We start from the raw sequence: 55,214 nt of genomic DNA on the forward strand, positions 1-55,214 counted from the left end.
GTTCCTAGTGCTCTTCTACCTGGCCGTAAGCGTCAAGGTGGTGCGCCAAGGCTATCAATATACCATAGAACGCTTCGGCCGCTTTACCGAGGTGGCGCGCCCCGGCCTCAATTTCTACCCCGCCTTTTTCTACGCGGTTGGCCGCAAGATCAACATGATGGAACAGGTCGTCGATATTCCGGGCCAGGAGATCATCACCAAAGACAATGCCATGGTGTCTGTCGATGGCGTGGTGTTCTTCCAAGTGCTGGACGCGGCCAAGGCGGCCTATGAAGTGTCGGAGCTCTATGTCGCCATCATGCAGCTTGCCACCACCAACCTCCGCACGGTCATGGGCTCCATGGACCTGGACGAAACCCTGTCCAAACGCGACGAGATCAACGCCCGCCTGCTATCGGTGGTCGATCACGCGACCAACGCCTGGGGCATCAAGATCACGCGCGTCGAGTTGAAGGACATCCGCCCGCCTGCCGACATCGTCAACGCCATGGGCCGCCAGATGAAGGCAGAGCGCGAAAAGCGCGCGCTGATCCTCGAATCCGAAGGACTTCGCGCCTCCGAAATCCTGAAGGCGGAAGGTCAGAAGCAAAGCCAGATCCTGGAAGCCGAAGGCCGCCGCGAAGCCGCCTTCCGCGACGCCGAAGCCCGCGAACGCGAAGCCGAGGCCGAAGCCAAGGCGACGCAAATGGTCTCCGACGCCATCGCCAACGGCAATGCGCAAGCCATCAACTATTTCGTCGCCCAGAAATATGTCGAAGCGGTGAGCCAGTTCGCCAACTCGCCCAATGCCAAGACCATCCTCTTCCCCGTAGAAGCGACGCAGCTCATCGGCACGCTGGGCGGCATCGGCGCACTAGCCAAGGAAGCATTGGGCGACGGCAATACTCCGCCCGCACCCCCCGCCCCGCCCCGCCGCAGCCCCTTCGCCCAAGGTCAAGGCTGATGGACTGGCTCGGCATGCTGGACGATCATTGGGGCTGGCTGGTCTTCGCCGCGTTGCTCGGCGTGGCAGAGGTCCTGATGCCCGGCGTGTTCCTGATATGGGTCGCACTGGCTGCGGCGGTGACCGGCCTCATAGCGCTGCTCCTGCCGGTGTCAGTCCCTGTCCAGCTGCTGATCTTCGCCCTGCTCTGCCTCCTTTCGGTCTGGGGCGGCCGACGCTGGTACGCCGCCAATCCGGTCGCGTCGCAGGACCCAATGCTCAACGACCGCACCGCCCGGCTCGTGGGAGAGATCGTCACCGTCGTCGAACCCATCGACAACGGCCGCGGCCGAGTAAAGGTGGGCGACAGCGTCTGGTCCTGCCGCGGCCCAGATGCCCCCGCTGGCACCCGCGTGCGCGTAGTGGGGGCCGATGCGTCGGTACTGAAGGTTGAGTTGGCCTGACACTATTTTCGGGTCACGTAACGCACAGCCTCCCCTCCCGCTATGCCAGCGAAGGCTGGTATCTCCCGAGCGCTCATTCCTATTGATCCCCGCGTCCACTGGGACGACGGGGAATGGGTGGGCAGGAGATTGACGGCTTTTGCGCCGCGTTCCGCCTAATCCAGACATAAGGGAGGCTCAACCTTTCGGCGAGCGCCCATACGCGGCAAAGGTATCCACCTCCGGTTGGTATTCGCCGGACATGATCAGTATTTGGTAGATCGCGGCACGCGGCACATATTCATCGTCGAGCTTCAGCGCCTCTTTTAGAACGGCTAGCGTAGTGTCACTCTTTGCGCCGATATGAGTAAGTGCATTCACCACTTGAAGCTTTACCCGGAGGGAGGCGGTTCCTTCCAGGAGGCGGAGCAAGATGCTTTCTGCTCTTGAGATCGACCCTACATAGCCCATCGCCTCGGCGAGAGCGACGCGGACCTGAGCAGATGGCTCAACCTCAAGTCGGGCTTGCAACGCTCCCGTTGCTGGCGAAGCACTCGCGCCCAGCATCGCTAGGGCGTTTGCATTCCAGTAGCGCACCACCTCGTTCCGGTCGTTAAGGCCCGCTACGAAAGCGGAAAGATTGCCAGCGTCGCGACTGGCCGCCTTCGCGCCCAAAGCCATCAGGGAGCGCAGCGGGTACGCACCGGCCCTCCGGCTCGATGAATAGCCCTCCAGCGGTGAACCTTCCGGTATGAAGCCATTGTCGTTGATGGCCAGCATATGTTGGTCAAGAGCAGTCCTCAGTTCCTTAAGTTTTTCACGGCCGCTGGGATGAGCTGCCAAATTGCTCAGCTCGTGTGGATCACTGGAGAGGTCGTAGAGTTCCTCGAACGGGCGCGGCTTGAAGAAGCGCGCCTGTTCCTCGGTCAGCCGGCCCGCCAGATATTCACGCTCCAGAGACTGATAACTTTTCGCTTGCCACTCATAGGCTCCGTGCTGACCCGAGGGAAGGTGAGGAAGATAATTGCGGGTATAGCGCCATCGGCCGTCGGTCACTGAGCGGACAAAATCGTAGCGCTCGTCCATGCGGTTGCGCATGCCAAAGGCATAGCGGGGGAGGGAGGCGCCCTTCACCAGCGGGCGACCTTCCATCTGTGAAGGCACCAAATGCCCCGCAATACGCAGGATCGTCGGCGGCAGGTCCATCAGGGTCACCGGCGCGGTAAGGGCCTGACCGGGACCAGCGGGCGCCCAATGTTGCCATTTGGGCGGATAATAGGCGACCAAAGCCACTCGCAGTCCGGCGTCGGAGCAATATCGTTTCGATTTGGGAAGGCAGCCACCATTGTCTGAATAATAAAAGACGATCGTGTCCTCGCTGAGGCCCGCTGCTTCGAGAGCGGCAAGATGCTTGGCGACTTGGCCGTCCATCTTCTCGATCAGATTATAATAGCTCGCGATATCGAGGCGCGCTTCAGGCGTGTCTGGCAGGTGCGGAGGCACCGTAACATCTTGCGGTGTCAGTCGACCTGCCGTAGCCCGGAACATCTGAGATTCATGCGTCGTCATGAAGTTGAAGATGCTGAAGAAGGGCTTTCCCTCCGGCCGGTTCGACCAGTGGGCTTTGCTGCCGTTATCGTCCCAGATAGCCTTCTCGTCTATCTCGCAGTTGTAATCCGTCTTGAAATTGTTCGTGGTGTAGTAGCCCGCCTCTCGCATGAATTCGGGCGTCGTGCGCCACCCCTCGGGCAGCTTCGCTTGAGCGCGCATATGGTTCGCCGGGGCATTTCCTTCGGGCGAAGCCCCGGTGATAAGCGCGTAGCGAGACGGAGCACATACCGGCGCGGTAGAATAGACGTTGCGAAAGAGGACACCTTTGGCTGCAAGTGCATCGATCGCCGGTGTGTGGGCCAGCCAGTCACCATAGGCTCCAATAAAGGGATTATTATCCTCGCTGACCAGCCACAAGATGTTCGGACGAGGCGTGGGCTTGGGGCGAGTGCCGATAGCGGGCGCTGCAATGCCGAACGCTGCGGTTGCGGCCATCAGCCCCCTACGCGAAATATCGACCATGTTCACTCCTGCGTCTAGTAGCAGGTCCAGCGTTGCGATGCTTACGCGGATGCAGTCTGGATATGTAGCAGACCGCCTGCTCAACTAGCGATCAATAGGAAGGGCACCAAGGCAATGCAAATTAAAGGACGGAATCGTTCTTTAATATCAGCGTGATTGTCTTCTTTCGGCGATGCACACGGGCCGATAAAGGTCCGTATGTGGTCGCTAATAGACGCCTCCAAACAAAAAGGGCCAGCGTCGCCGCCAGCCCTTTCGTTCTTCCCATTATCAGCAGCGATCAGCCGACAAACGCCCGCTCGATCACGAAAGCGCCCGGCGCGGCGTTAGAGCCTTCCACAAAGCCTTCGCCCTCGAAATAGGCGGCGAACTGCTTGATCATCTCCATGCTGCCGCACATCATGATGCGGTCAGTCTCGGGATTGAACTTCTTGTCGCCCGAAATGCCTTCGAACAGCGCACCGTTTTCGACCAGCTTGTCGATCCGCACATTGTTGCGGAACGCTTCGCGGGTGACAGTCGGTACGTAATGGAACTGGTTGGCCGCCTGTTCGGACACCAGCGGGTCTTCCGCCAGCTTGCCTTCCAGTTCGTCATGAAATGCAAGATCGCTGACCCGGCGAACCGAATGGACGACCACTACTTCCTCATAAAAGTCATAGACGTCCGGATCACGCGCCAGGCTGAGGAAGGGCGCAAGGCCCGTGCCCGTGGACAGCATGAACAGCCGCTTGCCCGGCAGCAGTGCGTCGGTGACGAGCGTGCCGGTCGGCTTGCGGCCGAGATAGATTTGGTCGCCGGGCTGGATCAGCTGCAGCTTGGAGGTCAGCGGACCGTCCTGCACCTTGATCGACAGGAACTCCAGTTCCTCGTCCCAGGCGGGGCTGGCCACCGAATAGGCGCGCAACAGCGGCTTGCCATTGTCGCCCTGCAAGCCGATCATGACGAACTCGCCCGAACGGAAGCGGAAGCTCGCCGGGCGGCTGATGCGGAAGCTGAACAGATGTTCGTTCCAGTGCCGCACCGACAGCACGGTTTCCACGCTCAGGGCGCCGGTCGGTTCCAGCACCGGCTTTTCGATCGTCACGTCGCTCAAAACCTTCGTCTCCTGCCAAATCCAATCCGCCAACGTCCCGGCTGAGACGCTAGTTGCGTGGCTTTCGCAATAAGTGATGGAGCGCGAAATGCCTTTTCACCCCGCCAAAGGCAAGGTGAAAAAACTTGTCCCCTCGATAGCTGACGATCATGGCCTGCCCGCACAGGGCAGAAGTTCAGCCGAACAGGCCCTTGGCGAGGCGGCTGAGTTCACCGAAGGGATTGCCGTCGCCATCGCGGTCAAACAGCCCGCCGATCTTGCTCATCACCGCTTCCGGCCCGCCAAACTGCGCGAACAATTCCTGCAGCTTGTCCGCCGACACGCCATGTTCTGCAGCCGTGGTCGCCAGAGCCGCCACATCCGTCTCGCCGGACGCGATCTTGCCACCGATCTCCGACAGGAGCGCCTGCATCTGCTCGGCCGACACGCCAAGCTTGGCGGCAACCGCCTCCAGCCCGCCCACAGAATTCAGAAGTTGGTCTAACATGGCCGTGATCCTATCGTACTTTGCGCCAGAATAGCATCGCGCGGCCGCCGCCGAAAGCAAAAGAGCCGACGGGTGCGCCCCGCCGACTCCTGCATTATTTTGAAGCCGCTTGGCGCGTCAGGCTGCGGTCAGGGCCGCCTGGCGCACCGACGCATCGACATGCTCTTCAAACTGGGCGAAATTATCGACAAACTGCTTCACCAGCTTGGCTGCGGTTTCGTCGTAAGCCGCCTTGTCGGCCCAGGTCGCACGCGGGTCGAGGATCGTGGTATCAACGCCCGGAACCGCCACCGGAACCTGGAAGCCGAAGTTCGGATCGGTCCGGAATTCGGCATTGTTCAGGCTGCCGTCCAAAGCCGCATTGAGCAGCGCGCGTGTGACCTTGATCGGCATGCGCTTGCCAACGCCATATTTGCCGCCAGTCCAGCCGGTATTGACCAGCCAGCAGGTGACGCCGCCCTTATTGATGCGTTCCTTCAGCAAATTGCCATAAACCGACGGATGACGCGGCATGAACGGCGCGCCAAAGCAGGTGGAGAAGGTCGCGGTCGGCTCGGTCACGCCGATCTCGGTGCCCGCGACGCGCGCGGTATAGCCGGACAGGAAGTGATACATCGCCTGATCCGGCGTCAGCCGCGAAATCGGGGGCAACACGCCATAAGCGTCCGCGGTCAGGAAGATGATGTTCTTCGGCACCGGACCCAGATTCTTTTCCGACGCGTTCGGGATGAAGTCGATCGGATAAGAGCCACGGCTGTTTTCAGCGAGGCTGTTGTCGTCCAGGTCGATCTCGCGCGTGTCCTCGTCGATGACGACGTTTTCCAGAACCGTGCCGAACCGCTTGGTCGTCGCGAAGATCTCGGGCTCCGCTTCAGCCGACAGGTTGATCATCTTGGCATAGCAACCGCCTTCGAAGTTGAAGACGGCGGTATCCGACCAGCCATGCTCATCGTCACCGATCAGCGTGCGGCTGGCATCGGCCGACAGCGTGGTCTTGCCCGTGCCCGACAGACCGAAGAAGACGGCGGTGTCGCCATCAGGGCCGATATTGGCCGAGCAGTGCATCGGCATCACGCCCTTGGTCGGCAGCAGATAGTTCAGAATGCCGAAAACGGACTTCTTCATCTCGCCGGCATATTTGGTGCCGCCGATCAGGATCAGCTTTTCGCTGAAATTGACGGCGATCACGGTCTCGCTGCGCGTGCCGTGACGGGCCGGATCAGCTTGGAAGGTCGGCAGGTCGATGATCGTATATTCGGGCGCAAAACCGCTCAGTTCGTCCTGGCGAGGACGCACAAGCAGCGTTCGGATGAAGAGATTGTGCCACGCCAGTTCGTTGATGACGCGCACCTTGACGCGATGTTCGGGCTGCGAGCCGCCGAACAGGTCAGCGACATAGAGCTTGTCCTTCTGGCCCAGCGCCTTCAGGAAATCTGCCTTGAGCGCAGCGAAATGCTCTGGCGTCATCGGGACGTTCGTCTTGCCCCACCAAACGGTGGATTCGGTTTCGGCGTCCTTGACGATGAACTTGTCGCTGGCCGAACGGCCCGTGTGCTTGCCCGTCTTGACCACCAGCGGGCCATCTTTCGACAGGATACCTTCGCCATTGGCGATTGCAGCTTCAACGAGCGGCGCGGTGCCAAGATTCCAATATTGTTCAGCGTTCGTCGAAATGCCCTGCTGATCCAGGGTGATAGAGGATTTGGCCTGCACGCCTTAGCTCCTGATGTGATAATCCCGGTTCGCCAGCAACAACCGCTCGCAACCGATCCGCCCCTCAGCGCCGCGATCCCTTTGCGCGGCGTCATTCTTGCAGATTGGAGGGGCAATAAGCTTTTGCACCCCCAGCGTCAAACCCCGGCGACGAGCCGATTATCCCAAATTAAGAGGCGAAAACCGCATTTACCGCTTCCTACCCCTTTCTTGCGGGCGGCGCGGGCATCGTCTAACGCTTGAAAGGACGGCCTTGATATAGGGGCCACGACCTTTGGAAAGACGCATGACGCCAACCATCGCCCTTGTGGATGATGACAAGAATATCCTGACCTCCGTATCCATCGCGCTGCAGGCCGAAGGCTTCCTGACGCGCCTCTATTCCGACCCGGAGGCGGCACTGAAGGCGCTTATCGACAATCCTGCCGATCTTGCGGTCTTCGATATCAAGATGCCGGGCATGGATGGGCTGGAACTACTGCGCCGCCTTCGGGAAAAGAACCATATGCCGGTGATCTTCCTGACGTCCAAGACGGACGAACTGGATGAAGCGCTTGGTCTTGCCATGGGCGCGGATGACTATATCGCCAAGCCCTTTTCCCAGCGCCTGCTGATCGCCCGAATCCGTGCCATTCTCCGCCGTTCGGAAGCGAACCGCATGCCCGAATCCGCTGACGAGCCTGCCGCCGACCCGATCGTGCGCGGGCGCCTGGAAATGGATCCGGCTCGTCATCGGGTGAAATGGACGGGGCAGGACGTCACGCTCACCGTCACGGAATTTTTGATCCTCGAAACCCTTGCGATGCGTCCCGGCGTGGTCAAAAACCGCAACCAGCTGATGGACGCCGCTTATCAGGATGACGTCTATGTCGACGACCGCACCATCGACAGCCACATCAAGCGTCTCCGCCGCAAATTCCGCGAGGTTGACCCTGAATTCAACGCAATCGACACCCTCTATGGCGCCGGATATCGCTTCTCGGAAGAATGATTCGCGCGACACGGGGTTGCGCTGGTCTGGCCGCATCAGCCTGACCCCGCGCATCCTTGCGGTCAACGTGTTCGCGCTGGCCCTGCTGGCGGGCGGCTTCTTCTATCTGGACAGCTATCGCACGCGCATCGTCGATGCACGCCTGGAGCAATCCGCGCGAGAGCTGAAGCTGCTCGCGATTGGGCTGGAAACCGCTCCGCCCGATCGGCAGGACCGCCTGATCGCCGCCTATGCCCGGCAGACTGGCGACCGGGTCCGCCGCTATGGACGCGACGGCCAATTGATCGCCGACAGCTTCACCATGGACGCTCCGCGCTATCGCCTGCGCCTGCCATCGGAAGAAGGGTGGCAGCGCCATGTCGCCCGCTTCCTGGACAAGGCTGTCGATCGCATTGTGTTCGCCGACCGGCCCGCCAATTTCGAAGAGCCTGCAAAGGATCAGGCGTACGCTTGGCCCGAATTGGTGCTGGCGCGCAAGACGGGTCGCCCCCAGGCGATGAACCGCTACGCCCCTGATCGCACCTTCATGATTTCGGCTACTGCTGAGGTGAAGGACGGTAGCAGCCTTCTCGCCACCGAAAATGCACGCGACATCACCCGGATCGTCAGGGCCGAGCGATTGCGGCTGGGTATCGTCATCGCCGCTGCGGTGCTGGCGTCGGTACTCCTCTCGCTCTTCCTTGCCCGCACCATAGTGCAGCCGCTTCAACGCCTTGCTCGCGCCGCCGTCCGCGTTCGTCTCGGCCGCGCGCGCGAGGTAACGGTGCCGCGCCTGCCCGAGCGGCGTGACGAGATCGGCATGCTGGCGCGCGCGCTCTCCGACATGAGCCATGCGCTGCGCCAGCGCATCGACGCCACCGACGCGTTCGCCGCCGATGTAAGCCATGAACTGAAGAACCCGATCGCCTCGCTGCGCTCCGCTCTCGATGCGCTCGACCGGGTTGATAAGCCGGAGCTCCGGGCTCAGCTCATGGCCATCGCCCATGATGACGTGCGTCGATTGGACCGCCTGGTCACCGACATCGCCGAAGCCTCCCGCATCGACGCTCAGTTGTCCCGCACCCGCTTCGAACCGATCGATCTCGGACTGTTGATTGAACGGATGGTGGTCGCCCGCGAAGCGCGGGGCGTTCCCCGGGGCATCCGCCTCGCCTTCGCCCGTCCGCGCAAGGATGTCGCCGTCGTGCTGGGCGAGGAGCAGCGGCTGATGCGCGTGCTCGACAATCTGATCGACAACGCCATCTCCTTCTCGCCCGACGGCGGCCTCGTCCAGATCGTTGCCACGGTCGCCGACCATGAAGTGCTGGTCAGCGTCGAGGATGAAGGACCCGGCGTTCCCGAACCGCAGCGGGAACATGTCTTCCGCCGCTTCCACAGCGTCCGTCCGGAGACGGAAAGTTTCGGCAAGCATTCGGGCTTGGGCCTCGCCATAGCGCGCTCCATTGTCGAAGGACATCAGGGCAAAATCAGCATCGCCGACCGCGAAGACAATCAGAGCGGCGCCTGCTTCATGCTGCGCTTGCCCATGGGCGTGGAGCGCGATCCTGGCATTGTCTCGGAATAGGACGTCTGCACCGCCAAATTTTTTGACGCGATGGCCCCAGCGTCCCTTCAATTCGTTTCCCACCAGCCCGGACAAGGTCTAAGAAGAGAGTGGGTATGGTGCGGGAAGAAACAAGCGAAACATTGCACGCGACGAGCGTCGCCATCGGCGGGCGCGCGGTGCTGCTGTGCGGGCCGAGCGGCATGGGTAAGTCGGACCTCGCCCTGCGCCTCATCGACCGCGGCGCCATCCTGGTCAGCGATGATTATACCCTGCTGAAATGGGTCGATGGGCGGCTGGAAGCCACCGCGCCGCAGACCATCACCGGCAAGATGGAAGTACGCGGACTTGGCGTGGTGGACATGCCTTGCATAGATTATGCCCGCGTGGCCCTGATCGTCGATCTGTCCGATGACATCGACCGCATGCCGGCCGATCCGGAAAAACGTGTGATCGCTGGCGCAAAGATACCGGTGGTGCGCCTCGCCGCGCTTGAACCCTCCGCCCCAATCAAGGTCGAACTGGCGCTCAAGACGGTGGGCCTCGCGTGAACGCGCCAACTCCCAAGACCATCCTCCTCGTTTCCGGCCTCTCCGGCGCAGGCAAGACGACTGCGCTCAAGACGCTCGAGGACATGGGCTGGGAAGTTGTGGACAACCTCCCTCTCCTCCTCCTCGAACGGCTGCTCGACACGCCAGTGCCCGCAGGCCACGAGGAGCTCGACGATCGCCCGCTGGCGCTGGGCATCGACGCGCGCACCCGGGGCTTCGACGCTCAGGCGATTGTGCAACGGATAAAAGCGCTACGCACCCGCCGCGGGCATGATGTCGAAACGCTCTTCCTCGATTGTTCCGACATGGAGCTGGAACGCCGCTTCGCCGAAACCAGACGCCGCCATCCGCTGGCATCGGATCGCCCCGCGGCGCACGGCCTTGCGCGCGAACGCGAACTCACCGATCCGCTGCGGCGCTGGGCTACCCATGTCATCGATACGACCAGCCTGACCAGCAACGGCCTGCAGCAGGAGATCCGCAACCGCTTTTCTCGCGATGGCCTGTCCGCGCCGGTCCTGACGATCATGTCCTTCGGCTTTTCGCGCGGCGTTCCGCTCAACGCCGATCTCGTCTTCGACATGCGCTTTTTGCGCAATCCCCATTGGGAACCCGACTTGCGGCCAAAGACCGGCCTCGATGCGGATGTGTCAGCCTATATCGTGGACGACCCCGCTTATGAGGAATCGCTCAGCCGTATAGAGGAATTGCTGGCCCTGCTGCTCCCGCGATATGCTGACAGCGGTAAAAGCTATGTCACGGTTGCTTTCGGCTGCACCGGCGGGCGTCACCGATCGGTCCATGTTGCCGAACGCGTAGCCAAATACTTGCAAGACGCGGGCTTTTCGCCCACGGTCTCGCACCGCAATATGGAATCAGCGCCGCAGGACAGCCTGGAGAAGCGCGAACCGGGAGGCCCGAAAGCACAATCATGAAACAAGTTGGGCCGGCAAATAAATGATTGGACTGGTACTCGTCACCCATGGGTCGCTTGCGACGGAATTTGTCGTGGCGATGGAGCATGTGGTCGGTCCGCAGCAGCAGATCGAAACCATCTGCATCGGTCCGGAAGATGATATGGAAGTGCGCCGCGCCGACATCGCCTCTGCGGTCGCGCGTGTGAATGACGGATCGGGCGTCATCCTGCTGACCGACCTGTTCGGCGGCACTCCCTCCAATCTCGCCATATCATTGTTGAAGGCGGGTGAGATTGAGGTCATTGCGGGCATCAACCTGCCCATGCTCATCCGCTTGGAAAGCGCGCGCAAGGTGATGGACGTGCGCCAGGCCGTCGCCGCGGCGCGGGAAGCGGGGCAGAAATATATCAGCGTTGCATCGGAACTATTGGGTAGCACTACATGAGCGAAATCAGCCAGGAAGTCCGGATCAGCAACAAGCGCGGCCTTCATGCCCGCGCCAGTGCGAAATTCGTGACCTTGGCAAGCGGCCTCCCCGCACAGATCACCGTGCGCAAGGATGGCAGCGAAGTGACCGGCACGTCCATCATGGGCCTGATGATGCTGGGCGCGGCGTTGGGCGATTCCATCGTCATCAGCGCCACGGGGCCGGAAGCGGCGGATTCTCTAGGCAAGCTGGTAACGCTGGTCGAAGATAAGTTCGGCGAAGAATAAACCTTTTACCACCCGCCCCGGCTCGATAGAGAGGCCGCTTCGTTCCCCAACAGGAAGCAAGGCGCAAGTGGCACGCGAAATCACCGGATTTTCCAACCCGCTGGTGAAGCGCGTCCGCAGCTTGCGTGAAAAGAAGTTCCGTAAGGCTGAAGGGCTCTTCCTGGCCGAAGGGCTACGCATACTGACCGAAGCGCGCGAGGAAGGCGTGCTGCCGGAGATGCTTTTCCATGCAGGTTCCAGCCACCCCCTCGCCGCCGAGCTGATCGCCGCCATGGAGGACGCCGGGTCGGACGTCATCGAAACAACGCCCGACATTCTCTCCAAGATTTCGGGCAAGGACAATCCGCAGGCAGTCGTCGGCGTCTATCGCGACCAGCTGACCCCCTTGGCCAAGCTCGACCGGACCAAAGCGGATATCTGGTTCGTCGCCCAATCGCTGCGCGATCCCGGCAATCTCGGCACCATCCTGCGCACCGGCGACGCGGTCGGCGCGGGCGGGCTCATCCTGATCGATGATTGCGTTGATCCTTTTTCGGTGGAGTCCGTGCGGGCGAGCATGGGCGCGCTCTTCACCCAGTCGATCACCCAGGCACGCTGGAGCGAGTTCATGCACTGGCTGCGCGAAGGCCCGGGTGAACTGATCGGCACCAGCCTCAAGGCCACGCATGATTATCAGGAGCCACGCTATCAGAGCCCAAGCTTCCTGCTCGTCGGCAATGAAGCCCAGGGCCTGCCGGAAGCCTATGAGGCCGAATGCGACCTGCTGGTGAAGATGCCGATGCTCGGCAAGGCCGACAGCTTGAACGCTGCCGTCGCCTGCGCCGTGATGGCTTATGAACTGCTCAACCAGAAACGAAAGACATGACAATGGCGCGAGGGGGCGTGCGGGCAATGGAAGCAGCTGTTGGGGAAACGGGCGGAATCGATGCGATGCTGCGCCACAGGCGGGTGCTGGCGGCCAGCCTGATCGGCACGGCGGTCGAATTCTACGACTTCTACATCTACGCGACCGCGGCCAGCCTGGTGTTCGGCCCCCTCTTCTTCCCCGCCACGTCGCCTTCCGCGCAGTTGATGGCGGCCTATGGCAGCCTCGCCCTCGCCTTCTTCGCGCGGCCCCTGGGCGCGGCGGTGTTCGGCCATTATGGCGACCGGATTGGGCGCAAGGCGACGCTCGTCACCTCGCTGATGCTGATGGGCGGGTCGACTTTGGCGATCGGATTCCTGCCGACCTATCAGATGATCGGCTGGTGGGCGCCGCTGATCCTCTGCATCCTGCGCTTCGGCCAGGGTTTTGGCCTCGGCGGCGAATGGGGCGGCGCGGCGCTGCTGGCGGTAGAAAATGCGCCGCCCGGATGGCGCGCGCGTTTCGGCATGTTCCCCCAGCTGGGCGCCCCCGTCGGCTTCCTCGCCGCCAACGGCCTGTTCCTAGTCCTCGGCATGTTCCTTACCGACAAGGATTTCTTCGCTTGGGGCTGGCGCCTGCCCTTCCTCGGCAGCGCGGTGCTGGTGTTCTTGGGCCTGTGGGTGCGGCTCAAGCTCACCGAGACGCCGGAATTTGCCGCCGCCCAAGCCGAAGCCCCGCCGCCCGCCGTACCGCTTGCCGCGCTTTTTTCCGGCCATCTTGGCGCGGCGGTCGCGGGCACCTTCGCGGTCGTCGCCTGCTTTGCGGTCTATTATATCGCGACCGCCTTCGCCCTCGGCTACGGCACCACCACGCTCAAGATCAACCGCGAGACCTTCCTCGCCATTCAGCTGGGCGCGATCCTGTTCATGGCGCTCAGCATCATCATCGCCGGCTGGTGGGCGGACAAGACCAGCCCGACCCGCGTGCTGGTCGTCGGCTGCATCGGCACGGTGGCGATGGGCGTGATCTTCGGCCCCGCCATGGGCACCGGGCAATTGCTGCCGATCTTCCTGATCCTCAGCCTCGCGCTGTTCCTGATGGGCTTCGTCTATGGCCCGCTCGGCGCCTATCTGCCGCACCTCTTCCCGGTGCAGCTGCGCTATACCGGCGCCTCCTTCAGCTTCAACCTGGGCGGCATCATCGGTGGCGCACTGGCGCCGATCGTAGCCACCTGGCTGATTCAGGTGCAGGGGGTCGAGCTGGTCGGCCTCTATATGTCGGCGGCGGCGGCGATCAGCCTCGGCGGACTGTGGTTTACGAGCCGGAAGCCAGCCTGACCCGCGCGCCAGCGGCCCAGCTGGCCTGGTGGTTGGCGGACGCTCCCCCTAGAACCCATTCCGTTCGAGTAGGCTTCGAGCTTGTCGAGAAGCCGTATCGAGAACATGTTGGGTAGCGCCATTTTCTCGACTTCGGTTCTCGACAGGTTCGGACCTCCGCTCGAACCGAAGGGGAATTTAATTACGCCAGCCGTTGGTCATAGCCCCCAAACAGAAAAAGGCGGCGTCCCACCGGACACCGCCTTTCCCTTTTCATGTCCCGTCAGCGACAGGAACCGAAGATCAACCCTCGGTGCGGACGTCGCGGCGCTCGGCGATGCGAGCGCGCTTGCCGGTGCGGCCGCGCAGATAATAAAGCTTCGCACGACGCACGACGCCACGACGGACGACGGTGATCGAATCGATGTTCGGCGAATAGAGCGGGAAGACGCGTTCCACACCCTCACCGAACGAAATCTTGCGCACGGTGAAGTTGCTGCCCATGCCCTTGTTCGAGCGGGCGATGCAGACGCCTTCATAATTCTGGACGCGGCTACGGTCACCTTCGATGACCTTCACGCCGACGCGCAGCGTATCACCCGGACGGAATTCCGGAATATCCTTGGCGAGAGCCGCGATATTCTCGGCCTCGATCTGCTGGATCAAGTTCATGATCTTAGTCCTGTTTTTCGCGTTGCGCACCAGAGGGCGGCTGGTCCCGAACGCCGATATGACGTTCCCAAAGGTCCGGCCGCCTTAGCCGTGTGTCATCCTCCGCCCTTTGTTTCCGCCAGGCGGCGATCTTCGCATGATCCCCCGATCGCAACACTTCAGGGATCGTGCGCCCTTCCCATTCAACAGGTCGGGTATAGTGCGGATATTCGAGAAGGCCGCTTTCGAAGCTCTCTTCATCCCCACTTGAAGCCGCGCCCATTACTCCGGGAAGCAAGCGAATGCAAGCATCCAGCAGCATCAACGCGCCCATCTCTCCGCCGGACAGAATGATGTCACCCATGCTGATCTGCTCGACCGGGCGAGCCTCGAAAATACGCTCGTCAAAGCCTTCGAACCGGCCGCATAGCAGGGTCGCACCGGGGCCGGCGGCCAACTCGCGCACGCGGGCCTGCGTGATCGGCGCGCCGCGCGGCGTCATGGCGATGACGGGCAGGTCGGGGCCTGTCTCCAACGCCTGATCAATGGCTAGGCCAAGGATGTCGGCGCGCAGCACCATGCCTGCGCCACCACCCGCAGGCGTATCATCAACGGTCCGATGCTTATCCGTGGCAAAGTCGCGGATGTGGATAGGATCGCAGCTCCACTTGCCCTCGGCCAGTGCACGCCCCGCGAGCGACACGCCAAGCGGGCCGGGAAACATCTCCGGGTAGAGGGTCAGTATCTGCGCGCGAAAGTTCAAGCCTTACGCGCCTTGAGCCATGCCCCCGCCATGCCGCCGAGCAGCGAGACCCCTCCTCCGACGATCAGGGCAATGCCGATCGCGCGCAGCAGGTCGGCGAAAGGTCGCTCGGGGTGCATCAGCGAGGGCAACAGGAAGAACATCGGAATGGGGATGATCAAAGCGATCGCTGCGGCGATCTTCAAACCGCGCGACCAAGCCATGGTAAAAAGCCGCCACCCGGCGGCAACCATCAGAAGCAGATAGAGAGCAGCAAGAATTTTCGGCATCAGTTCGACCTGCTGTCAGACGGCAAAAGCGGCATCGATGACGGCCTGCTCGTCCGTGATGGTCACGGCGTGCATCGGCACCATGAAGCGCTTGCCCTTTTTCCCATCCGCCGCTGGCCGCTCGACCTCGATGATGTCACCCGCGCCGAAATTCTCGACCGCGACGATATGGCCCAGCCCTTCGCCCTCGGTGGACGAACAGGGAAGGCCGATCAGGTCAGCATGATAATACTCGCCCTCCCCCAAGGGAGGAAGAGCAGACCGCGGCACCGTAAGCTCGGTCCCACGCAGGGCTTCGGCCAAGGAGCGGTCGCCAATCTCGGCAAATCGCGCGACGGCGCCGTTCGGGCCGGGGCGCACCGACTTCAAGGTCAGCGTGCGCCCCGCCGCATCGAAGCTCCCATAGGATTTAAGGGCCTCAGACCCCTCTCCAAAGAGCTTCAGACGGACGTCGCCCGCCACCCCATGAGCGCCGATGACGACGGCGAGAGTGACGGGCTTGTCAGTCAAGGGGTTCAGCCCTCGGCCTGCTCTTCGGCAGCAGCAGCTTCGGGAGCAGCTTCTTCAGCGACCGGAGCTTCTTCCACGGCCGGAGCGGCAGCGGCTTCAGCAGCGGCGGCCTTGGCAGCTTCAGCAGCTTCGGCGGCTTCCGCAGCCTTGGCAGCACGGTCTTCGGCGCGATCCTTGGCCTTCTGGCCCGGCTCAGCCTTGTTCGGGTTGTTGCGGGCAGGACGTTCCTTCACGCCAGCGGCGTCGAGGAAGCGTGCAACGCGGTCGGTCGGCTGGGCACCGGCGGCAACCCAATGCTTCGCGCGCTCGACGTCCAGAACGACGCGCTTTTCGTCGCCCTTGGGCAGGACGGGGTTGTAGCTGCCGATGCGCTCGATGAACTTGCCGTCACGCGGCGCGCGGCTGTCGGCCACGACGATGCGGTAATAGGGACGCTTCTTGGAACCACCGCGCGAAAGACGAATGGACGTTGCCATGGATACCTGACCTTACCTTTCTGACTTGATATAATTAATTGAAAACGCTTATTTCTTCATGAAATTTTGAAATCCGGGCGGAAGATTGGGCATGTTGCCGCCCAGCCCCGGCAGTCCCTGTGGAGGCGCGCCGCCACCGCCCAGCATGCCGTCAAGGCCACCCCCGGTGAACATCTTGGCCAGCCCCTTGAGACCGCCCATCTTGCGGATTTTCTTCATCGCCGTTTCCATCTCCTGATGCATTTTCAGGAGCTTGTTGACTTCCTGCACCGTGGTGCCGGAGCCCTTGGCGATACGTATCTTGCGCTTGGCGTTGATCAGCGCGGGCTTCTCGCGCTCCTTCAGCGTCATCGATCCGATCATTGCGTCGAGATGGATCAGCGTCTTGTCGTTCGCGCCGCTATTGGCCATCGCCTGTTGCGCCTTCTTGAGGCCGGGCAACATACCGGCGAGCGCACCCAGACCGCCCATGCGACGCATCTGGTTGAGCTGCGAACGCAGGTCGTTCATGTCGAACTGACCTTTGGCCATTTTCTTGGCGAGCTTGTCGGCTTCCTCGGCGTCGATGCTCTCGGCCGCTTTCTCGACCAGCGAGACGACGTCGCCCATGCCCAGGATGCGCTGCGCGACACGCGCCGGATGGAAGGGCTCGATCGCGTCGAGCTTTTCGCCAGTGCCCGCGAACTTGATCGGACGGCCGGTAACCGCGCGCATCGACAGCGCCGCACCACCGCGCGCATCGCCGTCCATGCGGGTCAACACCACGCCGGTCAGCGGCACCTGCGCGGTAAAGCTGGTCGCGACATTGACTGCGTCCTGGCCGGTCAACGAGTCGACCACCAGCAGGATTTCCGCCGGGTTGGAGACTTGGGCGACCGCCTTCATCTCGTCCATCAGCGCCTGATCGACGTGCAGACGGCCGGCGGTGTCGAGCATCACCACATCGAAGCCCTGGAGCTTCGCGGACTGGAGCGCCCGCTTGGCGATCTCGACCGGCTGCTGGCCCGGCACGATCGGCAGGGTCGCCACATCGGTCTGGGTGCCCAGCACCGCCAGCTGCTCCTGCGCAGCCGGGCGCTGGACGTCGAGCGACGCCATCAGCACCTTCTTGCGCTCTTTTTCCTTAAGGCGCTTGGCGATCTTCGCGGTGGAGGTGGTCTTACCGGAGCCCTGAAGGCCGACCATCATGATGACCGCAGGCGGGTTCACATCGATCAGCAGCTCGGACGTTTCAGCGCCCAGCGTTTCGGTGAGCGTGTCCGAGACGATCTTGACGACCATCTGCCCCGGAGTGACCGATCGCAGCACATCGCTGCCAACCGCTCGCTCGGTCGCCTGATCGACGAACTGACGGACGACGGGAAGCGCGACGTCGGCTTCGAGAAGCGCGATTCGCACCTCGCGCATCGCGGCGCGGACATCGTCCTCCGTCAGCGCACCGCGCCCACGCAGCTTGTCGAATACCCCACTGAGACGATCGCTTAGCGAATCGAACATCATCACCTCATTTGGGCCGAAAAGCCCGGAAAACTGCGCCTACCCCGCAAAACGACAAAATCGCCGGCGGGCGAAAACTCGCCGGCCAGCGTCCATCCGGTGCTCCCCTATGAGCGCCATGGATCTGTCAGGGTATCGGACGGCAAGCCGCCTGATTGCGAGGAGGCCTTTAGCGCATGGTGGGTCAGGACGCAACTATCCGTTCCCTTGTCACCCCGGGCTTGACCCGGGGTCCCGCTTTCTTGCTTCTCCACTGCAGCAGTCGAATGAAGCTGGACCCCGGATCAAGTCCTGGGTGACGGAAGTTGGCAAAAATCCGGTCAAGCGCTGCTCTGGCCTTTTCCCCCCGCACCCCCTACATGCGCGCGCATTATGGGACGCTTTTCAAAGATGCACGGCCTCGGCAACGATTTCGTCGTGATCGACGCGCGCGAGGCTACGCTCGACATGACCCAGGCGCGCGCGCAGGCGATTGCCGACCGTCACGCCGGGATCGGCTGCGACCAGCTGATCCTGATCGGCCAGTCGGACCGTGCCGATGTCTCTATGCGCATCTTCAACAGCGACGGCAGCGAAGTGGAAGCGTGCGGCAACGCCACCCGCTGCGTTCCCCTGTTCGTCGGGCGCGACGTGCTGATCGAAACGAAGGCCGGGCTGCTCGATGCAAAGGGAGTCGAAGGCGGCGCAAGCGTCGATATGGGCCAGCCCCGGCTGGAATGGGACGCCATCCCCCTCGCCTACGCCATGGATACGCTGGCTATGCCGGTCAGCTGGGAAGACCTGCCCGCGCCAGTTGCCGTCAATGTCGGCAACCCGCACGTCATCTTTTTCTGTGACGATATGAACGGTGTGAACTTCGAGCGTTTGGGACCGATGATCGAGACCGATCCGCTGTTCCCCGCGCGTGTAAATGTGAACTTCGCGCAGGTCGTAGGCGAGAACCACATCCGCCTGATCGTCTGGGAACGGGGGGCAGGATTGACCCGCGCGTGCGGCACGGGCGCCTGCGCAACAGCGGTAGCAGCGGTGCGGCGCAAGCTGGTGAGCGGACCGACTCGGATCACCTTGCCCGGCGGCGATCTGCTGATCGAATGGGCTCCGGGCGGCTCGATCCGCATGACAGGCCCTGCCACTCATGTCTTCGATGGCGAGGCTGACTGGGCGCGCTTTTGAAGATGAGCGGGCCGCAGATCATCACCCTGGGCTGCCGCCTCAACATCGCCGAGAGCGAGGCGATCCGCGAAATGGCGGGCGATGAGGACGACCTGGTGGTCATCAACAGCTGTGCCGTCACGGCGGAAGCAGTCCGGCAAACGCGCCAGGCGATAAGGCGGGCGCGGCGTGAACGGCCCCGTGCCCGCGTCATCGTGACAGGCTGCGCGGCGCAGACGGAACCCGAAACCTTCGCAAACATGGCCGAGGTGGATGCCGTCATCGGCAATCGGGAGAAGATGGCGGCCCATCACTATTCGTCATCCCAGCGAAAGCTGGGATGTCAGGCAGCAGTTCTTGACTCCCGACACGAGACCCCAGCTTTCACTGGGGTGACGAATGGGCTTGAGATGACGGACAAGGTCCAAGTCTCCGACATCATGGCCGTGCGCGAAACCGCCCCCCATATGGCGAGCGCCTTCGCCGAACATGCCCGCGCCTTTCTGGAGGTGCAGAATGGCTGCGACCACCGCTGCACCTTCTGCATCATCCCTTATGGGCGCGGGAACAGCCGCTCGGTCCCGGCAGGCGCAGTGATCGATAAAGCCCGCGAACTGGTGAACACGGGCTATAAGGAGATCGTGCTGACGGGCGTGGATGTCACCAGCTATGGGCCCGATCTACCGGGATCGCCCTCTCTCGGCCTCCTGATAGAACGCATCCTCAACGCCGTGCCGGACCTGCCGCGCCTGCGCCTTTCCTCACTCGACAGCGTCGAAATCGATGATCGGCTCTTCGACCTGCTTGCGCGCGAGCCTCGCATGATGCCGCACCTGCACCTGTCGCTGCAGGCAGGCGACGACATGATCCTCAAACGCATGAAGCGCCGCCACAGCCGGGCCGACGCGATCCACATCGTAGAACGGCTGAAGGCGGTCCGGCCGGACATCAGCATCGGCGCTGACATCATCGCAGGCTTCCCGACAGAAGATGACGCAATGTTCGAAAACAGCCTCAGACTGGTCGAACAGTGCTCCATCGTGCACGGCCATATCTTCCCCTATTCGCCGCGAGAAGGTACGCCAGCAGCGCGCATGCCGCAGGTCGATCGCGCCATCGTCAAGGCACGCGCCACCCGCCTGCGAACCGCTTGCGAGGTGCAGCGGCAAAGCTGGCTTGGCGACCTCGTCGGCTCGGTGCAATCCGTGCTGGTGGAGCGGAACGGCCTTTCAGGACATGCCGAAAATTTCGCCCCGGTACGCTTCGCCGAGCCGCAATCCCCTTCGTCCATCATATCCGCGCGCATCATAGCCCTTGAGAATGGCGTCCTGATCGCGCAAGAGGCCGCCAATGACTGATGAACCCGGCAGCAGCTGGCGCGACCGCCTGTTCGGCGGGCTGAAGCGCACATCCGACAAGCTCGGCGAGAATCTGACCGGCCTTTTCACCAAGGCGGCGCTCGATGAACAGACATTGGACGAGATTGAGGAAGCGCTCATCGTCAGCGACCTTGGCCCCGCCATGGCTGCACGCGTGCGGGACCGCCTTTCCGAAGGCCGCTACAACAGGGAACTGACCGAAGAATATCTGCGCGAGATCATCGCGGAGGAGATCGAGAAGGTTCTCGCTCCTGTTGCCCGCCCGCTGGAGATCGAGGCTTTTCCCCGCCCCCAGGTCATTCTCGTCATCGGTGTCAACGGCTCCGGCAAAACCACGACCATCGCCAAGCTCGCCAACCTGTTTCTTGAGCAGGATTATGGCGTGATGCTGGCGGCGGGCGACACCTTCCGCGCCGCGGCGATCGGTCAACTCAGGGTCTGGGCCGATCGGTTGGGCATCCCCATCGTCGCGGGCAAGGAAGGCGGAGACGCGGCCGGCATCGTCTTCGACGCGGTGAAGCAGGCTACGGCAACCGGCATCGACGTACTGATCGTCGATACGGCAGGCCGCCTGCAAAACAAGACCGAGCTGATGGACGAACTGTCGAAGATCAGGCGCGTCCTTGGCCGATTGAACCCGGCAGCGCCGCATGACGTTGTCCTGGTGCTGGATGCCACGACCGGACAGAACGCGTTGAGCCAGATCGAGGTGTTCAAAGAATTTGCGCAGGTGACCGGCCTGGTCATGACCAAGCTGGACGGCACTGCGCGCGGCGGCGTCCTAGTGGCGGCGGCCGAGAAATATCGCCTGCCCATCCACGCGATCGGCGTCGGCGAAAGGATCGAGGATTTGCGGCCGTTCGATCCCAGCGACATGGCGCGAGCTATCGCCGGGACGGCTTATGCACGTTAAACCCATGGTCGTGACGCTAGCGGAGGCCGTGACCTCGCGCCTCTTGGGCACAATCCAGCCTCACGAGATCCCAGATTCCGCTGGGCTGACGGAGTAAGCACATATGGCCGACACCAAGCCCACCCATGGCGGCAATCTCAGCCTCGCGCTGGACTTCGGGCCCCTTCTCGTCTTCTTCCTGACCTACAAGGGCGCAGGCTGGCTCTGGGGCGCCAACAATCCGATCACCGCCATGTCGATCGGCACCGCCGCCTTCATGGCCGCGATCGTCATCGCCGTCATCATCTCCAAGGTTAAGCTGGGCCGCGTATCGCCCATGCTGTGGCTTTCGGCGATGCTGATCCTCTTCTTCGGCGGGCTCACCATCTATTTCCACGATCAGCGCTTCATTCAGATCAAGCCCACGATCATCTACAGCTTCTTCGCACTGATGCTGTTCGGCGGGCTGCTGCGCGGCAAGGCGCTGCTCAAATATCTGCTTCAGGCGGCCTATGATGGTCTGACCGATGAAGGCTGGCGCAAGCTGTCGCGCAACTGGGCATTCTTCTTCGTCGCCATGGCGATCGTCAATGAAGCCATGCGCCGGTCGATGAGCTTCGATGCCTGGCTGGCGATCAAGGTGTGGGGCGTCACGATCGTATCGATCCTCTTCGCCGCTGCTAACATTCCCATGCTGATGCGGCACGGCCTCGCGCTCGGCAAGACACTCGACAGCGAAGAAATCGGCGAAACCACTCCTCCGCAGGGTTGAGAAACGCTCCAATCATTCAAATCGGGCGAGGTCAGACATATTGCCGACCTCGCCCGCAGTGAACAGACGCGTATCCCGTCAACCGCCGTTGAAGTTGACCATGCAATAGAGCATCGGCAGCGACAGCAGCGTGTTGGTGCGTGAGAAGATCATCGCGGTAGTCGCGGCCTTCGCCTTCACCGCATCTTCAGCGGGAACGATGCCCAACGCCTTCTTCTGGTTCGGCCAGATGATGAACCAGACGTTGAAGGCCATGATCAGCGCCAGCCACATGCCGATGCCGATGAGCACGAAGCCGGTGGTAAGCGTCAGCGCTTCCACCAGATAGGCGCTGCGCCACGCAATGATGGCCCCTGTCAGCACCGTGAACGCCGCGCCCCAACGGAAGAAGAACAGAGCTGAGGGCGCGATGAATTTGGATACGCCAGGCTTCAGTTCCGCCGGGACTTTCGGCATCGTCGGGATCTGAACGAAGTTGAAATAATAAAGCAGCCCGATCCACGTAATGCCGAAGAACAGGTGGAGCCAGCGCAGGATCGCCTGTTCCGGAATGGTGTTCGCGGGCACCGCGAAAATCACCGCCAGCGCGAGCACGAGCCCGACGACAAGCACGAGATGCAAATTGCCGAAGAATTTTGCCATTTATCCTACCCCCATTTCGGGCGGCCGTTTGCAGGCTGCCTGACCGGCGATGCTAAGTCATCATTACGCCCCTGTCACATGGATAATTCCGTCCATTTAAAAGAAAATATGCTGTTTTCTGCAGCGCGATAAGGCTGCTAGGGGCGAGGAGCTTTCCGGCCGCCCTATCGTTGAGCGGCCATCCATCCAAGAACCCGAGGAGTTCCGACATGGCCTTTGTTCTGCCCGACCTTCCCTATACCAAGGACGCCTTTGGCGACATTCTTTCCGCAGAAACCTTCGACTATCACCATGGCAAACACCATAATGCCTATGTGACCAAGGCCAATGAACTGGTCGCCGCCGACCCTGCACTTCAGGGCAAGTCGCTGGTCGAACTAATCCGCACCACTAAGGGCGCGCTGTTCAACCAGGTTGGCCAGATCTGGAATCACAGCTTCTACTGGCTGTCGCTCTCGCCCCAAAAGAAGCAGCCGACCGGCACGCTGCTCAACCTCATCAACGAAGGCTTCGGTTCGGTCGATGCCTTGATCGAGAAGCTTAAGGCGGAAGCCGTCGGCCATTTCGCCAGCGGTTGGGCTGCGCTGATCCTGAACGAAGGCAAGCTGGAAGTGACCAGCTATCATGACGCCGACACGCCCGTCGCACATGGCCATACGCCGCTGCTGATCCTCGATGTGTGGGAACATGCCTATTATATCGACTATCGCAACCTGCGCCCCAACTATGCCGATCGGGTGCTGAAGGAAGCGATCGATTGGGACTTCGTCGCGCAGAACCTTGATGGCGAAGGCGTGAGCCGCGCCGATCAGCCCGGCTGATCCCTGCTGCCGCCCTCCGCTTATGACGAGCGGTGGGCGGCCTTGCTCGCTAAATCGGCCTTTTCCAACCTTTTCTTAACGCGCTTGGCCGACAAGCTTCTTGACGAAGCATGGAAGCGGCAAATGGACCTTGAGCTATTACAGAGTCAGCATGACGCAGTCGATGTACTGGCTGAACGGCTCCTCCTGGCGGTTACGGACGAAAGCAATCCGCAACCTCTAGGCACTTTGCGCTGGCAATTCGCTCGCCAGCTTATGGCGCATCTCGCGCTTGAAGATAAGATCTTCTATCCGTCGATGCAGCGGCAGGCCCACGGTTCACTGCGTGATACTGCAGCAAGATTGCAGGTCGAAATGGAGCCTTTGGCGCTATCATTCTCGCATTATATGGCGCGATGGAGCGACGACCGGATTGCCCGCGAATGGCGCGACTTTTGCCGTGAAACCCGCCACATGATCGAGGCGATAACCCATCGCATGCGGAAAGAAGAGCGGCTGCTGATGCCTCTCATCGTTGAAGCTGGACTAGAGCCGCCCCAAGCTAGACGCGTGGGCTGATCTCGCCCGGCTTCGGAGTGAGCCCCAACGCCTCCGCCAGTTCATCCAGATCAGCGCCGCGCCGCACCAGCAGCCAGTCACGCGCCTGCGCCCCATTCACCACTGTCACAGCGCCCTTCGGGCAAGCACCCAGGCAGTTCACCTCGATTATGCCCGCCGCAGCCTTACGCCCCTTTTTAAGCGAAAGCTGCCTACGCAGCGCCTTGGCCAAGCGTTCGCCACCATCAGGACCGAAGCCGCCATCCAGCTTTTTGGAGCATTTGCGGCAGATCAGGACCGTATTTTGCCAATTCGACCTGACATGATCCTTCAATCCGCCGGCTCCCGGGGCTTCCAGCTGCGCCGCTCCTCAGCCGAGCGCAACACCTCATAAGCGGCCTGGATAGTGTGAAAGCGGATCGCAGCCTCCGCATCGCCGGGTTTCACATCCGGATGATTTTCCTTCGCCAGCCGTCGCCAGCTTTTCTTCACCGCTTCGAAATCGGCGTCATCCTCAAGTTCCAGCGCTTTTAGCGCATGCAACTCGTCCCGCGACCGGCTGCCGTCGCCCGGTCCTCCCCAGCCATGATAGGCGCTGCTCTGAAATCCGCTGGAGTCGCGGCGCTCCGCCCTCTCTCGTTGCTCTCGTTCTTCCTGATCCAGGCCCTGAAAATAGTCCCAGTTCCGGTTATATTCGGCCGCATGGTCGGTGCAGAAATACCAGCGCTCGCGGCTGTTGGGGGACTTGGGGGCGGGGCAATCGCCGGGCCTGTCGCAACCATGCCGATCGCAGAGGCGCACCTGCTGCGCCTCACGCGATGAGCCGTAGCTGCGCCAGCGGGGAAAGCCCCAGTCATTTGATCGGCTGCTTCTTGCCATCGTTCCAAATTAGGCAGGCCGCAGGCGGAACGCCACCCCGGCAGTTGATTTTTCGGCCGCATGGGCCCGCTTCAATCCTCCCTGAGCGAAGCATCGGGCAGATTGAAATGCCAGAGGGCCTGTAAGCCGGGTTCTGTTCTCTCCTTGCGGGGAGTGGCGACCATTCCTCTAGGGGACGGATTGCTCCGTCCCTCAAGCAACCAACCCGGGCGGTCTCAGCCGAAATCAGCCTAGCAGTCAAGCTGCGCGCCGCCCCTATTCGGTCTTGCTCCCGGTGGGGTTTACCGTGCCGCCTTCCGTTGCCGGAGACGCGGTGCGCTCTTACCGCACCCTTTCAATTTCGCTGGACCGAAGTCTTAGCGACCTGCTTTCTGTTGCACTGTCCCTTGGATCACTCCAGCCGGCCGTTAGCCGGCACCGTTATTTCGTGGAGCCCGGACTTTCCTCGCCGTGGAAGTTACCCGCCACGCCGCGGCCGCCCGGCCCTCTGGCATCACCCTCTATACAGACAGCTAGGGCGTCAGTCATCCCCCCTCGGCTTGGGTAGCAGCAGGGCCAGCAGGATGGCTCGGCACTCCCCGTCGATGACTCCATCGATCAGTTCGGGGCGGAAGCGTCGCTGGAAGGCCACGACAGCCGCTTCGGGCTCCGCAATGTCATAGCCGAAGCGTTCGAGCGCCAGCATGAAGGCGCTGTCGCTCCAAAGCGGATCCATGAGATTCTTGGTCGGACGAGGCAGCGCCAACCGCAGCCGGGAAAGCTGTCCCCACGGGAAAAGCTCGCCCGGGTCTTGCTTGCGGGCAGGAGCGACATCGCTGTGGCCCACGATATTGCCGCGCGTGATGCCATGGCGCTGCACAATCTCATGCATCAGCGGGATCAGCGATCCGATCTGCGCGTCGGGGAATCCCCGATATCCCCATTCATGGCCGGGATTGACGATCTCGATCCCGATGCTCGCCGAATTTACGTCATCGATACCGCGCCAGTGCGACCGGCCCGCATGCCAGGCGCGCTTGGTTTCATCGACCATTCGGACGATCTCGCCCTCCTCGGTAACGACATAATGAGCCGACACCTTCGATTCAGGACTCACCAGCCAGTTGATTGCGCTCTGCGCGTCCGGCATGCCGGTATAGTGCAGCACCAGCATCGATATGGGCAGCTTGCGATCGTCGAAATTAGGCGACGGCGTGTCGATCATCGGAATGTCGCTCATCGGAAAGCCAGTCACCACCATCTGTCTTCGTTGCAGCGCGTCGGTCCGCAACAGCTGACAGACAATGGCCGAGAGCGCTCGGCCGATCAAGCGCGAGCGGATCTGTCCTGTGTCGATGGCGGCCAGTGCGCCGAGTGCAGTTGGTCAGATTGCGCGGCGGAGGGCCTCGCTACAGCTCCGCTCCTGACGGCGGGCATATGCGCCGCGGAAGTCGGGATGGGGTATGAAATCGTCGCTGTGGCCGATTACCGTCTCCCCTGCTCCCAGCAGAAGCACAGATTGTTCATGGCTGTGACGAGTCAGCAGCCGGAACACATGCTGCCGACGCTCCTGCGTGAAATAAAGGAGCACGTTGCGGCAAAGCAGTAGATCATATTCGCCTGACGGAGCCTTGGCATCGAACAGATTGTCGGTCCGAAAATCGATCATCCGGCGCAACTCCGGACTGGCGCGCCAATTGTCGCCGACCGGCTCGAACCATTTGATGAGGTCGCCCACCGCCAGCCCACGCTGCACGTCCATTTGGGAAAAGATGCCGTTACGGGCCTGCTCTATGGCTGCGGTCGAAATGTCGGTCGCCAGAATTTCGATACGCCAGCCGCGCCACCGCGCCATGTCGTTGCGCAGCTGGATCGCCAGAGAATAGACTTCCTGACCGGTGGAACAGCCGGCACTCCAAACCCGCAATACCCTGTCGCGCCGATCCGCATGAATCGCAGGCAAAACTTGGCGATGGATCATGTCGAAGATCTGGAGATCGCGGAAAAAGCTGCTTTCATTGTTGAGCAGCGCATTGACCACCTGGTCCTCCAAGGCGGAGTCGCGATTACTCAGCAGGCGCGCCGCCAGATCGTCCATATCGGCAAGGCCGTTGGCGCGTATCACGGGCTTCAGCGCAGTCTCCATGCGCCACGCCCGGCTTTCGGACAGGATTTGGCCGGTACGCGCCTCCAGCAACGCGGAAAAGATGCGAGCCGCGCCGCGAGAGGATGATTCAGTCGAAAGGGTCAATGTTTCAAACCTCTGCTCTTTCCGCGCCGCGCGACGAAATCCATGATGGCATAGGGGTCCAGCAACGCGCAGCTCAGGCCCGCTGCAGCTACCGACCCGGGCATGCCCCAGACGACGCTGCTCGTTTCATTCTGCGCCACGATCCAGCCGCCCGCGGCGACGATGTCATGCCCGCCGACTGTGCCGTCGCGGCCCATGCCGGTGAGCACGATTCCCGCGGCCCCCGGCCCGTAGGCTTCAGCCATGCTGGTGAACATCGGATCAACGCCCGGCAAATTGCCCGCGGCCGTCCGCTGAGGGTTCAGCGTCACCATCACTCGCCCGTAAAGACCCCGGCGCACCTGCAAATTGGCGTCGCCCGGCGCGACATAGACCGTGTTGGGCGCCAGCAACTCTCCCTGCTCGCCGACCTTCACCCGCAGGCTGGTCATCCGGGCAAGCTGTTGCACGAAATAGGATGTGAAGCTGGCCGGCAGATGCTGTGTTAGCAGAATCGGCACTCCTGGGGGCTCCGACATGCCCGCAAACAACTGTCCTAAAGCATGGATGCCCCCGGTCGACGCGCCGATGCCCAGGCAGGCCAGTGGAGCGCTTGCCTGTGTCGCCGCTCTCAGGACCGGCGGGCTGTTCTCAAGCGGAACGGAATTGGCGCTGAATAGGCGGGACAGCCGCTCGATCAGCGATCGGGGAAATGCCTCGCCGAAGCTGCCGCTGCCAGGCTTCGCGAATATATCGCTCGCGCCTAGCGCCAACGCCTCGATCGCCGCCCCGCTGCCTTCCTCGCAATTGCCCGACAGGATGACCACCTTCCCGTGCGGGTTGGCGCGCAGAAAGGCCGGCAGGGCCGATAGACCGCTTTGCCCCGGCAGTTCGATGTCCAGCAGGATCAGATCGACTTCGTGCCCGGCCAGATAGCACAGCGCATGTTCAGCGCTGTTGGTCTTGTGAACCACGGAAAAGGCGGGATCGCTGTTCAATATCCGCTCGATCACCGTTCGCACGACGACCGAATCATCGACAACCATCGCGCGGACCTGCGGTCTGCTGTGGCTTGCCATGATCGGCGTAACGGCGGCCATTGGGGAACTTTCGAACGGAATGAACAGGAGAAGCGGAGCGGTACCGAAGCTAGATGACGCCGACGATCGCCAGCTTGCTTTCCAGCGTCTCGCGATCAAATGGCTTCATCACATATTCGTCGGCCCCGGCTTCCACCGCCGCCTTGATGTGGCTGATGCCATTCTCGGTGGTGCAGAAGATGATCTTCGGCCGCGCGGCGACCTTCGCTGTGGACAATGCCTGGAGAAATTCCATGCCGCTCATGACCGGCATGTTCCAGTCGAGCAGGACCACGTCCGGTGCCGCCGCTTCGCACTGGGTCAACGCATCTTGTCCATCGACGGCCTCGCTCACCGACAGATCGAGCGATTCCAATATATGCCGCGCAACTTTACGAATGACCTTGGAATCATCCACTACCAGGCAGTTTTTCATGAAGCGTCCCTTAGATTTTTCTTCCTGTGAAGAAGTGATTAGTCGCCAAAGCCGAGTAATTCGTAAACGGCTTGAAAATTATGCAGCCTGCGCCAGCAAACCCGTTTCGATAAAGCTGGCGAGTGAAACGAGCAGGTGCGGGTGCCCATATTGTTCGACGATCGCCAGCGCGTAAGGCGCCCAGGCGCGATCAAGCTGGCCACGGAGGGGCAGGTTGCCTTCGGGCACCTGGCAGATGTCGTGCACGGCATCGACCATCAGGCCATAGCTGTGCCCGCTAATGTCGGCGATGATCGCCAAGCCTCGCTGAAGCAACGGCGTGGGTGCGCCACAGATCAGGGCGGGAACGTCGATGATCGTGAGCACGCGGCTGCGCAGGGCCGAAAGTCCCGCCACATGCGCGGGCATGCCTGGTACGGGTGAGATGTCGGCAAGCTTCACTACCGCCTCCACCTCTTGAGCGGCGACGGCGACGCGTGTGCCCGCCAGGGTCGCCAGAAGATAAAGCTGGTCCATGGCCGTCTCCTTAACGCCGCGCGCCGCTGATGGCCGCCATCAACGCGTCCTGATCATAGCGGTAGATACTGCTGTCTTTCGGCCCAGCCGGTCTCGGCGAAGCGCGCAACTGCACGACGCGGCAGCCCAATGTCTCGGCCGCCTGCGACATCTCACCTTCCGAACACAGCACCACATCGGCCGGATCGACGGCAGCTTCCTCGGGCAGGCCAAGAACGACCTCATGCCCCGCCTGCCGCAACAGGGGCGCCAATATCTCACGCGTCCAGCCATCCTGGCTATCCACCAACACGCATCGGCCTCGCGCCCGCTCCACAATTGGGCCGTCAGGCAAGGCGGCGAACAAGGCGAAGGGATTGAGCACCTCCAGATGTTCTCTATCGATCACCGCGACACCGCTAAGCAGTCCATGCATAGCGACCATGTCGGGGACGACCGGCATTTCCACGATGTCGAGGACCGCCGCGACCGGATAACAGGCTTCCTGCCTGTCATCGCGAAGGCGCAGCGCAGATACATGATCGATCGCAAAGCTATGCGCTCCATTGACGACCGGCACCAGCCTGCCGTCGAGCCGTACGAAGGCATGACCGCCCGACCGCCCGAACAGCGCCGCATCGATATCCTCGACCCTTTCGACCAGTGACAGCTTGATGAGCCGCTTCTCACCCGACAATTCCTCGAAGCGGAGAGCCGGGACCATCTCGACCCTGGCAGCCCGATCGTCATCCTCCTCCACCTCACGGGCCGCCCGTTCATCGATAATGTTCGGCAAACAGGCGGCGTTGGCCAGGCCCGCCGCATCTAGCAGCAGCATCGGCTTTCCATTGTCCGGCAACGTCATGCCTGCATAGACGCCCGTCGCCATCACGAGCGGAGAGGCCGGACGTATAACCAATTCCTCATGATTATCGACAGCGGCGACGCCTAACGCAAAGGGAACGCCGGTGGCGGAACGCACGACCATGATCGCACGGGGTCCAGTCTGGACGGACTTTTGCATTCCCAGCACATCTTCCAGATCGATCATGGAGTGCCGCACTGATCGAATCGTCGCGATCTTGGCGCCGCCCACCTCCGCGACATGCAGCGTTTCATTATTATCGTGTAAAATCTCGACGACAGCTGCACGCGGGATGGCGAAATGCAGCCCGCCCGACCGTATGATGAGGCCCGGAATAATCGTCAGCGTCAACGGCACGCGCAGCACGATGCGCAGACCACGGCCGAGCTGATTGTAAAGTGCAATCACGCCGCCGATGCGCTCGACATTGGCGCGTACCACATCCATTCCGACGCCCCGGCCCGAAATGGCGGTGACGGCCTGCGCAGTCGATAAGCCCGGCTGGAAGATGAGGTCCAGCTTCTCCGCCTCGCTCATCTTGGCCGCCATGTCGCGTGACAGCTTGCCCGCGGCGACTGCCTTTTCCACCAGCCGCCCAGTATCGATGCCGCGGCCGTCATCGCTGATTTCGATCACGATCTGGTTGCCCGACTGCCGCGCCTGCAGCCTCAGATTGCCCGCTTCTGGCTTACCCAGCGCACGGCGCTGCTCTGGTGTCTCGATGCCATGATCTATGCTGTTGCGCACGATATGGGTGAGCGGATCGACGACCATCTCCACCATCTCGCGATCCATCTCGACATCACCACCCTCGAGAACGAGGTCGATCCTCTTGCCAAGCTCGCGACCAAGGTCGCGAACCATGCGGGGAATGGCGGTGAACAGACGATCAACGCGTTGCATGCGCGTTTTGGAGATAGCGTCCCGCATGTCGGCCACGCAGGTCGATAGCCGTTCGAATGCGCTTTCCAACTCCGGATCGCCCGACCGTTCGCGCAATTTACGGGACAGTTCGTTGCGCGCCAGCACCATGTCCGACACGCCGTTCATCAACTGGTCGATCAGCGACAGCGGCAGGCGAATGGTACGGGGGACGGCTTGCACTCCGCCCTGACGCATCGTCTCGATGGCAGGCGCCGCTTCCTCTGCCGCGGAAGTCTGGTCGCGCTCGGCAAGGGCGCCGATTAGATAGTCGTCATTTTCGTCCGGCAATGCCGCGCCGATCGCTACCGCTTCAGCCAGTTCGGCAATACGATCCATGATGCCCAGCACGGCGCTGACCGTCGCCGGATCGGCGGTGCGCTTTCCTGCCCTGATTTCGGACAGCACATCTTCCGCCGCATGACTCAGCCGCTCAAAGCGCGGCAGATTCAGGAAGCCGCAACTGCCCTTAACGGTGTGGAAGAAACGGAAGATCGCGTCCAACCGGTCGCGATCGCTAGGGTCCGCCTCCCAGGCGACGACTTCGCCTGCCAGCGCCTCCAGCGTTTCCTGCGTCTCGGCTATGAATTCCTGAAGTAATTCGTCCATTCCCTTGGCCTTCACGGATGCGCGCGACGGCACCATGGGGATGGCGTGGTTAAAGGCCCGTTAAAGACGTTGGAGGCCCAGCAAAAAGGGCGCCGCGACCCTCATCGCGACGCCCTTTCCGAATTGGAAAAGCGGAAGGCTTAGTGGTCCGCCTTCTTTTCAGCAGCATCAGCGGCCTTCTCGCCAGCTTCACGCGTCGCGTCAGCCTTGTTCTCCAGGGTGTCGGCGGCGTTTTCAGCAGCGGCTTCGGCATTGCCGGACAGGTTGTCGGCCATCGCTTCCATATTTTCGGCCTGGTTGTCGATGGCGTCCGCCTGATTCTCGTATGCGTTCTCGACCTTGTTTTCCTGCTTGGAATCGCACGCAGCGAGCGCGATCAAGCTGGCAAGGCCAAGGACTGAGACGATGGTTTTCACGGCGTTTTCTCCTGTTGCGCCCCCCAGGGGCTGACGTCATTCGGCAAGAGGCCCGGCCGCGCAATGCGCCCGGAACTCTGACCGCGATCAACTGGTCGCACGGCAGATGGTTCCCACCGCACAACTCCTTTCGTCGCAGAAACGACTTATTTTTTCAAACTGTCCCGGATTTCGCGCAGCAGCATGATGTCTTCGGGCGTGGCGACAGGCGCCTCCGCGGGCTTGGGCATCAACCTGTTCACCGCCTTCACAAGCAGGAAGATGATGAACGCCAGGATCAGAAAATTCACGAAAACGGTGAGAAACTCGCCCCATCCCAGCATCGCGACGCCCGCGCTCTTCAGGTCGGTATAGCTTTCGGGATTGCCCTTGAACCCCGCCGGAATATCGCCGAGCCGGATGAAGTAGCGGGAAAAGTCGGCGCCCCCGAACAAAAAGCCGATTACCGGCATGATGAGATCATCGGTCAGCGACTTGGTAATCGTAGCAAAAGCGCCGCCGATAATCACGCCGACAGCCAGATCGATCACGTTCCCGCGATTGATGAATGTCTTGAATTCGGAAATCAGCCCCATTTACGAACCCCTTGTCCTGATTATGTGTTTGACAGGATGAGACGTTGCGCCTGCATCCACAACCACCTATTTCCGTCTTCGTAACAAAGCCGAGGATGTTCCATGACGATCCTGCGCCGTTTTTCCCCTGCCTTTCTCCTTCCGCTGCTGTCGGCATTCGCGCTTTCAGCCTGCGGCATCAACAGCGTGCCAGCCGCCGAGGAAGTGGCAAAGGCCAAATGGGCCGATGTCCAGGCGCAATATCAGCGTCGCTCCAACTTGGTCGGCAATCTGGTCGCCACGGTCAAGGCCGCGGGCAAGCAGGAACAGGACACCTTGGTCAAAGTGACCGAGGCCCGCGCCAAAGCCACCTCGGTCCAGGTGAATGCCGAAGACCTGTCAGATCCCGCGAAAGTTCAGCAGTTCCAGCAGGCGCAGGCGCAACTCAGCCAGGGTCTGGGCCGGTTGCTGGCGTCGGTTGAAGCCTATCCCGACCTCAAGACCAATCAGAATTTCCTTGATCTGCAGTCGCAACTGGAAGGCACGGAAAATCGGATCGCCGTCGCCATCCGCGACTATAACGAAGCCGTCCGCGCTTATAATACGCGCATCCGCACTTTCCCCGACGCGATCGGCGCGAAGATCATCCATGGCGCCAAGCCGATGACGCCCTTCCAGGCGACAACGCCCGGCGCAGAGGAAGCGCCGAAGGTCGATTTCGGTAACTGACGCTCCGATGATCCGCCGCCTGCTCCTGATCCTTGCACTGCTGGTCTGGATACCCGCCGCGCAAGGACAGAGCTTCCCCGCTTTCGATGACAAGGGGGTGGTCGATGCGGCCAACCTCCTCGATCCCGCGCAGGAACAGGCGCTCAGTCAAAAGCTGATCGCGCAAAAGCGGGCGAGCGGACGGGCCTTGGTTGTGGCCACCATTCCCGACCTGCAGGGCTATGACATTTCCGACTTTGGCTACCGGCTGGGACGAGCTTGGGCGATCGGCGACAAAAACAGCCAAGGCGTCTTGCTGATCATTGCGCCCAACGAACGGAAGGTGAGGATTGAGGCCGGATATGGGGTCGAAGGCATACTGACCGATGCGCTCTCGTCCCAGATCATCCGCAACGCGATTACGCCCCGCTTCAAGGCGGGCGACATGGCGGGCGGTATCAATGCCGGCGTTGACCAGATCTCGGCGCTCCTCGCCCTTCCGCCCGATCAGGCAAGAGCGCGCGCCGCTCAAGCCGAGGCAGAAGCGCGGCAGCAGGATGATGGCAGCAGCGGCATCGCCGGCTTCTGGATCATCCTGTTTTTCATATTCTTCATCCTGTTACCGCTATTGTCGCGGGCGCGCGGCGGCAAACGCTATCGGCGCGGCGGCTTGAACGCTCCGGTCGTGATCTGGGGACCTGGCCTCGGTTCAGGCTGGGGCAGCGGCGGCGGTAGCTGGGGTGGGTCCAGCTGGGGGGGCGGCGACAGCGGCGGCGGCTTTTCAGGCGGCGGCAGCTTCGGCGGCGGCGGCGCATCGGGAAGCTGGTGATGCAACTTCTTTTCAGCCATGCCGACCATGACCTTGTGTCGGCCGCCGTTGCGGAAGCAGAGGCGGACAGCTCCGGTGAGATCGTCACCATCGTCGCCCGGCGTTCCGACAGTTATCATGATGTAGGGCTAAGTTGGGCTGCGGCCGCCATATTCCTTGCGCTGTCACTAATGGCCGCATTCCCCGCCCAGCTGCGCGCCTTTTTGTCGTCGCTGCTGCTCGACTGGGAACATGAGCTGACGGACTGGAAACTCCTGACCGGTATCACCGGCCTTCTTATCCTGAAGTTCCTGGCAGTGCGCTATCTGCTCGCCATCATGCCGCTCCGGATGCTGATGACGCCGCGCGCCACCAAGGCCAGGCGGGTCCGTCGCCGCGCAATCCTGCTTTTCCGAACCGCCGCCGAAGCGCGAACACGCGGCCGCACCGGCGTCCTGATATACCTCTCGCTTGACGAGCATCGCGCAGAAATCGTCGCTGATCGCGCCATCAACGATAAAGTGGCGCCAGAAGCTTGGGGTGACGCCATGGCAACGCTCATCGACTCGATCCGGTCCGGGCGCGCCGGAGAAGGAATGGCGCAGGCCGTGGGCAAGGTGGGAGCAATCCTGGCCACGCATTTTCCGCGCGAGCAGAACGACGTCAATGAATTGCCCGACAGGCTGATCGAATTGTGAGTGAACAGGATATGGCCGCCGCAGAGGAAATCATGTGGGCCGGCCGCTTCATCACCGCCAAGCGGCGGGGCAGATGGGAATATGTGGGGCGCGCGCGTGGTATCCATGCCGCCGTGATCCTAGCGATCGATGAAGATGCGGACGGCACGCGCCACGTGCTGTTGGTCGATCAATTCCGCGTCCCGCTCGGCCGTCGTTGCATCGAGCTGCCAGCCGGGCTGGTCGGCGACAATGAAGAAGGCGAGGAATCGGCCCTCGCCGCAACCCGCGAGCTGGAGGAGGAGACTGGCTATCGCGCGGGGCGGATGGAGGCTGCGGGCGACTTTTACAGTTCGCCCGGCATGGTGTCGGAAAGCTTCTGCCTCTTCCGCGCCCACGATCTTCAAAAAACCGGCGAAGGTGGAGGCGTCGATGGCGAGGATATTCGCGTCCACCGCGTCCCGATCGCTGATGTGCCCAACCAGATCGAAGCCTGGCGCGCTCAAGGCTTCGCGATCGACGTGAAGCTGCTGCTATTGCTGGGACCGGAGCTTAGCCGGTAAGCCGTCACGCTACCCTGTACCAGTCCGCCACCCGGTCCAACGCAAGCGTGAGCACCAGCTTGCCCGCCCGGCTGGGCCAGCCCAGCGCGCGCTCTGCCGCCGCAAGCCCCTCACCCGCACAGGCTACTCGCCATAATATATCGCTAAGCCCCGGCCCCGCGGCGGCGATGGCGGCATGGAAGCGTTCGCGTGCGGACAGCTGGGTCAGCGTCGGATCAGGAACGCAAGCCCCTGCCCTGTGCCCGCCTGTCCCCGGCGCCGCATCCCACCGCATAGTCACTCTGGGACCAAGGCCCGCCTTCTCCCAATCGGCGCGCAACAGGTCGCCCGCGCGATAATGGCGTTCGCTTAAATGCCCCCGCGCATGCAGCCAGGCGAGCGGCGATTCGCCCATATTCACCGCCACCGTCTGGACACAGCCAGCCGGGTCCTCGATCTTCTGCTTCACAAACTGGCTCCGCATCGCGCGCCTCCTGTTAGATGAACGATAGGAAGGGCCTTGCCATGACGAACCATTTGTAGGAAAGACGAAAAACCAAATAGGTGAAATATGAGACAGGCATGATCACGCGCATCAGAGAGGTCCGAAAAGCCAAGGGGCTGACGCTCGAACAGGTCGCGGCTCTCTGCCAGCCGCCGACCACTGCGCAGACGATCGGCAGGCTGGAAACCGGCACGCGAACCGTATCGGTCAACTGGGTGAACCGCATCGCCCAGGCGCTGGGTGTCGGATCATCCGAACTGGTGGCTTTGCCAGGACAAAGCGTCGTCCCGGTCGCCGCGCTGCTGGGTCCCGAAGGCGCACGCGCTCCAACACGCAACCTATCCTTCCCGCCCCCTGTCCCCGCCGACGCCATGATCGGCGTCCAGGTGTCCGCCAGTATCGGCGATTACCGCAGCGGCGATGAAATCTGGTGCCGCCGCATCGGCCCTGAAGAATTTGCAAGCGCGCTGAACCGCGACATGCTGCTTCCCCGCCACGCCGGCCGCTTCGTCTTCGGCAGGCTGATCGGCCGCGAAGGGGACAGATTGCACATCCTGCCGCTGGGCAGCGGCAGCAGACAGCAGGTCATCAGCGATCCACCCTGGGGCGCTGTCGCGGTCCAGTTGGTCAGACAATTATAGCCAAGGCACAGCTTCACCCCTAACTCTCGATTAACCGCGATGCCTTAAGGGAGACGGCATGACGCTGAATGTCCTAACGCTATCGACCCTGTTCCCGGACATGAGCCGCCCCAATTTCGGGGTGTTTGTCGAACGACAGGCCCGGGAACTCGCCAGCCGCCCGGATGTGAAGGTAACCGTGGTCGCGCCGCTTGGCGTCCCGGTCTGGCCGATCGGCCTGTCGAACCGCTATGCGCCGCTGCGCGCCCTGCCGCGGAAGGAAAGATGGCAGGACCTGACGGTGTACCGCCCCCTTTTCTCCACCATTCCCAAGATCGGCGCACGGATCAACGTCGGCAACATGACGCGGGCCATCCTGCCGCTGGTGCGCCACCTGCATGAGCAGCAGCCCTTCGACGTCATCGACGCCAGCTTCTTCTTCCCCGATGGTCCAGTCGCACAGCGCCTCTCTCACGCGCTCGGCATACCCTATTCGATCAAGGCGCGCGGCGCGGACATCCATTATTGGGGCAGGCGCCGAGACACTCGCGGCTTGGTCAAGCGCGCGGGAGACGAAGCTGCAGGTCTGCTCGCGGTTTCCAGCGCGATGCGCCGGTCGATGGCCAAGATGGGCATGGGGGCTGAAAAAATCCGCGTCCACTATACTGGCGTAGATCTCGATCGGTTCGAGATCGCCGACCGAGCCGCAGCCAAGGAAGCGCTGGGCTTTGAAGGCCCCGTGATCCTCTGCGTCGGCGCACTCATCCCGCGCAAGGGGCAGGATCTTCTGGTGCAGGCGCTTCCCCGCCTCCCAGGCGTCACGCTGTTATTCGCAGGCCAGGGACAATATCGCCGTGCCTTGGAAAAGCAGGCGGAGGAGCTGGGCGTCGATCGCCGCATCGGATTCCTCGGCTCTGTTCCCCATGACCGCCTGCCGCGTATCTACGCCGCCGCCGATGTGATGGCCCTTCCCTCATCCTCGGAGGGGCTCGCCAATGCCTGGGTTGAATCGCTCGCCTGCGGTACGCCGATCGTCATTACCGACGTAGGCGGGGCACGCGAACTGCTCGACCGTCCGGAGGCTGGCCATATCGTCGATCGTGATCCTGACGCCATTGCCACCGCCATCGGGGACCTTCTCACCAATCCGCCCGAGCGTGAGGCCGTGCGTGACACGGCGCTACGCTTCACCTGGGAAGCAAATGGCGATCTGCTGCTTCATCATCTGAAAGGCATCGCCCGTAGCGGCTAGAGTATCAGCCGCGCGTTGCCATCGCTGGTTGGAAAACGCCCCTCATCAAAAGGGGTCTCGCCCCAACGCCAGGGCGTCAGCTCATCATAAGCCGGGTTGGAAATCGGCGCATGCCGCCGCAGATTCAGCAGCCTTTCGCCTTCATTGTGATAAGCGGTCAGCCGCGCATGCTCGCGATGGATTTCGGCGGCCCGCTCATAATGAAAAGCATCATGCCACCCCATCGCCCGGGCAACCTGGGTCAGGCTCCACCAGTCGGGCTTGGCTTCACCGGGCAGCGGAAACAGGCGGCGTTGACGGCTGATCAGCCGGTCTGCGCCCGTTATAGTCCCATCCTTCTCGATCCAGACCGGCGCGGGCAGTGCGAATACATGGTCCAGAGCAATCCCTTGCTCAATCCAAGCTGTGGACAGGATGACAGAAGGCACCTTCGCCAGGGCCGCGCGCAGCGGATGCCCCGCAGGCGGTAAGCCACCCACCAACCACAGCGCCCTGATCCCGCCATTCTCGATAGCCTCGACGAGCGCTGCGCCAGCCAAGCCGGTCGCCGCCGCCATCTGCCGCGCGCCCCAAAAACGCGCAGTCTGGGCGATGGCGTCGGCAGAAAAATCCCGATGCGCCGCCAGCTGCCGGCTATCGCAGCCCACCTCCCTTGCGCCCATCGCGTTGGGCGCGCGAGCTATGCCCGTTGGCGCTGCGCCCGGCGCGCCGATCCAGCCCATCGCCAGATGCAAATTGAGGATAGCCCTCGACAAGCTCAGATCGTCCCCCTCCGCAGCGGGACCATAGAGCGTCACCACCCGCCGCGCCGGTGTGAACAGGTCATAAAAGGCGCGAACCTCGCCATGCCCCAATCCGCAGCGGCGCGCGACGGACCAGAGATCATGATCCAGCCGCAGCCTGGTCCAAAAGTCCCCCGCCGTCATAACATGCCGCGCCATGAATACGTCCGCCAGACACCCGCAGTCGTGGGCATGCAGCAGCAGCCCGTTCAGCAGCACGGCTGCGCTCCCCGGCTCGACCTTCAGGCGCAGGTCAGCACCCACCTCCTCCTGCACATCTTCGCCCTCGGTCAGCAGGACGAGGCGCACCCCCCTCTGCTCGCGCGCCATTGCAATACGCTCGGCCAAGACCGGATGCCGCAGCAGCGCGGAGGCGCCGACGGCCAAGATCAGATCCGCCTGCTCCACATCCTCATAGGTGCCCGGCACGACATCTTCGCCCAGCGCCGCGCGATAGGCCGCCTCCATGCCACCTTCGTTCCAACAAGGCCCATCGATATGCGCCGAGCCGATGAAGCCCTTCATCAGCTTGTTGGCGACATAATAATCTTCGGTCAGCAGGTCGCCCGTAACATGCATCGCCACGCTGCCCGGACCATGACGGGCCAGCGTGTCTTTCAGTCGCCTCGCGACCTGCCCGATCATGCGACGCCAGGTCACACGCTGCCCATCCAGCACCGGATGGAGCAACCGCCCCTCCAACGGCAGCATCGCCGTCAGGGCATCACTCTGCCCGCAAAGCAGTCCGCCGTTGGCCGGATGCACCCGGTCGCCCGCGAAGGACATTTCCCGTCCCTCCCCCGTCACGGCGCGCACGCCGCAGCCGACAGCGCATTGGCCGCAAAGCGTTCGAACGACAGCCATAAAGCCGGATCAGCGGGACCCGATCATTTCTGGCACGCGACGATCGCCGCAATGACCGAGAGCGTTTCCTGCGGATCGCGCACACGCACAGTATCTAGGCCAAGTTGCTTCGCCGGATAGTCGTTGCCGCCGGGGAAGATCGCATCACCGATGAACATCATCGCATCAAGCGCGATGCCGCTCGCATCCCGCAGCTTCTTAAGGCCATAAGCCTTATCGACGCCCTCCCGGGTGATGTCGATGGATGTCGCGCCGCCCATGTTGATCGACAGACCGGGCAGGCGTTCCCGCAAATCCGCCTGGATGATGCGACGCTTGGCGAAATCCGGGTCCCATCCTTCCTTCGCATGGATGGGGGCCTGCTGCCCCAGCGCGGAAAAGGTGATCTGGCTGCCGCGATCCTCGATCCGCTCACCCCAGGTCTGCTCCGGAACGAAGCCTGTCGCTTCCAGCGCCTGGTCGAACGCCGCGAGAATCTTCTGCTTCTGTTCATCGTCGAACAGTTCGGCATAGACCGGCGTCCACACGCCTTCGCGATGGGTATAGAGCTTCGTTCCGGTCGTCGGCATCAGCCACAGCCTGGACAGGTCGGCGCGGGCGGGCAGCCGACTTGCCACCTGCTTGTCGAACTGCGGCCAGTCGCCGCCGGAAATCACCGCGACATGGGCCACCGTCAGCAGGTCGGCCAACGCCTCTCCCATCTCTTCTTCCAGAGGCTGCTTGCTTTCCGCCAGCGTTCCGTCGAGATCGAAGGCGATCAATTCTTTCATAAGGGCAAGCTCCTGGAATCCTTGTCGGCCGCAGCTACCATCAATTGGGTGATCGGCAAATCCATATGCCTTGAGGAAACGACGCAGCCTATGTTCGATCAAATAGGGAGCGACTGGACGCTGCTGGGCCGCGGCAAAAGTTCCGAAGTGTTCAGGATGGGCGACGGCGAGGTCATCAAGATCTTCCACCCGGCCGTATCCGAAGACATGATAGAGCGGGAAGTGGCTGCAGCCCGGCTCGCGACATCGCTTCGCTTGTCAACGGCAGCGCCACGCCTCCGCGTCACGGTCGCGCGGAACTCCGCCTTGATCTATCCCGAAATAAGCGGTGTTTCGATAGCGGCGGCTATCCGCAAGAAACCGCTTTCGGCCGCCTCCTTGCTGCGCGACATGGCGGCCCTTCTCCACTCCGTCCACCGCCAGCCGGTATCGGGACTGCGCACCGTGAAGTCCGTGCTGCAAACCGACATAGACTATGGCCCTGCGCCCGATGCCCTAAAGCGTGCCGCAATCGACTATCTGCAAGCTCTGCCGGAAGCGGATCATCTGCTCCACGGCGACTTCCATATCGACAATATCCTGCTCAGCGAGGGCGGCCTCGTGATCCTCGACTGGGCCAAGGCTGCAATCGGCGATCCCGCCGCCGATGCGGTGCGGAGTGAAATGCTCATGCGTTTTGGGGAAGGTCCTGCCGACGCCATCACCACGCTCTGGCGTGATTGGGCGGCGGGGCGGCTTGGCCGTGCCTATCGCGACGTGAGCGGCGTCAGCCAAGATCAGATGAGCCTGTGGCGACCGGTCGTCGCGCTCGCCTGGCTACGTGCGCGCCCGCCAGTCCGCAACCGGGCCTTCCATCGCTATCTGGATCAGGCGTTGCGAAGCGCCGGGCTTCCAACCGTCAATTGACGCTCGCCAGGCTGCCGCGCCGCATACGCCCATACCACGCTCCCTCCGCCCGCTTCGGTTCGGCGCAGAGACGATCGACCGCATTGCCTACCAGCATCGCCAGACCCTGATCGCTCAGCAGGCCGCCGCGTATCAGGCAACGATCAATCAGCACCCGCCGGAAAGCTGCATATAGCGTCTGGTCGGGCGCACCCGGATTGAGCCAGAACTCGTCCAACGTGCCCTTATAAACCACGCCCGGCACCTTATAGACCGCATGTCCCAGAACCAGCACCGGCTTGTCCTGGTTGAGCGCCAGCGTGCCCACCGTGCTGTTCACCGTCACCACGCCCAGAGACCGGCCGACCACTTCGGCAATATCCCAGTCGGCGAGATAGAAGATCCGGTCCTCCACGCCATAATGGGCAGCAAGGCGGCGGGTCAGACGCTCCCATGCGACCAGCCCTGAATCGAGGGGATGCCGCTTCACCAGCAGGGACGTTCCCTCTGGCGCATAGCGGGCAAAGCTCTTGATCACGAAACGCAGCGCCGCGCGCATGTTGCCAAAGGGCGAATGGACGCGAATTTGATAATCCGAATCGAGCTGCAGCGGCAGGGTGAAATAGGGTTTGCCCTTCACCTTCTCCCATTCGACCCGCGATGCGCGGATATCGCGCTTGCGCAGCATCAGCTTCTTGAACCATCCGGCGGCCTCCAACAGGAAGCTTTGCGGCCGGTGCGTGCGGTAAAAGGGAAAGATCGGCCGCATCATCGCTGACGCGAGCCCATTACGCGTTGTATTCACGGCCCGCTGCCGGAAGGTCGAAGGAATCTGCGGCTCCCGCCCACCCTCGGGCGGCAAGCTGCATGCTTGATCCAGATACCATTGGGGGTCGAGCGGTAAGGTGGAATTGCCGTTCACGCCGTCTTCCTGCAACGTCATGAAGTCCGGGCGGATATAGCCTTCCTCCAGCACATGCACCCGCAGGCCGCGCAACCGCGCCATCTTGTGCGCGGAAGCGTGATAGGGGCGGCAGTCGCCATAGAGGATCAGGTCGGTGACGCCATGCTGGACGATGAAATCGTCGAAGAAGAGCGGCCAGTTGCGAAAGGAGCCGCGATAGTCGGTGGCCTCCCCCGGCCAATCGACCTTATCGCCGCCATTGATGTTGATCCGCCGAGCCTCATGCCCCCGCACCCGCAGCGCGTCGGCCAGCATAGCAAAGAACGGTCCGTGCGGGCCCTGCAGGAAAAGGAAGGTCTTCGCCTGGCTGTCAGCCATGGAGATACTCGGCGGACAAAGTCATAAATCTTTGTAATTTCCCCTGTAGCGTCCGTAGCCGGATGAGCCATGAAATAGGTGACGTCGATCCGCTTCCCAGGCGCTCCACCATAATCTCGGGGCCGCAGGGCAACCGGGTTACCGGGTCCAGGTAACATGGATAGAGAATCAAGGCGGCGGCGACAAGCTGATCGATGGTCAGCTGACGCCCTCGCCGCGCGTTGGGTTTGGCCAGGTCCCGCGTCAGCCCCCATCCGGCGTAAAATGGCATGCCATGCACCGTCACCGGCCGGTCGCGCAACAGCGCCTCGAACCCGGCCAGTGAGGACAGCACATGCACCTCATCCACTGCCTGGACGAGCGACATGAGGGGCGCGCCGGTATCCAGGGCATCGGCATGCTGATGCACCACCGCATCGCTCAAATGACCGCGCCGCAATCCAGCCTGCACATCGGGATGCGGGCGATAGATGATATGGGCATCGGGCTCGACCCGCCGCACGCGCCGAAGCAGGTCCAGATTTCCTTCCACTCCAGCTCCGCCCAGCTGCACCGACAGGTCATCCTCAACCTGCCCCACAACCAGCACCGTCCGCTTGGCCGTGGGAAGGTCGAGCATCCGGCCCATCTCCTGCCCATATTTTGTGACCCCGGATGCCCGGATCGCGGCACGCAGTCGATGTGCGCGATCAAGCAGCGCAGGCGAAAAATCATGTGTGGCGAGCAGGCTTTCGAGATCACTCGGTCGCGAGGCATCATAATATATGCCCGTCCGGTCAATCACCACCGACCCTGGCGGCGTCAGCGTTGCGCCGAGCCCTTTCGACCGTAGAAAACCATCTTCAACGCGGGTGATTGGCACAGCCTTCTCCCGTGCCTCATCCAGTAAATCCGCGGGCACCCGCGACGGCCAGACGGCCAGCGATCCACCCGTACGCCGCGCCCGGAGCAGCCCCCCACGGGGTGAAAGGAAGGGTGGCGATCGCGCCCCATCCCACAGAAACCGCCGCATCGCCTCGCGCTTCCAAAAGGCCATGCCACTTGCGGCCGCAATATCGCGGTTTCCGTCCAAATGCCGCCGCCAGTCTGCAAGATGCGCCACCACGGCCTCGGCGCTGGCGGATGCACCGCTAAAGCAATCGCGATAGGCGGCCGCCGCGATCGCCCGCTTCGCCGCGTCACGCAGTCGCTCCGGCGAGACCGCCCCACCGTTGGGTCCATAGACCGGCACGCCCAGCAGACCCGCGATGATGGCCAGTTCATCGTCCGCATCGGCACGCACCGCCCGCGCCTGCGCAATCACGCTCCACGGATCGATAGGTTTCGCCGTCTCGCGCACGGGCAGGATCGCGACGTCCGCCTTATCCAGCCCCTTGAGCTCCACCGGACAGCCCGCACGTGCGACCAGTTTCACGCCTTCCCGCTGATGGCCCCAGAACGTGCCGCCTACCCGCGATTGTGCGATCTGCTCCAACAGGCTGTCAGGCACGACCGCTGCGTCAACCACGGCGCTGCTTACAGCGCTCACCGCAGCAACGGATGGCGCAATGCCGCGAAAAGGCGGTGATCGTAAAAAGGGCAGCGGCTTCATCCTATGAAGCTCGCGCAACAGACAGCGGAAGAGCAGATATGCACAAGGATTTCATGGTTGCCCCCGGCAAGGACGTCAAGCGAAGGCGCAAGCCGTCACATCGTCCAGCAGGCGCGTGATGATGTCGAAATAATCCGACCATCGCGGCGCAACCCATGTTTCAATGCGCGCCATCTGGGCCGTACGTTCGGGTGAGTCCGCCCGGCTATAGGCATTGATCATCTGCATCCAGCCGAGCCCGTCGAGCGGATCAAGATAGTCCGGTGCTGCGCCGCCGACTTCGCGATGGGCGACAATATCGCTGCAGATCACCGGCACGCCGACGGACAGCGCCTCGATCACCGGAATGCCAAAGCCTTCCTCGAACGATGGCATCAGCATCGCTCGTGCCCCCGCGACCAGCGCGTGCATCTCCGTATCGGGCACGCTGCCCGCCTCGATCACATGACCGCGCAATATCTCCGCGCGCTCCAGCATATCCACGACATTCTCATTTTCCCAACCACGGCGCCCGATCAGCACCAGCACCGGCGCCGCATCCCCCAGCCGCTCGACCAGCCGCCGCCAGACATTCAGCAGCAGCAGGTGATTTTTGCGGGGCTCGATGGTGGAGATATAGACGAAATAGGGCCGCGACGGCACGGCATGGCTTTCGCCGCCCACAAGATCGGGCGGATCTGCGCCGAAATGGGCGACGCAGAGGCTTCGTCCCTCCAGCCCGCGAGTCATATGCGGGGCCAGCGCATCGATGGTCGCCTGGCTGTTGCCGATGATGCCATGCGCATAGCGATCGATGGTGCGCACCCGCCTCAGATGCTCGGCCGCGCCTTGCGGCCGCGCGAATTCCGGATGGGTGAGCGGGATCACATCATGCACCAGCGTCACAAAGCGCGCGCCTTCCGCCCGCAGGATCGCACCGACCTGATCGGCGTCGTCCAGATGATGGGGCGAAACCTGCAGATAGACTCGCGGCCCCGTCGCGCGCGGCACCGGACGCGGCCGGAGCGCAATCAGGTGGCGGATGACCGCAGCCCTGCTCGCCGCTTCGTCCTTCACTTTGCTGTTGCGCCAGCGCGCGGCGGTGAACGCCAGGAACTGGCGCACGGCCGCCTCGTTCAGCCGCCCATAATAGCCCCCGGCCGGATGTACCGCGGCGAAGGAAAGCCTTTCCGGCATGCGTTCCAACAGCTCGCGCGCATAAACATATTCGACCCGGTCGATCCCGGTGGGCGCAGCATGGAAACTGCGCGAAAGCAGGCGCGAAATATCGAGGATGACCTCAGCCTCGCCCTCTCCCGCTAGGAAGCGCTGACTGGCGGGCTTGGATCGCAGCGCCAGCCGCGCGCCGGGCACCTTGAATGGCTTCAGCGCCATGTCAAAGCTCCTTCGCTCGCAACTGACCACTCATCGAATGAAACCAACAGTCTAGAACTGCGCACGAATCTCTTCCGCCAGCGCTTCAAGCGCCGCCGCGTCGGCGAAATTGCCCTGTGCATGGGCGGAAAAGCCGGTCGGCCCACCTACCCATCGCGGCACGATATGGAAATGCAGATGATAGACGGTCTGCCCGGCCGGTGCGCCATTAAACTGCGCGACATGGATACCGTCCGGGTTCAACGCCTTGCGCGTGGCGATGGCAACTTTCTTTACCGTCGCCATCACTTGGGCCAGCGCCTCATCCTCAACCTCCAGGATGTTGCGCGCCTTGGACCATTTGGAAATGACCAGGCTGTGCCCCTTCGACTGCGGCTGGATGTCGAGGAAGGCATAGCTATGCTCATCCTCATAAAGCTTCGTCGAAGGGATCTTGCCCTGAAGGATCAGCGCGAAGGCGTTGGCTTCGTCATAGGTGCCGTCAAGGCTCATGCCACTATTCCTCAGCTCACATATTGAGCTGTGGTTTTAGCGGCGACTTCCTCCGCCGTCACGCCCGGCGCGAGTTCAATGAGCTTGAAGGAGCTGTCATGATCGGGCCGCTGGAAAACGCAAAGATCGGTGACGATCATATCGACCACATTCCTGCCGGTCAGCGGCAAGGTGCAGGCAGGGATGAATTTGGGGCTGCCGTCCTTCGACACATGCTCCATGACGACGATGATCTTCTTGACGCCCGCGACCAGGTCCATCGCGCCTCCCATGCCCTTGATCATCTTGCCGGGGATCATCCAATTGGCAATGTCGCCATTTTCCGCGACCTCCATCGCGCCCAGCACGGTCAGATCTATATGCCCGCCGCGGATCATCGCGAAACTGTCGGCGCTCGAGAAGAAGACGGTGTTGGGCAGCTCGCTGATCGTCTGCTTGCCCGCATTGATGAGGTCGGCATCCTCCTCGCCCTCATAGGGAAAGGGGCCGATGCCGAGCATGCCGTTCTCCGACTGCAGCGTCACCTCGACCCCGGCTGGAATGTGGTTCGCCACCAGCGTCGGAATACCGATGCCGAGGTTCACATAAAAGCCGTCCTTCAGCTCCTTCGCCGCGCGCGCGGCCATCTGGTCACGGGTCCAGGCCATTATGCTGTCTCCCTCTGGCGCACGGTGCGAAATTCGATCTTCTTGTCATAGGGCGCGCCGATGATCATGCGCTTCACATAGATGCCGGGCAGGTGGATGCTGTCAGGGTCCAGGCTACCCACAGGCACCACTTCCTCCACCTCTGCCACGCAGATCTTGGCGGCAGTCGCCATCGGCGCGTTGAAGTTGCGCGCGGTCTTGCGGAAGATTAAATTGCCGCTCTCGTCCGCCTTCCAGCCCTTGATGATGGCAACGTCGGCGAAGATCCCGCGCTCAAGAATATATTCCTGGCCGTCGAAGACCTTGACTTCCTTGCCCTCGGCCACCGCCGTGCCCACGCCGGTCTTGGTATAGAAACCGGGAATGCCCGCCCCGCCAGCGCGGCAGCGTTCAGCCAGCGTCCCCTGGGGTGAAAACTCCACCTCCAGTTCGCCAGCCAGATATTGCCGCTCGAACTCCTTGTTCTCGCCGACATAGGAGGAGATCATCTTCTTGACCTGCCGCGTGCGCAGGAGCTTGCCCAGCCCCTCGCCGTCGATTCCGGCATTGTTCGACGCGATGGTCAGGTCCTTGACCCCTGAATCCCGGATCGCATCGATCAGCCGCTCGGGGATCCCGCACAGGCCAAAACCGCCAGCGCAAAGGTGCATGCCGTCGAAAAGAAGGCCCTCCAACGCAGATGCAGCATCGGGATAGAGCTTCTTCACCATCGCACTTCTCCTCCTGAACCCCGGCTAGGCCATAAGAGGAAGCCGCCGCAGCGTCAATTTGCTGCGGCGGCGAAAGTGATAGGGATCTGCAAACATTCGTTCGCTTCGAGCGCAGTCGAGAAGCGGAAAGCGCAGCTATGGCGTCTCTCGACTGCGCTCGAAACGAACGGCATCTGTGGACGCCCCTTCGGATGCAAGCAGTAAATCGGGGTATGTTGGCACGTAGTCGGATGCTGTCATCTGTCCGGCCTCGATGAGCAGCGCCATATGCTGCGGGCCAGTATGGGAGTTCGCGGACCGGATCCATTTCAGCTTTGCGCGCTTGGTTAGCGCTCTGCCGTTTCCCTGGTTCTTCCGGCCCCGTCTCGCCGACTGTTGTGCCATACCCTCCTTCGACCGCCTACGTCCCCGACGCCTCTGACCGCTGCCTTGGCTTACGCCGCGACCGCTGCCGGAGCTCTGTAATCTTCGCTCTTTGTGAGCAACGCCCAGACCATGCGCGCCATCTTGTTGGCGAGCGCGACCGAGACCAGCATGCGCGGCTTGCGCGCGAGCATCCGCTCCAGCCACGAGCCGGCCGGCGCGCCGAACCGGCAGGCCTGTCGCACCATCGAGCTGCCGCCGATGATCAGCAGCCGTCTGATCGTGCGCTCACCCATCTTCGATATACTGCCGAGCCGCTGCTTGCCGCCGGTCGAGTGCTGGCGCGGCGCGAGGCCAAGCCAGGCAGCGAAGTCGCGGCCCTTGCGGAAGGTCTCGATCGGCGGTGCAAGCGCGATGATGGCCGTCGCAGCGATGGGGCCGATCCCCGGGATGGTCATCAGCCGGCGTGCCGCTTCGTCCTCCTTGGCACGCCGTGCGATCTCGCGGTCGAGTACGGATATCTGCCTGTCGAGCTCGGCCAACATGTCGACCATGAGCTTGAACATAGGCCGCGCCGCCTCCGGCAGGGTCGAGGCCATCTCATCATCTTCCAGAAGGTCAGCCAGCATCGTCATATGCGCGGTGCCGCGCGGCGCGACCCAGCCATACTCCGCCAGATGCCCGCGGATCGCGTTGATCAGCTGGGTGCGCTGACGAACCACCAGGTCACGCGTGCGGAACACGAGCCCGGCGGCCTGCTGCTGCTCGCTCTTCACCGCCACGAAGCGCATGCCAGGACGCTGCGCCGCCTCGCAGATCGCTTCAGCATCGATCGCGTCGCTCTTGTTCCGCTTTACGAACGGCTTGACGTAGGCAGGTGGGATCAGGCGCACCTCGTGTCCCATTGTCTGCAGCTGGCGCGCCCAGTGATGGGCGCCGCCGCACGCCTCGAGCGCCACCACGCAGGCTGGCTGACCGGCGAAGAAGTCGAGCAGCTTGCCTCTCGTCAGCTTGCGGCTGAAAACCGTCACACCGCGCTCGTCGGCGCCGTGTGCGTGAAAAACGTTCTTGGCGATATCCAGACCGATTGTGCTAACCTGCGACACGGACGCCTCCCTCAGTGGTGTTTCAACACCTCCACTGTGGCACATAGATGCCGTCGGGGGGCGTCCACCCCATCAGTTTTGTTCAGATCAACCCAGCCAGCGGACTTGAAGGATCGGCGTACATACGCTTACCCATCCGCCCGGCGCGATAGGCCATCCGTCCGGCCTCGACGCCTGCCTTCATGGCCGCCGCCATCAACACTGGGTCCTTCGCCTCGGCAATAGCGGTATTCATGAGGACGCCGGTGCTACCCAGCTCCATGGCTTGCGCCGCCTCCGACGCGGTGCCGACGCCCGCATCGACCAGCACCGGCAGCTTGGTCCCTTCCACGATCAGCCGGATCGTCACGCGATTCTGGATACCCAGGCCAGATCCGATCGGCGCGCCCAGCGGCATGATCGCCACCGCGCCCACGTCCTCCAGCCGCTTGGCCGCGATCGGGTCATCGACGCAATAGACCATCGGCTTGAAACCTTCCTTGGCCAATATCTCCGTCGCCCGCAGGGTTTCCACCATGTCGGGATAAAGCGTCCGCGCCTCGCCCAACACCTCCAGCTTCACGAGGTCCCAGCCCCCCGCCTCGCGCGCCAGCCGAAGCGTCCGGATCGCTTCCTCGCCAGTATAGCAGCCCGCCGTATTAGGCAGATAAGTGATCTTCCTAGGATCGATGAAATCGGTCAGCATCGGGGCCTTGGGGTCCGACACATTCACGCGCCGCACCGCCACGGTAACGATCTCCGCCCCCGACGCTTCGACAGCCGCCGCATTCTGCTCGAAATTCTTGTATTTCCCCGTGCCGACGATCAGGCGCGACCGGAAGGTCTTGCCCGCAACCGTCCAGCTGTCGTCATCGACGGCCGACACGTCGCCGCCGCCGACAAAGTGCACGATCTCCAGTTCGTCGCCATCTTCAACCAACACCTGCGTCAGCGTCGATCGGGGGACGACCTCCAGGTTGCGCTCCACCGCGACCTTTTCAGGAACGAAGCCCAACTCGCTCGCCAGTTCCGCCAGCGTGATGCCCGCGCGCACCCTGCGATGCTCGCCGTTGATGTGGATGGATAGGGTGCCGTCGATGTGCAATGCTCTGTTCCCAGAAAGAAGGTGTCTCGACTTGGCGCGACACGAAAGGCTAAAGGTCACCGCGCATATAGGGGCCGCCACGGCCCCGCCGCAACATGCTTAGGGGAAATGCCATGGCCGACGCGCGGAAAATCTATGTGTTGAACGGCCCGAACCTCAACATGCTGGGCACGCGTGAGCCCGAAATCTACGGCTATGACACGCTGGACGACATTGCCGAACGGATGGAGGATGCGGCTGGCCGCGCCCATGTGGAGATCGACTTCCGCCAGTCCAACCATGAAGGCCATCTGATCGATTGGCTTCAGGAGGCGCATGCCGAAGGGGCCCATGCCGTCCTCATCAATCCAGGCGGTCTCACCCACACCTCCATCGCGCTGCACGACGCCATCAAGGGCATCAGCGTGCCGGTGATCGAAGTGCACCTGTCCAACCCCCACGCGCGCGAGCCTTTCCGTCACAAAAGTTATGTGGGCCTGGCCGCGAAGGGAACGGTGGCGGGCTTTGGCCCAATGTCCTATATGCTCGCGCTCGAAGCCGCGCTCGAACTGTAGGCGTCCAAGCATTTCGGCGCTCAAAAGTTGCGCTTGGACCCAAATGCGCATAGGCGCGGGCAACAGTAACGATAATTCACCGTCCAGGGACTTCAAATGAACGACAAGGCTGAAAAGGGCGCAATGCAGGTGGACGTCCAGTTGGTGCGGGATCTTGCCGCTTTGCTCGACGACACCAACCTGACGGAAATTGAGGTGGAGGACGGCGATCGCAAGATCCGCGTCGCTCGCAAAGCTGGCGGCGGCAACGCCATCGCCTACGCGCCCGCGCCCTTGGCAGCGGCCCCCGTCGCTGCCGCCGCTCCTGCCGCAGCGGCGCCAGCCGAACCCGCCGCTGGCGCCAATGCCGTCCGCTCGCCGATCGTCGGTACTGCCTATCTCGCGGCAGAACCGGGTGCTGCGCCCTTCGCTCCGATCGGTTCGACCGTGAAGGCGGGCGACACCGTGCTGATCGTGGAAGCCATGAAGGTCATGAACGCCATCACCGCGCCCAACGCGGGCACGGTCAAGGCCGTGCTGGTCGATAACGGCCAGCCGGTCGAATATGACCAGCCGCTGATCGTCATCGAATAAGGCCGCGCAACACATGGCCATCGAAAAGCTGCTGATCGCGAACCGCGGCGAAATCGCGCTCCGCATCCATCGCGCCTGCCATGAAATGGGCATCAAGACGGTGGCGGTCCATTCGACCGCCGACGCCGACGCCATGCATGTGCGCCTTGCCGACGAAGCGATCTGCATCGGGCCGCCCGCGGCCAAGGACAGCTATCTCAACATCGCCGCGATCATCTCCGCCGCTGAAATCTCCGGTGCGGACGCAATCCATCCCGGCTATGGCTTCCTGTCGGAAAACGCCCAGTTCGCGGAAATCGTGGAGGCACATAACCTCGCCTTCGTGGGGCCGAAGCCCGAACATATCCGCATCATGGGCGACAAGGTCGAGGCGAAGCGGACCGCAGGCGCGCTCGGCCTGCCGCTGGTTCCCGGCTCCGACGGCGCGCTCTCCAGCGTCGAGGAAGCACGCGAAGTCGCCGCGAAGATCGGCTACCCGGTGCTGATTAAGGCCGCTTCGGGCGGCGGCGGTCGCGGCATGAAGGTCGTACCGAACGAAGACCAGCTCGAAACGTTGATGAAGCAGGCGGGGTCAGAGGCGAAGGCCGCCTTCGGCGACGACACTGTTTACATGGAAAAATATCTGGGCAACCCCCGGCATATCGAATTCCAGGTCTTCGGCGACGGCAATGGCAATGCCATCCATCTGGGCGAGCGCGACTGCTCGCTCCAGCGCCGCCACCAGAAGGTGCTGGAGGAAGCGCCCTCCCCCGTCCTTTCGACCGCCGAGCGCGACCGGATGGGCGAAGTCGTCCGCAAGGCGATGGCTGACATGGGCTATCGCGGCGCGGGCACGATCGAGTTCCTGTGGGAAAACGGCGAATTTTACTTCATCGAGATGAACACTCGCCTGCAGGTGGAGCATCCGGTGACGGAGATGATTACCGGCGTCGATCTCGTCCGCGAGCAGATCCGCGTCGCCGAGGGCAAGCCCTTGTCCGTCGAGCAGCAGGACATCGAATTCCACGGCCACGCCATCGAATGCCGCATCAATGCCGAGGACCCGCGCACCTTTGCGCCGTCACCGGGCACCGTCACCAGCTATCATGTACCGGGCGGCATGCATGTCCGCGTCGATAGCGGCCTTTATCAGGGCTATAAGGTGCCGCCCTATTATGACAGCATGATCGGCAAGCTGATCGTCTATGGCCGCACCCGCGAAGGCGCGATCATGCGCCTGCGCCGCGCGCTGGAGGAATATGTGATCGAGGGCATGAAGACCACGATCCCGCTCCACCAGAAGCTGCTGAAGGACCCCGAGTTCCTGAAGGGCGACTACACGATCAAATGGCTGGAAGAGTGGTTGGCAAAGGACGACGCCGCGTGACGAAGGCGACCATCTGGCACAATCCCCGTTGCTCCAAGTCGCGGGCCGCGCTCGCGATACTGGAAGGCACGCCGGGGGTGGATGTCGAGGTCGTCGAATATCTCAAGACCCCGCCCAGCCGCGCCCAAATTGAAACGGTGCTGGCCAAGGCGGGCGTCCGCCCTTCCGAAGCCCTCCGCAAGGGTGAAGGCTTCGTCAAGGAAATCAGCCTCGACGTCAACGACGACAAGGCTGTGCTGGACGCCATGGCCGCGCACCCGATCCTAATCGAGCGCGCCATCGTCATCACCGAAAAAGGCGCGGTAATCGCCCGCCCACCCGAACGTGCGAGCGAGGTTCTCAACTAAGAGCCGTCACCCCGGACTCGATCCGGGGCTGCGGCCATCTGTGTAGAAACCCGATGCCGGATCAGGTCCAGAATTACCCGCCCATATGGCATTACCGCACCCGCCAGCGATAATCCTCTTCCCGCACTTCGGTCACCGCATATCCATCCGGGTCTCGCGCAGGTCGGAAACGGTAGCGCTCCATGATGATGCGGCAAGTCATCGCGTCCACCTCGGCATAGCCGCTCTTTTCGATGATCTCACACTGATCGACATGGCCTGATGGGCCGATGGCGTAGCGGACGCCGATCTTTACCCGGCCCGCTCCACGCAGCCAGTCCGGAAAATCCGAATTCCGAAATCGGCCGCCGGTCTGCCTCGCCCGCGAGAATGCTCCGCCGTCGCCAGCGCCAGTGCCAGTCCCAGCGCCCGTACCATCGCCGCTGCCCCCCGACCCACTGCCGCTTCCCGCACCTCCCCCACCCGAGCCCAAGCCATCGACCGCTCCAGCGGGCGGGGCTGCGGCGGGCGAAGCGGGGGCCGGCACAACTATAACGGGAACAGGCGCAACAAGCGGCAGTCTCGCCACATCCTCCTCAGTAGCCCGAGGGCGAGGGGCAGGCGTAGCGCCTCCTTCACGACTGGTTTCACGGACTTTTGCCGGTTTAACGGGCTCAGGCTTTTCTTCAACCAGCGGCTTGAGATCGAACAGCGTCAACCGCGCATCATCCACCGCCCGCAACAAAGGCGTGGCGCGCAGCCCCATTATAAGCGCGTAGCCGATGACGAGATTGACAATGAGCGCCGCGAGCGCCGGAGCGATCTTTCCCCGCCCCGGCCATCGCTGCGCCCAATTGCTTCTCATCTCGGAAAGGTCCGTGCGCCTGGCACGGCGGCCTGTCGCTTAACGGTAAACGCGGTTGCCGTTGCGATCGATATAATATTCGCGTCCACGGCTGTCGCGATGCCACCTGCGTTCGCCGTCCGACGTCGCTACGCCTACAGCCGCACCACCCGCAGCACCGATGGCCGCGCCTTCGGCAACGCCCAGGCCAGGGACGATGGCCCCGGCAACTGCACCGCCGACCGCGCCGATCCCGGCGCCGCGCAAGCCATCACGCGTCGTCTCACGCGAACAACCGCCAACACTGGCAGCAGCCGCCAGACCTGCAACAAGCAAAACTACATTCTTCATGATCCGTCTCCACATTGGTGACTTATGAAACGACAGAGACGCCGATTGGTTCGATTATCATTTCACGGGCACCGGGCGGCCGGACAAAGACCACACTGGAGCGCTTCGGGATAACTCGCTATCCCCTCGCCCATGCCTCAGAATCATCTCTACCTTGTCGATGGCAGCGGCTATATTTTCCGCGCCTATCACCAGCTTCCCCCGCTCACCAACAAGCATGGCCAGCCCGTGGGCGCGGTCTATGGCTATACCACCATGCTCTGGAAGCTGGCCGAGGAACTGGGCAAGGCGGAAGGCCCTACCCATCTCGCAGTGGTGCTGGACAAGGGCAGCCACACCTTCCGCAATGACATGTACGACCAGTATAAGGCGAACCGCCCACCCGCGCCGGAGGACCTGGTCCCGCAATTCCCGATGATCCGCGACGCGACCCGCGCCTTCTCCCTCCCCTGTATCGAGGAAGCGGGGTTCGAGGCCGACGACATCATCGCCAGCTATACCAAGGCCGCCGTAGCGGCGGGCTGGCACGTCACCATCGTCAGCTCCGACAAAGACCTGATGCAGCTCATCCAGCCCGGCGTCGATATGTACGACACGATGAAGAATGAGCGGCGCGGCGCCGACTATGTCATGACCAAGTTCGGCGTGCCGCCGCAGCAATTGGGCGACGTCTTGGCCCTCATGGGCGATAGCGTCGATAACGTCCCCGGCGTGCCCGGCATCGGCCCCAAGACCGCGGCCAAGCTCATTACCGAATATGGCAACCTGGAAGCGGCGCTCGAAGCCGCGCCCGCCATGAAGAAATCGAAGATGCAGGAAAATCTGATCGAGCATGCCGACATGGCGCGCCTGTCACGCAAGCTGGTGGCGCTTCACGATGGCATGGACCTGCCCGAGCCGCTGGAGGAGTTGACGCTCAAGGGCATCCCGCCCGAACCGCTGCAGAATTTCCTCGAACATCATGGCTTCAAGTCGCTGTTGACCCGCCTCGGCGCGCCCGCTGCGGCCGTGGCAATCGCCACCGCAGCCGCCGCGGTTACGGAGGTCACGCCGCCCTCGGCCCCCGTTCTCGAAGAAGAGCCGCCCATAGACCGTAGCCTCTACGAAACGGTGGTGACGGAAGAATCGCTCGACCGCTGGATCGCCGCCGCCCATGCCCAGGGCCATGTCGCCGTCGATACCGAAACGGACATGCTGAATTGCGTATCCTGCGCGCTGGTGGGGATCAGCCTCGCCGTTGGGCCGAACGCCGCCTGCTATATCCCGGTAGGCCATGGCGGAAAGGACATGTTCGCGGAAAAGCCGGAACAGCTTCCCCTCCCCCTCGTCCTCGCCAAGCTGAAGCCGCTTCTCGAAGACGACAGCGTCCTCAAGATCGGCCAGAATCTGAAATATGATCTGACGGTCATGCGCCGCCACGGCATCGAAATCGCACCCTATGACGACACCATCGTCATGAGCTTTGACCTCGACGCTGGCCAAAGCCTCGCAGGCCACGGCATGGACGAAGCAGCGAAGGTCCACCTCAACCACATTTGCATCAGCTTCAAGGACGTCTGCGGCACCGGCAAGAACCAGATCAGCTTCGCCGAAGTCCCGCTCGACAAGGCCACCGAATATGCCGCCGAGGATGCGGACGTGACGCTGCGCCTGTGGAAGCTGTTCAAAAACCGCGTCGCCAATGAAGGCGCCACCCGCGTCTAT

62 protein-coding genes and 1 other RNA gene (2 of these 63 running past the window's edge) are annotated in these 55,214 nt (G+C 62.4%); 28 read left to right on the plus strand and 35 right to left on the minus strand.

The genetic code is table 11. The features are described 5' to 3' along the window. On the plus strand, positions 1-943 hold the 3' portion of the coding sequence (locus ACFO3E_RS03920) for an SPFH domain-containing protein (RefSeq protein ID WP_380802736.1). It extends 29 nt beyond the left edge of the window; 943 of the gene's 972 nt are visible here — the last part of the coding sequence; its start codon lies off the left edge, out of view; it ends in the stop codon at positions 941-943. Then, a complete protein-coding gene (locus ACFO3E_RS03925) occupies positions 943-1,386 on the plus strand; it encodes an NfeD family protein (protein ID WP_380802638.1) in 444 nt (147 codons plus the stop codon). The genes ACFO3E_RS03920 and ACFO3E_RS03925 overlap by 1 nt, the downstream gene beginning before the upstream one ends. A 177-nt stretch (positions 1,387-1,563) precedes the next feature. On the opposite strand, the gene ACFO3E_RS03930 is transcribed toward ACFO3E_RS03925, so the two are convergent. The 4 genes from ACFO3E_RS03930 to ACFO3E_RS03945 form a co-directional block, all read right to left on the minus strand. Continuing rightward, positions 1,564-3,522, minus strand: a complete 1,959-nt coding sequence (locus tag ACFO3E_RS03930; protein ID WP_380802640.1) for a sulfatase-like hydrolase/transferase — start codon at positions 3,520-3,522, stop codon at positions 1,564-1,566. 196 nt (positions 3,523-3,718) lie between these two features. Continuing rightward, positions 3,719-4,534 carry a ferredoxin--NADP reductase gene (locus ACFO3E_RS03935; protein WP_380802738.1) on the minus strand — a complete coding sequence of 272 codons (816 nt, stop codon included), beginning with the start codon at positions 4,532-4,534 and terminating at the stop codon, positions 3,719-3,721. A 175-nt stretch (positions 4,535-4,709) separates the two neighbouring features. After that, positions 4,710-5,021 (minus strand): hypothetical protein, encoded by a 312-nt coding sequence (locus tag ACFO3E_RS03940; protein WP_066524701.1) that lies wholly within the window; start codon positions 5,019-5,021, stop codon positions 4,710-4,712. A gap of 117 nt (positions 5,022-5,138) precedes the next feature. Then, the gene (locus ACFO3E_RS03945; protein ID WP_066524702.1) at positions 5,139-6,734 is read right to left on the minus strand and encodes a phosphoenolpyruvate carboxykinase; all 1,596 of its coding nucleotides are present in this window, start codon (positions 6,732-6,734) and stop codon (positions 5,139-5,141) included. A 286-nt stretch (positions 6,735-7,020) separates the two neighbouring features. Here ACFO3E_RS03945 and ACFO3E_RS03950 point away from each other — a divergent pair, with 286 nt between their 5' ends. The 8 genes from ACFO3E_RS03950 to ACFO3E_RS03985 all read left to right on the plus strand — a co-directional run bounded on the left by ACFO3E_RS03950 (position 7,021) and on the right by ACFO3E_RS03985 (position 13,631). Then, positions 7,021-7,725 (plus strand): response regulator, encoded by a 705-nt coding sequence (locus ACFO3E_RS03950; RefSeq protein WP_380802642.1) that lies wholly within the window; start codon positions 7,021-7,023, stop codon positions 7,723-7,725. Further along, positions 7,694-9,289, plus strand: a complete 1,596-nt coding sequence (locus tag ACFO3E_RS03955; RefSeq protein WP_380802644.1) for an ATP-binding protein — start codon at positions 7,694-7,696, stop codon at positions 9,287-9,289. Before ACFO3E_RS03950 ends, ACFO3E_RS03955 begins: the two co-directional genes overlap by 32 nt. Before the next feature lie 95 nt (positions 9,290-9,384). Then, positions 9,385-9,819: an HPr kinase/phosphorylase gene (locus ACFO3E_RS03960; protein WP_066528676.1), complete on the plus strand. Its 435-nt coding sequence runs from the start codon at positions 9,385-9,387 to the stop codon at positions 9,817-9,819. Beyond that, positions 9,816-10,754, plus strand: a complete 939-nt coding sequence (gene rapZ / locus ACFO3E_RS03965) for an RNase adapter RapZ (protein ID WP_066524706.1) — start codon at positions 9,816-9,818, stop codon at positions 10,752-10,754. Before ACFO3E_RS03960 ends, rapZ begins: the two co-directional genes overlap by 4 nt. A 22-nt stretch (positions 10,755-10,776) precedes the next feature. Next, complete coding sequence (locus ACFO3E_RS03970) at positions 10,777-11,181, plus strand: PTS sugar transporter subunit IIA (RefSeq protein WP_066524707.1); 405 nt, start codon at positions 10,777-10,779, stop codon at positions 11,179-11,181. After that, positions 11,178-11,450, plus strand: a complete 273-nt coding sequence (locus ACFO3E_RS03975; protein ID WP_066524709.1) for an HPr family phosphocarrier protein — start codon at positions 11,178-11,180, stop codon at positions 11,448-11,450. Before ACFO3E_RS03970 ends, ACFO3E_RS03975 begins: the two co-directional genes overlap by 4 nt. Before the next feature lie 67 nt (positions 11,451-11,517). Continuing rightward, positions 11,518-12,315: a TrmH family RNA methyltransferase gene (locus ACFO3E_RS03980; RefSeq protein ID WP_380802649.1), complete on the plus strand. Its 798-nt coding sequence runs from the start codon at positions 11,518-11,520 to the stop codon at positions 12,313-12,315. A 2-nt stretch (positions 12,316-12,317) separates the two neighbouring features. Further along, positions 12,318-13,631: an MFS transporter gene (locus ACFO3E_RS03985; protein WP_380802740.1), complete on the plus strand. Its 1,314-nt coding sequence runs from the start codon at positions 12,318-12,320 to the stop codon at positions 13,629-13,631. A gap of 282 nt (positions 13,632-13,913) precedes the next feature. Here ACFO3E_RS03985 and rplS read toward each other — a convergent pair whose 3' ends face one another. From rplS to ffh, 6 genes are read right to left on the minus strand one after another with little or no spacing between them, the layout of a single operon-like run. Then, positions 13,914-14,282, minus strand: coding sequence for a 50S ribosomal protein L19 (gene rplS / locus ACFO3E_RS03990; protein ID WP_066524712.1), 369 nt, complete (start codon positions 14,280-14,282; stop codon positions 13,914-13,916). 4 nt (positions 14,283-14,286) lie between these two features. Continuing rightward, the gene (gene trmD / locus ACFO3E_RS03995; RefSeq protein ID WP_066524714.1) at positions 14,287-15,024 is read right to left on the minus strand and encodes a tRNA (guanosine(37)-N1)-methyltransferase TrmD; all 738 of its coding nucleotides are present in this window, start codon (positions 15,022-15,024) and stop codon (positions 14,287-14,289) included. Continuing rightward, entirely contained in the window at positions 15,021-15,293 is a 273-nt protein-coding gene (locus ACFO3E_RS04000; protein ID WP_066524717.1) for a hypothetical protein, read from the minus strand. The genes trmD and ACFO3E_RS04000 overlap by 4 nt, the downstream gene beginning before the upstream one ends. Positions 15,294-15,308: 15 nt before the next feature. After that, positions 15,309-15,803 carry a ribosome maturation factor RimM gene (gene rimM / locus ACFO3E_RS04005; RefSeq protein WP_380802653.1) on the minus strand — a complete coding sequence of 165 codons (495 nt, stop codon included), beginning with the start codon at positions 15,801-15,803 and terminating at the stop codon, positions 15,309-15,311. Between the two features lie 5 nt (positions 15,804-15,808). Further along, positions 15,809-16,279 (minus strand): 30S ribosomal protein S16, encoded by a 471-nt coding sequence (rpsP, locus tag ACFO3E_RS04010; protein WP_066524720.1) that lies wholly within the window; start codon positions 16,277-16,279, stop codon positions 15,809-15,811. A 48-nt stretch (positions 16,280-16,327) separates the two neighbouring features. After that, positions 16,328-17,779 carry a signal recognition particle protein gene (gene ffh / locus ACFO3E_RS04015; protein WP_380802655.1) on the minus strand — a complete coding sequence of 484 codons (1,452 nt, stop codon included), beginning with the start codon at positions 17,777-17,779 and terminating at the stop codon, positions 16,328-16,330. 369 nt (positions 17,780-18,148) lie between these two features. On the opposite strand from ffh, the gene dapF reads away from it, so the two are divergent. The 4 genes from dapF (at position 18,149) to ispZ (ending at position 21,971) form a co-directional block, all read left to right on the plus strand. Then, the gene (gene dapF / locus ACFO3E_RS04020) at positions 18,149-18,949 is read left to right on the plus strand and encodes a diaminopimelate epimerase (RefSeq protein ID WP_380802658.1); all 801 of its coding nucleotides are present in this window, start codon (positions 18,149-18,151) and stop codon (positions 18,947-18,949) included. Positions 18,950-18,951: 2 nt separating this feature from the next. Beyond that, entirely contained in the window at positions 18,952-20,286 is a 1,335-nt protein-coding gene (mtaB, locus tag ACFO3E_RS04025; protein ID WP_380802660.1) for a tRNA (N(6)-L-threonylcarbamoyladenosine(37)-C(2))-methylthiotransferase MtaB, read from the plus strand. Further along, on the plus strand, positions 20,279-21,220 hold the full coding sequence (ftsY, locus tag ACFO3E_RS04030) for a signal recognition particle-docking protein FtsY (RefSeq protein WP_066524727.1): 942 nt from the start codon (positions 20,279-20,281) through the stop codon (positions 21,218-21,220). Before mtaB ends, ftsY begins: the two co-directional genes overlap by 8 nt. 103 nt (positions 21,221-21,323) lie before the next feature. Beyond that, a complete protein-coding gene (gene ispZ, locus ACFO3E_RS04035; RefSeq protein ID WP_066524730.1) occupies positions 21,324-21,971 on the plus strand; it encodes a septation protein IspZ in 648 nt (215 codons plus the stop codon). A 78-nt stretch (positions 21,972-22,049) separates the two neighbouring features. Here the strand turns inward: ispZ and ACFO3E_RS04040 are convergent, their stop codons facing one another. After that, the gene (locus ACFO3E_RS04040) at positions 22,050-22,613 is read right to left on the minus strand and encodes a urate hydroxylase PuuD (protein ID WP_066524734.1); all 564 of its coding nucleotides are present in this window, start codon (positions 22,611-22,613) and stop codon (positions 22,050-22,052) included. 209 nt (positions 22,614-22,822) lie between these two features. On the opposite strand from ACFO3E_RS04040, the gene ACFO3E_RS04045 reads away from it, so the two are divergent. Further along, positions 22,823-23,434, plus strand: a complete 612-nt coding sequence (locus ACFO3E_RS04045; protein WP_380802663.1) for a superoxide dismutase — start codon at positions 22,823-22,825, stop codon at positions 23,432-23,434. A gap of 84 nt (positions 23,435-23,518) precedes the next feature. Beyond that, a complete protein-coding gene (locus ACFO3E_RS04050) occupies positions 23,519-23,992 on the plus strand; it encodes a hemerythrin domain-containing protein (RefSeq protein WP_380802665.1) in 474 nt (157 codons plus the stop codon). On the opposite strand, the gene ACFO3E_RS04055 is transcribed toward ACFO3E_RS04050, so the two are convergent. The 11 genes from ACFO3E_RS04055 to mscL form a co-directional block, all read right to left on the minus strand. Beyond that, positions 23,976-24,329, minus strand: a complete 354-nt coding sequence (locus tag ACFO3E_RS04055; protein ID WP_380802743.1) for a (2Fe-2S) ferredoxin domain-containing protein — start codon at positions 24,327-24,329, stop codon at positions 23,976-23,978. The two genes, ACFO3E_RS04050 and ACFO3E_RS04055, sit on opposite strands and share 17 nt — an antisense overlap. Beyond that, entirely contained in the window at positions 24,302-24,850 is a 549-nt protein-coding gene (locus ACFO3E_RS04060) for a J domain-containing protein (protein ID WP_066524747.1), read from the minus strand. The genes ACFO3E_RS04055 and ACFO3E_RS04060 overlap by 28 nt, the downstream gene beginning before the upstream one ends. A 106-nt stretch (positions 24,851-24,956) precedes the next feature. Continuing rightward, an RNA gene (gene rnpB, locus ACFO3E_RS04065) (RNase P RNA component class A) lies at positions 24,957-25,341 on the minus strand. 29 nt (positions 25,342-25,370) lie between these two features. Continuing rightward, positions 25,371-26,069, minus strand: a complete 699-nt coding sequence (locus tag ACFO3E_RS04070) for an N-acetylmuramoyl-L-alanine amidase (protein WP_380802667.1) — start codon at positions 26,067-26,069, stop codon at positions 25,371-25,373. 144 nt (positions 26,070-26,213) lie between these two features. Next, entirely contained in the window at positions 26,214-27,080 is an 867-nt protein-coding gene (locus ACFO3E_RS04075) for a CheR family methyltransferase (protein ID WP_380802669.1), read from the minus strand. Next, positions 27,077-28,159, minus strand: a complete 1,083-nt coding sequence (locus ACFO3E_RS04080) for a chemotaxis protein CheB (protein WP_380802671.1) — start codon at positions 28,157-28,159, stop codon at positions 27,077-27,079. The genes ACFO3E_RS04075 and ACFO3E_RS04080 overlap by 4 nt, the downstream gene beginning before the upstream one ends. 49 nt (positions 28,160-28,208) lie before the next feature. After that, a complete protein-coding gene (locus ACFO3E_RS04085) occupies positions 28,209-28,574 on the minus strand; it encodes a response regulator (protein WP_066524752.1) in 366 nt (121 codons plus the stop codon). Between the two features lie 78 nt (positions 28,575-28,652). After that, positions 28,653-29,090 carry a chemotaxis protein CheW gene (locus ACFO3E_RS04090; protein WP_066524753.1) on the minus strand — a complete coding sequence of 146 codons (438 nt, stop codon included), beginning with the start codon at positions 29,088-29,090 and terminating at the stop codon, positions 28,653-28,655. 10 nt (positions 29,091-29,100) lie between these two features. Further along, the gene (locus ACFO3E_RS04095; protein WP_380802674.1) at positions 29,101-31,464 is read right to left on the minus strand and encodes a chemotaxis protein CheA; all 2,364 of its coding nucleotides are present in this window, start codon (positions 31,462-31,464) and stop codon (positions 29,101-29,103) included. Positions 31,465-31,604: 140 nt separating this feature from the next. Next, positions 31,605-31,880 carry a hypothetical protein gene (locus tag ACFO3E_RS04100; protein ID WP_066524755.1) on the minus strand — a complete coding sequence of 92 codons (276 nt, stop codon included), beginning with the start codon at positions 31,878-31,880 and terminating at the stop codon, positions 31,605-31,607. Between the two features lie 146 nt (positions 31,881-32,026). Continuing rightward, on the minus strand, positions 32,027-32,455 hold the full coding sequence (gene mscL, locus ACFO3E_RS04105) for a large conductance mechanosensitive channel protein MscL (protein ID WP_066524758.1): 429 nt from the start codon (positions 32,453-32,455) through the stop codon (positions 32,027-32,029). Between the two features lie 102 nt (positions 32,456-32,557). Here mscL and ACFO3E_RS04110 point away from each other — a divergent pair, with 102 nt between their 5' ends. Genes ACFO3E_RS04110 through ACFO3E_RS04125 form a run of 4 tightly spaced genes read left to right on the plus strand, consistent with a single transcriptional unit; the run spans position 32,558 to position 35,190 of the window. Then, positions 32,558-33,163: a LemA family protein gene (locus tag ACFO3E_RS04110; RefSeq protein ID WP_380802677.1), complete on the plus strand. Its 606-nt coding sequence runs from the start codon at positions 32,558-32,560 to the stop codon at positions 33,161-33,163. A gap of 7 nt (positions 33,164-33,170) precedes the next feature. Beyond that, the gene (locus ACFO3E_RS04115) at positions 33,171-33,971 is read left to right on the plus strand and encodes a TPM domain-containing protein (protein WP_066524760.1); all 801 of its coding nucleotides are present in this window, start codon (positions 33,171-33,173) and stop codon (positions 33,969-33,971) included. Next, positions 33,971-34,648 carry a TPM domain-containing protein gene (locus ACFO3E_RS04120; protein ID WP_066524761.1) on the plus strand — a complete coding sequence of 226 codons (678 nt, stop codon included), beginning with the start codon at positions 33,971-33,973 and terminating at the stop codon, positions 34,646-34,648. Before ACFO3E_RS04115 ends, ACFO3E_RS04120 begins: the two co-directional genes overlap by 1 nt. Further along, positions 34,645-35,190 carry an NUDIX hydrolase gene (locus tag ACFO3E_RS04125; RefSeq protein WP_380802681.1) on the plus strand — a complete coding sequence of 182 codons (546 nt, stop codon included), beginning with the start codon at positions 34,645-34,647 and terminating at the stop codon, positions 35,188-35,190. Before ACFO3E_RS04120 ends, ACFO3E_RS04125 begins: the two co-directional genes overlap by 4 nt. A gap of 4 nt (positions 35,191-35,194) precedes the next feature. On the opposite strand, the gene ACFO3E_RS04130 is transcribed toward ACFO3E_RS04125, so the two are convergent. Continuing rightward, complete coding sequence (locus tag ACFO3E_RS04130; RefSeq protein WP_066524767.1) at positions 35,195-35,653, minus strand: DUF6456 domain-containing protein; 459 nt, start codon at positions 35,651-35,653, stop codon at positions 35,195-35,197. 98 nt (positions 35,654-35,751) lie between these two features. On the opposite strand from ACFO3E_RS04130, the gene ACFO3E_RS04135 reads away from it, so the two are divergent. Continuing rightward, positions 35,752-36,315 carry a helix-turn-helix domain-containing protein gene (locus ACFO3E_RS04135; protein ID WP_066528683.1) on the plus strand — a complete coding sequence of 188 codons (564 nt, stop codon included), beginning with the start codon at positions 35,752-35,754 and terminating at the stop codon, positions 36,313-36,315. A gap of 58 nt (positions 36,316-36,373) precedes the next feature. Next, positions 36,374-37,546, plus strand: a complete 1,173-nt coding sequence (locus ACFO3E_RS04140; protein ID WP_066524769.1) for a glycosyltransferase — start codon at positions 36,374-36,376, stop codon at positions 37,544-37,546. Here ACFO3E_RS04140 and ACFO3E_RS04145 read toward each other — a convergent pair. Both ACFO3E_RS04145 and ACFO3E_RS04150 read right to left on the minus strand, forming a co-directional pair. Further along, positions 37,543-39,192 carry a molybdopterin-dependent oxidoreductase gene (locus ACFO3E_RS04145; RefSeq protein ID WP_380802684.1) on the minus strand — a complete coding sequence of 550 codons (1,650 nt, stop codon included), beginning with the start codon at positions 39,190-39,192 and terminating at the stop codon, positions 37,543-37,545. The two genes, ACFO3E_RS04140 and ACFO3E_RS04145, sit on opposite strands and share 4 nt — an antisense overlap. A 23-nt stretch (positions 39,193-39,215) precedes the next feature. After that, positions 39,216-39,962, minus strand: a complete 747-nt coding sequence (locus tag ACFO3E_RS04150) for an HAD-IIB family hydrolase (protein ID WP_066524774.1) — start codon at positions 39,960-39,962, stop codon at positions 39,216-39,218. 90 nt (positions 39,963-40,052) lie between these two features. On the opposite strand from ACFO3E_RS04150, the gene ACFO3E_RS04155 reads away from it, so the two are divergent. Further along, positions 40,053-40,868 (plus strand): phosphotransferase family protein, encoded by an 816-nt coding sequence (locus ACFO3E_RS04155; protein ID WP_380802686.1) that lies wholly within the window; start codon positions 40,053-40,055, stop codon positions 40,866-40,868. On the opposite strand, the gene ACFO3E_RS04160 is transcribed toward ACFO3E_RS04155, so the two are convergent. The 8 genes from ACFO3E_RS04160 to thiS all read right to left on the minus strand — a co-directional run bounded on the left by ACFO3E_RS04160 (position 40,861) and on the right by thiS (position 49,496). Next, positions 40,861-42,129, minus strand: coding sequence for a capsule biosynthesis protein (locus ACFO3E_RS04160; RefSeq protein ID WP_066524776.1), 1,269 nt, complete (start codon positions 42,127-42,129; stop codon positions 40,861-40,863). The two genes, ACFO3E_RS04155 and ACFO3E_RS04160, sit on opposite strands and share 8 nt — an antisense overlap. Continuing rightward, entirely contained in the window at positions 42,122-43,720 is a 1,599-nt protein-coding gene (locus ACFO3E_RS04165) for a capsular polysaccharide export protein, LipB/KpsS family (protein WP_380802689.1), read from the minus strand. The genes ACFO3E_RS04160 and ACFO3E_RS04165 overlap by 8 nt, the downstream gene beginning before the upstream one ends. A 75-nt stretch (positions 43,721-43,795) precedes the next feature. Beyond that, on the minus strand, positions 43,796-45,094 hold the full coding sequence (locus ACFO3E_RS04170; protein ID WP_380802692.1) for a glycosyltransferase family 4 protein: 1,299 nt from the start codon (positions 45,092-45,094) through the stop codon (positions 43,796-43,798). A 51-nt stretch (positions 45,095-45,145) separates the two neighbouring features. After that, positions 45,146-45,586 carry an HIT family protein gene (locus ACFO3E_RS04175; protein WP_066524784.1) on the minus strand — a complete coding sequence of 147 codons (441 nt, stop codon included), beginning with the start codon at positions 45,584-45,586 and terminating at the stop codon, positions 45,146-45,148. 11 nt (positions 45,587-45,597) lie between these two features. Further along, a complete protein-coding gene (locus ACFO3E_RS04180) occupies positions 45,598-46,233 on the minus strand; it encodes a CoA transferase subunit B (RefSeq protein ID WP_066524787.1) in 636 nt (211 codons plus the stop codon). Next, positions 46,233-46,943, minus strand: a complete 711-nt coding sequence (locus tag ACFO3E_RS04185; protein WP_066524790.1) for a CoA transferase subunit A — start codon at positions 46,941-46,943, stop codon at positions 46,233-46,235. The genes ACFO3E_RS04180 and ACFO3E_RS04185 overlap by 1 nt, the downstream gene beginning before the upstream one ends. A 434-nt stretch (positions 46,944-47,377) precedes the next feature. Then, a complete protein-coding gene (locus ACFO3E_RS04190; RefSeq protein ID WP_380802696.1) occupies positions 47,378-48,412 on the minus strand; it encodes an IS110 family RNA-guided transposase in 1,035 nt (344 codons plus the stop codon). Between the two features lie 82 nt (positions 48,413-48,494). Further along, positions 48,495-49,496 (minus strand): sulfur carrier protein ThiS, encoded by a 1,002-nt coding sequence (gene thiS, locus ACFO3E_RS04195; RefSeq protein ID WP_380802698.1) that lies wholly within the window; start codon positions 49,494-49,496, stop codon positions 48,495-48,497. A 113-nt stretch (positions 49,497-49,609) separates the two neighbouring features. On the opposite strand from thiS, the gene aroQ reads away from it, so the two are divergent. The 4 genes from aroQ (at position 49,610) to arsC (ending at position 52,336) form a co-directional block, all read left to right on the plus strand. Next, positions 49,610-50,050 carry a type II 3-dehydroquinate dehydratase gene (gene aroQ / locus ACFO3E_RS04200; protein WP_066524793.1) on the plus strand — a complete coding sequence of 147 codons (441 nt, stop codon included), beginning with the start codon at positions 49,610-49,612 and terminating at the stop codon, positions 50,048-50,050. A gap of 96 nt (positions 50,051-50,146) precedes the next feature. Next, complete coding sequence (gene accB / locus ACFO3E_RS04205; protein ID WP_066524795.1) at positions 50,147-50,623, plus strand: acetyl-CoA carboxylase biotin carboxyl carrier protein; 477 nt, start codon at positions 50,147-50,149, stop codon at positions 50,621-50,623. A gap of 13 nt (positions 50,624-50,636) precedes the next feature. Beyond that, the gene (gene accC, locus ACFO3E_RS04210) at positions 50,637-51,989 is read left to right on the plus strand and encodes an acetyl-CoA carboxylase biotin carboxylase subunit (protein ID WP_066524798.1); all 1,353 of its coding nucleotides are present in this window, start codon (positions 50,637-50,639) and stop codon (positions 51,987-51,989) included. After that, positions 51,986-52,336, plus strand: a complete 351-nt coding sequence (gene arsC / locus ACFO3E_RS04215) for an arsenate reductase (glutaredoxin) (protein ID WP_225870573.1) — start codon at positions 51,986-51,988, stop codon at positions 52,334-52,336. The genes accC and arsC overlap by 4 nt, the downstream gene beginning before the upstream one ends. 91 nt (positions 52,337-52,427) lie before the next feature. Here arsC and ACFO3E_RS04220 read toward each other — a convergent pair whose 3' ends face one another. Beyond that, positions 52,428-53,180, minus strand: a complete 753-nt coding sequence (locus ACFO3E_RS04220; RefSeq protein ID WP_066524803.1) for an energy transducer TonB — start codon at positions 53,178-53,180, stop codon at positions 52,428-52,430. Between the two features lie 39 nt (positions 53,181-53,219). After that, a complete protein-coding gene (locus ACFO3E_RS04225; protein WP_066524804.1) occupies positions 53,220-53,510 on the minus strand; it encodes a hypothetical protein in 291 nt (96 codons plus the stop codon). Between the two features lie 132 nt (positions 53,511-53,642). Here ACFO3E_RS04225 and polA point away from each other — a divergent pair, with 132 nt between their 5' ends. After that, positions 53,643-55,214, plus strand: partial view of a DNA polymerase I gene (gene polA / locus ACFO3E_RS04230; protein WP_066524805.1) — the 5' portion only. 1,215 nt of this gene lie beyond the right edge of the window; the window shows 1,572 of its 2,787 coding nt (coding positions 1-1,572); the start codon lies at positions 53,643-53,645; its stop codon lies beyond the right edge, outside the window.

It is taken from the genome of Sphingobium tyrosinilyticum (assembly GCF_042654265.1).
GTDB classification, from domain to species: domain Bacteria; phylum Pseudomonadota; class Alphaproteobacteria; order Sphingomonadales; family Sphingomonadaceae; genus Sphingobium; species Sphingobium tyrosinilyticum.

Bases quoted from the DNA above. Each gene is read 5' to 3' on its own strand.
- ACFO3E_RS03925 (WP_380802638.1), top strand. From the start codon at position 943: ATGGACTGGCTCGGCATGCTGGACGATCATTGGGGCTGGCTGGTCTTC.
- ACFO3E_RS03940 (WP_066524701.1), bottom strand. From the start codon at position 5,021: ATGTTAGACCAACTTCTGAATTCTGTGGGCGGGCTGGAGGCGGTTGCC.
- ACFO3E_RS03950 (WP_380802642.1), top strand. From the start codon at position 7,021: ATGACGCCAACCATCGCCCTTGTGGATGATGACAAGAATATCCTGACC.
- ACFO3E_RS03955 (WP_380802644.1), top strand. From the start codon at position 7,694: ATGGCGCCGGATATCGCTTCTCGGAAGAATGATTCGCGCGACACGGGG.
- ACFO3E_RS03960 (WP_066528676.1), top strand. From the start codon at position 9,385: ATGGTGCGGGAAGAAACAAGCGAAACATTGCACGCGACGAGCGTCGCC.
- ACFO3E_RS03970 (WP_066524707.1), top strand. From the start codon at position 10,777: ATGATTGGACTGGTACTCGTCACCCATGGGTCGCTTGCGACGGAATTT.
- ACFO3E_RS03975 (WP_066524709.1), top strand. From the start codon at position 11,178: ATGAGCGAAATCAGCCAGGAAGTCCGGATCAGCAACAAGCGCGGCCTT.
- ACFO3E_RS03985 (WP_380802740.1), top strand. From the start codon at position 12,318: ATGGCGCGAGGGGGCGTGCGGGCAATGGAAGCAGCTGTTGGGGAAACG.
- rplS (WP_066524712.1), bottom strand. From the start codon at position 14,282: ATGAACTTGATCCAGCAGATCGAGGCCGAGAATATCGCGGCTCTCGCC.
- ACFO3E_RS04000 (WP_066524717.1), bottom strand. From the start codon at position 15,293: ATGCCGAAAATTCTTGCTGCTCTCTATCTGCTTCTGATGGTTGCCGCC.
- rpsP (WP_066524720.1), bottom strand. From the start codon at position 16,279: ATGGCAACGTCCATTCGTCTTTCGCGCGGTGGTTCCAAGAAGCGTCCC.
- ffh (WP_380802655.1), bottom strand. From the start codon at position 17,779: ATGATGTTCGATTCGCTAAGCGATCGTCTCAGTGGGGTATTCGACAAG.
- dapF (WP_380802658.1), top strand. From the start codon at position 18,149: ATGGGACGCTTTTCAAAGATGCACGGCCTCGGCAACGATTTCGTCGTG.
- mtaB (WP_380802660.1), top strand. From the start codon at position 18,952: ATGAGCGGGCCGCAGATCATCACCCTGGGCTGCCGCCTCAACATCGCC.
- ftsY (WP_066524727.1), top strand. From the start codon at position 20,279: ATGACTGATGAACCCGGCAGCAGCTGGCGCGACCGCCTGTTCGGCGGG.
- ispZ (WP_066524730.1), top strand. From the start codon at position 21,324: ATGGCCGACACCAAGCCCACCCATGGCGGCAATCTCAGCCTCGCGCTG.
- ACFO3E_RS04040 (WP_066524734.1), bottom strand. From the start codon at position 22,613: ATGGCAAAATTCTTCGGCAATTTGCATCTCGTGCTTGTCGTCGGGCTC.
- ACFO3E_RS04045 (WP_380802663.1), top strand. From the start codon at position 22,823: ATGGCCTTTGTTCTGCCCGACCTTCCCTATACCAAGGACGCCTTTGGC.
- ACFO3E_RS04060 (WP_066524747.1), bottom strand. From the start codon at position 24,850: ATGGCAAGAAGCAGCCGATCAAATGACTGGGGCTTTCCCCGCTGGCGC.
- ACFO3E_RS04070 (WP_380802667.1), bottom strand. From the start codon at position 26,069: ATGAGCGACATTCCGATGATCGACACGCCGTCGCCTAATTTCGACGAT.
- ACFO3E_RS04080 (WP_380802671.1), bottom strand. From the start codon at position 28,159: ATGGCCGCCGTTACGCCGATCATGGCAAGCCACAGCAGACCGCAGGTC.
- ACFO3E_RS04085 (WP_066524752.1), bottom strand. From the start codon at position 28,574: ATGAAAAACTGCCTGGTAGTGGATGATTCCAAGGTCATTCGTAAAGTT.
- ACFO3E_RS04090 (WP_066524753.1), bottom strand. From the start codon at position 29,090: ATGGACCAGCTTTATCTTCTGGCGACCCTGGCGGGCACACGCGTCGCC.
- ACFO3E_RS04095 (WP_380802674.1), bottom strand. From the start codon at position 31,464: ATGGACGAATTACTTCAGGAATTCATAGCCGAGACGCAGGAAACGCTG.
- mscL (WP_066524758.1), bottom strand. From the start codon at position 32,455: ATGGGGCTGATTTCCGAATTCAAGACATTCATCAATCGCGGGAACGTG.
- ACFO3E_RS04110 (WP_380802677.1), top strand. From the start codon at position 32,558: ATGACGATCCTGCGCCGTTTTTCCCCTGCCTTTCTCCTTCCGCTGCTG.
- ACFO3E_RS04115 (WP_066524760.1), top strand. From the start codon at position 33,171: ATGATCCGCCGCCTGCTCCTGATCCTTGCACTGCTGGTCTGGATACCC.
- ACFO3E_RS04120 (WP_066524761.1), top strand. From the start codon at position 33,971: ATGCAACTTCTTTTCAGCCATGCCGACCATGACCTTGTGTCGGCCGCC.
- ACFO3E_RS04130 (WP_066524767.1), bottom strand. From the start codon at position 35,653: ATGCGGAGCCAGTTTGTGAAGCAGAAGATCGAGGACCCGGCTGGCTGT.
- ACFO3E_RS04135 (WP_066528683.1), top strand. From the start codon at position 35,752: ATGATCACGCGCATCAGAGAGGTCCGAAAAGCCAAGGGGCTGACGCTC.
- ACFO3E_RS04140 (WP_066524769.1), top strand. From the start codon at position 36,374: ATGACGCTGAATGTCCTAACGCTATCGACCCTGTTCCCGGACATGAGC.
- ACFO3E_RS04145 (WP_380802684.1), bottom strand. From the start codon at position 39,192: ATGGCTGTCGTTCGAACGCTTTGCGGCCAATGCGCTGTCGGCTGCGGC.
- ACFO3E_RS04150 (WP_066524774.1), bottom strand. From the start codon at position 39,962: ATGAAAGAATTGATCGCCTTCGATCTCGACGGAACGCTGGCGGAAAGC.
- ACFO3E_RS04155 (WP_380802686.1), top strand. From the start codon at position 40,053: ATGTTCGATCAAATAGGGAGCGACTGGACGCTGCTGGGCCGCGGCAAA.
- ACFO3E_RS04160 (WP_066524776.1), bottom strand. From the start codon at position 42,129: ATGGCTGACAGCCAGGCGAAGACCTTCCTTTTCCTGCAGGGCCCGCAC.
- ACFO3E_RS04165 (WP_380802689.1), bottom strand. From the start codon at position 43,720: ATGAAGCCGCTGCCCTTTTTACGATCACCGCCTTTTCGCGGCATTGCG.
- ACFO3E_RS04170 (WP_380802692.1), bottom strand. From the start codon at position 45,094: ATGGCGCTGAAGCCATTCAAGGTGCCCGGCGCGCGGCTGGCGCTGCGA.
- ACFO3E_RS04175 (WP_066524784.1), bottom strand. From the start codon at position 45,586: ATGAGCCTTGACGGCACCTATGACGAAGCCAACGCCTTCGCGCTGATC.
- ACFO3E_RS04180 (WP_066524787.1), bottom strand. From the start codon at position 46,233: ATGGCCTGGACCCGTGACCAGATGGCCGCGCGCGCGGCGAAGGAGCTG.
- ACFO3E_RS04185 (WP_066524790.1), bottom strand. From the start codon at position 46,943: ATGGTGAAGAAGCTCTATCCCGATGCTGCATCTGCGTTGGAGGGCCTT.
- aroQ (WP_066524793.1), top strand. From the start codon at position 49,610: ATGGCCGACGCGCGGAAAATCTATGTGTTGAACGGCCCGAACCTCAAC.
- accB (WP_066524795.1), top strand. From the start codon at position 50,147: ATGAACGACAAGGCTGAAAAGGGCGCAATGCAGGTGGACGTCCAGTTG.
- accC (WP_066524798.1), top strand. From the start codon at position 50,637: ATGGCCATCGAAAAGCTGCTGATCGCGAACCGCGGCGAAATCGCGCTC.
- ACFO3E_RS04220 (WP_066524803.1), bottom strand. From the start codon at position 53,180: ATGAGAAGCAATTGGGCGCAGCGATGGCCGGGGCGGGGAAAGATCGCT.
- ACFO3E_RS04225 (WP_066524804.1), bottom strand. From the start codon at position 53,510: ATGAAGAATGTAGTTTTGCTTGTTGCAGGTCTGGCGGCTGCTGCCAGT.